The sequence below is a fragment of the Brevibacterium sp. VCM10 genome (genome assembly GCF_000583215.1).
Lineage (GTDB): Bacteria > Actinomycetota > Actinomycetes > Actinomycetales > Brevibacteriaceae > Brevibacterium > Brevibacterium linens.
Window position 1 is genome coordinate 57,672 of record NZ_JAJB01000003.1, and the last position, 41,050, is coordinate 98,721.

Annotated in this window: 36 protein-coding genes (1 of these 36 running past the window's edge); 13 read left to right on the top strand and 23 right to left on the bottom strand. The window is 64.1% G+C overall.

The genetic code is table 11. The features are described from left to right. From wecC to AD89_RS0100790, 3 genes are all read left to right on the top strand, one after another. A protein-coding gene (gene wecC / locus AD89_RS0100785) for a UDP-N-acetyl-D-mannosamine dehydrogenase (protein WP_025776706.1) crosses the window boundary here: on the top strand, positions 1-1,128 show its 3' portion. 132 nt of this gene lie to the left of the window's left edge; 1,128 of the gene's 1,260 nt are visible here — the last part of the coding sequence; the start codon falls outside the window, past its left edge; it ends in the stop codon at positions 1,126-1,128. Between the two features lie 122 nt (positions 1,129-1,250). Beyond that, on the top strand, positions 1,251-2,360 hold the full coding sequence (locus AD89_RS19505) for a TIR domain-containing protein (RefSeq protein ID WP_081770295.1): 1,110 nt from the start codon (positions 1,251-1,253) through the stop codon (positions 2,358-2,360). Between the two features lie 386 nt (positions 2,361-2,746). After that, a complete protein-coding gene (locus AD89_RS0100790; RefSeq protein ID WP_025776707.1) occupies positions 2,747-4,735 on the top strand; it encodes an acetoacetate--CoA ligase in 1,989 nt (662 codons plus the stop codon). Positions 4,736-4,765: 30 nt separating this feature from the next. Here AD89_RS0100790 and AD89_RS0100795 read toward each other — a convergent pair whose 3' ends face one another. The 12 genes from AD89_RS0100795 to AD89_RS0100850 form a co-directional block, all read right to left on the bottom strand. Further along, positions 4,766-5,518 (bottom strand): ABC transporter permease, encoded by a 753-nt coding sequence (locus AD89_RS0100795; protein WP_025776708.1) that lies wholly within the window; start codon positions 5,516-5,518, stop codon positions 4,766-4,768. Next, the gene (locus AD89_RS0100800) at positions 5,518-6,237 is read right to left on the bottom strand and encodes an ABC transporter ATP-binding protein (RefSeq protein ID WP_025776709.1); all 720 of its coding nucleotides are present in this window, start codon (positions 6,235-6,237) and stop codon (positions 5,518-5,520) included. The genes AD89_RS0100795 and AD89_RS0100800 overlap by 1 nt, the downstream gene beginning before the upstream one ends. A 1-nt stretch (position 6,238) precedes the next feature. Beyond that, entirely contained in the window at positions 6,239-6,784 is a 546-nt protein-coding gene (locus AD89_RS0100805) for a TetR/AcrR family transcriptional regulator (protein ID WP_025776710.1), read from the bottom strand. 571 nt (positions 6,785-7,355) lie between these two features. After that, positions 7,356-9,026 (bottom strand): APC family permease, encoded by a 1,671-nt coding sequence (locus AD89_RS0100810; protein WP_025776711.1) that lies wholly within the window; start codon positions 9,024-9,026, stop codon positions 7,356-7,358. Between the two features lie 213 nt (positions 9,027-9,239). Further along, on the bottom strand, positions 9,240-10,649 hold the full coding sequence (locus AD89_RS0100815) for an FAD-dependent oxidoreductase (protein WP_025776712.1): 1,410 nt from the start codon (positions 10,647-10,649) through the stop codon (positions 9,240-9,242). Positions 10,650-10,717: 68 nt separating this feature from the next. Then, positions 10,718-11,044 carry a ferredoxin gene (gene fdxA / locus AD89_RS0100820; protein ID WP_025776713.1) on the bottom strand — a complete coding sequence of 109 codons (327 nt, stop codon included), beginning with the start codon at positions 11,042-11,044 and terminating at the stop codon, positions 10,718-10,720. Continuing rightward, complete coding sequence (gene cobA, locus AD89_RS17875) at positions 11,041-11,853, bottom strand: uroporphyrinogen-III C-methyltransferase (protein WP_035319570.1); 813 nt, start codon at positions 11,851-11,853, stop codon at positions 11,041-11,043. The genes fdxA and cobA overlap by 4 nt, the downstream gene beginning before the upstream one ends. Further along, on the bottom strand, positions 11,850-13,232 hold the full coding sequence (locus AD89_RS0100830; RefSeq protein WP_025776714.1) for a sulfate adenylyltransferase subunit 1: 1,383 nt from the start codon (positions 13,230-13,232) through the stop codon (positions 11,850-11,852). Before AD89_RS0100830 ends, cobA begins: the two co-directional genes overlap by 4 nt. After that, on the bottom strand, positions 13,232-14,197 hold the full coding sequence (cysD, locus tag AD89_RS0100835; protein ID WP_025776715.1) for a sulfate adenylyltransferase subunit CysD: 966 nt from the start codon (positions 14,195-14,197) through the stop codon (positions 13,232-13,234). Before cysD ends, AD89_RS0100830 begins: the two co-directional genes overlap by 1 nt. Continuing rightward, positions 14,194-14,979 (bottom strand): phosphoadenylyl-sulfate reductase, encoded by a 786-nt coding sequence (locus tag AD89_RS0100840; protein ID WP_025776716.1) that lies wholly within the window; start codon positions 14,977-14,979, stop codon positions 14,194-14,196. The genes cysD and AD89_RS0100840 overlap by 4 nt, the downstream gene beginning before the upstream one ends. Next, a complete protein-coding gene (locus AD89_RS0100845; RefSeq protein ID WP_025776717.1) occupies positions 14,976-16,703 on the bottom strand; it encodes a nitrite/sulfite reductase in 1,728 nt (575 codons plus the stop codon). The genes AD89_RS0100840 and AD89_RS0100845 overlap by 4 nt, the downstream gene beginning before the upstream one ends. A gap of 153 nt (positions 16,704-16,856) precedes the next feature. Then, a complete protein-coding gene (locus tag AD89_RS0100850; RefSeq protein WP_231488329.1) occupies positions 16,857-17,648 on the bottom strand; it encodes a sirohydrochlorin chelatase in 792 nt (263 codons plus the stop codon). A gap of 362 nt (positions 17,649-18,010) precedes the next feature. Between AD89_RS0100850 and AD89_RS0100855 the strand changes: the two genes are divergently transcribed. Continuing rightward, on the top strand, positions 18,011-18,919 hold the full coding sequence (locus AD89_RS0100855) for a sulfite exporter TauE/SafE family protein (protein ID WP_025776719.1): 909 nt from the start codon (positions 18,011-18,013) through the stop codon (positions 18,917-18,919). Between the two features lie 120 nt (positions 18,920-19,039). On the opposite strand, the gene AD89_RS0100860 is transcribed toward AD89_RS0100855, so the two are convergent. From AD89_RS0100860 to AD89_RS20530, 7 genes are all read right to left on the bottom strand, one after another. Continuing rightward, positions 19,040-19,753 carry a class F sortase gene (locus AD89_RS0100860; protein ID WP_025776720.1) on the bottom strand — a complete coding sequence of 238 codons (714 nt, stop codon included), beginning with the start codon at positions 19,751-19,753 and terminating at the stop codon, positions 19,040-19,042. 29 nt (positions 19,754-19,782) lie between these two features. After that, on the bottom strand, positions 19,783-20,595 hold the full coding sequence (locus AD89_RS0100865) for a hypothetical protein (protein ID WP_025776721.1): 813 nt from the start codon (positions 20,593-20,595) through the stop codon (positions 19,783-19,785). 243 nt (positions 20,596-20,838) lie between these two features. Next, entirely contained in the window at positions 20,839-22,110 is a 1,272-nt protein-coding gene (locus tag AD89_RS0100870; protein ID WP_025776722.1) for an MFS transporter, read from the bottom strand. Between the two features lie 362 nt (positions 22,111-22,472). Further along, positions 22,473-23,300 carry an ABC transporter ATP-binding protein gene (locus AD89_RS0100875; RefSeq protein ID WP_025776723.1) on the bottom strand — a complete coding sequence of 276 codons (828 nt, stop codon included), beginning with the start codon at positions 23,298-23,300 and terminating at the stop codon, positions 22,473-22,475. Further along, the gene (locus tag AD89_RS0100880; protein WP_025776724.1) at positions 23,293-24,150 is read right to left on the bottom strand and encodes an ABC transporter permease; all 858 of its coding nucleotides are present in this window, start codon (positions 24,148-24,150) and stop codon (positions 23,293-23,295) included. The genes AD89_RS0100875 and AD89_RS0100880 overlap by 8 nt, the downstream gene beginning before the upstream one ends. Positions 24,151-24,221: 71 nt before the next feature. Next, positions 24,222-25,535 carry an FAD-dependent oxidoreductase gene (locus AD89_RS0100885; RefSeq protein WP_025776725.1) on the bottom strand — a complete coding sequence of 438 codons (1,314 nt, stop codon included), beginning with the start codon at positions 25,533-25,535 and terminating at the stop codon, positions 24,222-24,224. A 101-nt stretch (positions 25,536-25,636) separates the two neighbouring features. Continuing rightward, a complete protein-coding gene (locus tag AD89_RS20530; protein WP_025776726.1) occupies positions 25,637-26,497 on the bottom strand; it encodes a pyridoxamine 5'-phosphate oxidase family protein in 861 nt (286 codons plus the stop codon). Positions 26,498-26,797: 300 nt separating this feature from the next. On the opposite strand from AD89_RS20530, the gene AD89_RS0100895 reads away from it, so the two are divergent. The 3 genes from AD89_RS0100895 to AD89_RS19800 are packed head-to-tail and all read left to right on the top strand — an operon-like array spanning position 26,798 to position 28,852. Beyond that, complete coding sequence (locus AD89_RS0100895) at positions 26,798-27,127, top strand: rhodanese-like domain-containing protein (RefSeq protein WP_025776727.1); 330 nt, start codon at positions 26,798-26,800, stop codon at positions 27,125-27,127. Positions 27,128-27,173: 46 nt separating this feature from the next. Continuing rightward, positions 27,174-28,103 carry a hypothetical protein gene (locus tag AD89_RS0100900; RefSeq protein WP_155807335.1) on the top strand — a complete coding sequence of 310 codons (930 nt, stop codon included), beginning with the start codon at positions 27,174-27,176 and terminating at the stop codon, positions 28,101-28,103. After that, the gene (locus AD89_RS19800) at positions 28,085-28,852 is read left to right on the top strand and encodes a hypothetical protein (protein WP_155807336.1); all 768 of its coding nucleotides are present in this window, start codon (positions 28,085-28,087) and stop codon (positions 28,850-28,852) included. The genes AD89_RS0100900 and AD89_RS19800 overlap by 19 nt, the downstream gene beginning before the upstream one ends. Before the next feature lie 2 nt (positions 28,853-28,854). Here AD89_RS19800 and AD89_RS0100915 read toward each other — a convergent pair whose 3' ends face one another. Next, positions 28,855-30,519, bottom strand: a complete 1,665-nt coding sequence (locus tag AD89_RS0100915; protein ID WP_231488331.1) for an MFS transporter — start codon at positions 30,517-30,519, stop codon at positions 28,855-28,857. After that, positions 30,519-31,535 (bottom strand): glutaminase A, encoded by a 1,017-nt coding sequence (gene glsA / locus AD89_RS0100920; protein WP_025776731.1) that lies wholly within the window; start codon positions 31,533-31,535, stop codon positions 30,519-30,521. The genes AD89_RS0100915 and glsA overlap by 1 nt, the downstream gene beginning before the upstream one ends. Before the next feature lie 310 nt (positions 31,536-31,845). On the opposite strand from glsA, the gene AD89_RS19125 reads away from it, so the two are divergent. The 3 genes from AD89_RS19125 (at position 31,846) to AD89_RS0100935 (ending at position 34,964) form a co-directional block, all read left to right on the top strand. Further along, positions 31,846-32,142 (top strand): hypothetical protein, encoded by a 297-nt coding sequence (locus tag AD89_RS19125; protein WP_155807337.1) that lies wholly within the window; start codon positions 31,846-31,848, stop codon positions 32,140-32,142. A gap of 119 nt (positions 32,143-32,261) precedes the next feature. Beyond that, positions 32,262-33,902, top strand: a complete 1,641-nt coding sequence (gene pgm / locus AD89_RS0100930) for a phosphoglucomutase (alpha-D-glucose-1,6-bisphosphate-dependent) (RefSeq protein WP_025776733.1) — start codon at positions 32,262-32,264, stop codon at positions 33,900-33,902. 591 nt (positions 33,903-34,493) lie between these two features. Continuing rightward, entirely contained in the window at positions 34,494-34,964 is a 471-nt protein-coding gene (locus AD89_RS0100935; RefSeq protein WP_025776734.1) for a hypothetical protein, read from the top strand. A 175-nt stretch (positions 34,965-35,139) separates the two neighbouring features. On the opposite strand, the gene AD89_RS0100940 is transcribed toward AD89_RS0100935, so the two are convergent. Further along, positions 35,140-36,183: an LCP family protein gene (locus AD89_RS0100940; RefSeq protein WP_025776735.1), complete on the bottom strand. Its 1,044-nt coding sequence runs from the start codon at positions 36,181-36,183 to the stop codon at positions 35,140-35,142. A gap of 322 nt (positions 36,184-36,505) precedes the next feature. Between AD89_RS0100940 and AD89_RS0100945 the strand changes: the two genes are divergently transcribed. The 3 genes from AD89_RS0100945 (at position 36,506) to AD89_RS0100955 (ending at position 39,105) form a co-directional block, all read left to right on the top strand. Next, positions 36,506-37,747 carry an MFS transporter gene (locus AD89_RS0100945; RefSeq protein ID WP_025776736.1) on the top strand — a complete coding sequence of 414 codons (1,242 nt, stop codon included), beginning with the start codon at positions 36,506-36,508 and terminating at the stop codon, positions 37,745-37,747. Between the two features lie 573 nt (positions 37,748-38,320). Then, a complete protein-coding gene (locus AD89_RS0100950) occupies positions 38,321-38,533 on the top strand; it encodes a helix-turn-helix transcriptional regulator (RefSeq protein WP_025776737.1) in 213 nt (70 codons plus the stop codon). Continuing rightward, on the top strand, positions 38,530-39,105 hold the full coding sequence (locus AD89_RS0100955) for a hypothetical protein (protein WP_025776738.1): 576 nt from the start codon (positions 38,530-38,532) through the stop codon (positions 39,103-39,105). Before AD89_RS0100950 ends, AD89_RS0100955 begins: the two co-directional genes overlap by 4 nt. A 125-nt stretch (positions 39,106-39,230) precedes the next feature. On the opposite strand, the gene dld is transcribed toward AD89_RS0100955, so the two are convergent. Further along, positions 39,231-40,937 (bottom strand): D-lactate dehydrogenase, encoded by a 1,707-nt coding sequence (gene dld, locus AD89_RS0100960; protein ID WP_025776739.1) that lies wholly within the window; start codon positions 40,935-40,937, stop codon positions 39,231-39,233. Positions 40,938-41,050 lie beyond the last annotated feature (113 nt).

Consider the following 41,050-nt stretch of genomic DNA (forward strand, 5'->3'; position numbering starts at 1 on the left):
GTGGCTACGATCAACGCCGGTCAGGTTCCTTTCGTCGAGCCGGACATGGCGACGACGGTGGCCGGTGTCGTCTCTCAGGGTTATCTGCGGGCCACGACCGAGACCCCGCACGCGGACAACTACATCGTCGCGGTGCCGACGCCGTTCAAGGACGGGCACGAACCTGATCTCTCCTACATCGAGACCGCGGGCAAGCAGATCGCTCCCCTGCTCGAGGGCAATGAGCTCATCATCCTCGAATCGACTTCGCCTCCCGGAGCAACGGAGTTCCTGGCCGAGACGATCATCAACGCTCGCCCGGATCTCACTCTCAAACCCGGCAGCGCACAGACCGTCTACTTCGCGCACTGCCCTGAGCGCGTTCTGCCCGGCCGGATCATGATCGAGCTGCGGACGAACGATCGCATCGTCGGCACCCTCAACGGAAATGCCGGCGAACGTGCGCGTGACCTGTACGAACTGTTCTGTGAGGGCGAGTTCCTCATGACGGATGCTCGCACTGCGGAGATGGCGAAGCTGACCGAGAACGCTTACCGCGACGTCAACATCGCCTTCGCCAACGAGCTGTCGGTGATTTCCGACGGTCTCGACATCAACGTGTGGGAGCTCATCAAGCTCGCGAACCACCACCCTCGAGTCAATATTCTGCAGCCCGGCCCCGGAGTCGGCGGCCATTGCATCGCCGTCGACCCGTGGTTCATCGTCTCCACTGCGCCCGAGCAGTCGTCATTGATCCGCACCGCGCGTGAGGTCAACGACTCGAAGCCCGGGTATGTGCTCGACAAGCTCCTCCCGCAGGCCCGTCGCATCCAGGATGTGCAAGTCGCAGCGCTTGGCCTGGCGTTCAAGCCGAACATCGATGACCTGCGGGAGAGCCCGGCACGGCAGATCGTCGGGCAGCTCGCCAATGCACTCCCAGAAGCCAAGATCATGGCAGTGGAGCCCAACATCGACAGCCTGCCTTCGGAACTCGAGGAGCGCGTCAACGTCACTCTCACTGAGGTGAACGAAGCCATTCGCGCTGCCGATATCGTGCTGCTGCTCGTCGACCACAACGAGTTCACCCGCATCGACCGGACTCTGCTCACGCAGAAGATCGTCCATGACACCCGTGGAGTGTGGGGCTAAAGTAGACGGCGATCCGTCGACGCGACATCAGCACTAGCAACAACCCTAGTCGTGCGTTTCTTCAATCAAACTTTTCACGGTGTACTACTAGACCTGACTCCGGCTCCAGGGGACAATGGAATATGGCTGAAAAACCCGACGTTGTCCCCGCAGAAGCAGACTCGATTGATCACGATTTCGATATCGTAGTTTCATTTGCCGGAGAGGATCGAGAGCTAGTTGCCGAGCTAGTGGATAAATGTAAATCTAAAGGATATTCGGTTTTCTACGACGAGGATGAAGTCGCTTCACTCTGGGGAGAAGAACTTACCGAGTATTTTGCCAACGTATACGAAAACCGCTCACGTGCTGCCATCATGTTCATTTCGGAATATTATGCAGACAAACCCTGGACTACTCATGAACGCCGATCAATCTTAGTTCGCGCTCTAGGTCAGGCCGCAAACAGGAGCTCTCCTTACGTTTTCCCAATTAGGATCGACGACACTGACCTTCCCGGGCTTCGAAGCTCAGTATCCTACGTGGATTCGCGAAAGTATTCCGTGGATGAAATTGTAACTTTCATCGAGAAGAAAATTGGCGCTCCGATGAATCCACCTAAGCCAGTTATCGACCGCACACCACTCACGGCTGAAGAATGTGGCTCACTCCTAAGCGAGAGGCCCCCTGGATGGGAATATTTTTATACCGCTTACCTACTGGTAGAAGCAGTCAAGGCTCGAAGAGAAGAATTGCGGGATGCCCGAAACGGCTTCTTTCATCCTGGCGAGTACATCGAACCTGAAAGAATATTGGAGCTGTCTACCCAAGAGATATCACGACTCTTCGGCATCATGGACGCATTTGACGGGCTGTTTAACGAGCGTGCTCAGTCCGAAGCATGGGGAGATCCAGGTGAACCAGGCGATACGGAAACGATCGAATATATGGCAGATCGCTACGGACGGCTGATAGATATGTTACTTCAGTGGTCCAAGAGAGTCGGCGGTTATTCGACTCTTACCGCAGAGGCGAGAGCGTATCTTCGCGCCCTGACTAAATACGTTGAGCAACCGATCGAATCATTAACGTCCTTCCCTCACACGTTCCGGAATGAAGTAAATCGAATTCCTGTAGCGCTCGAGCAGGGTGAGGCGATCGAGCTGACATTGACAGTTGAGTGGACTGTCCCACCTGAAACTTCAGATAAGTTAGAACTAGCAAGAGTGGCTCTTGATAAATCGATAACCTAGGCCGTGGCAGCAGGCTAGAACTACGTGGAGAGACCACGCGAACCCACCCAACGGCCACACCCCACCTACTGAACTCGAAACAACTTGACTCCGCATGAGAGCCTTAAAATCCGCGACTTTGACCGACCAATCGTTAATCAATATAAAACTATGTTCACAGTCGCCACTAAAAAGGGGGGACTAATAGCGAGATATAACGGCCTCCGCTTGGGGAGGGAACGCTAATTTTTGTTTGGTTTGCGGAGATAACGTTTCTTGGATTGCGCGCAATAGCCTCTGAGTCAGCGACGTATGCTGGACTCAACGTTTCCACTGCAGAACGAGGGCGCCTCGTTTCAGCTGGTGGAGACCACGCTTGTCGCCCACCGATGTGCTGAGGAGAAGAATTGACCGCTGAACCGATCTGGCTTCCCGACCCCGACCAGACCCCGCAACCGCAGATCGCCGACTTCATCGACTTCGCCAACCAGCGCACCGGCCAAAACCTGGCCGGATATGACGATCTGTGGAATTGGTCGGTGAGCGACCTCGACGGGTTCTGGGGCGCGGTCTGGGATTTCTTCGAGGTCATCACCGATGAGCCCTATACCGAAGTGCTCGCCGATCGGTCCATGCCCGGCGCCACCTGGTTCCCCGGCACCCGTCTCAACTACGCCGAACACGCACTGCGAGCCGGCCTCGACGACACACTCGCCGACGAACCGGCCATCATCACCATCAAAGAATCCGGCGAGCGCACCGAGACCACCTGGCGCGACCTGCGCCGCCAGGTCGGATCCGTCGCCGCTTGGCTACGCGACCAAGGAGTCGGCGAAGGCGACCGTGTCGTCGGCTACCTCCCGAACACCCACCACACGCTCATCGCCTTCCTCGCGACCGCCTCGGTCGGCGCCATCTGGTCCGCCTGCGCCCAGGACTACGCCGCCGAAGGTGCGGCAACGAAACTCGGCCAACTCGAACCTAAAATTCTCTTCGCGGCCGACGGCTACCTGTGGAACGGTCAGGCTTTCGACCGCCGCGACCAGGTTTCGGACCTGGCCAAACGGATGCCGAGCCTGCGGGCCGTGGTCGGGGCGGGCAACCTCGGCGAGGAATTCACCGATGAACACGGTCAGATCACGAACCTCACAGCCTGGGACGATATCGCCGCCGGGAATGCGGAGCCCGAGTTCGCACGCGTCGATTTCGATACCCCGCTGTGGGTGCTGTACTCCTCGGGCACGACGGGGATTCCCAAGGGGATCGTGCACAGCCACGGCGGGGTCGTCGTCGATCACCTGCGTCTGCTGGGTCTCCACCTCGACCTCCGGCCGGGTGACCGGTTCTTCTGGTACACGAACACGAACTGGATGATGTGGAACCTCGTCGCCTCGGCGCTGGTGGGCGGTGCGACCACGGTGTGCTTCGACGGCAGTCCCCTCTATCCGGGGCCGGGCCGGCTGTGGGAGATCGCCGCGGACACGAAGGCGAATGTGCTCGGGGTCAGTCCCGGGATCTTCCTGGCCGGGATGAAGGCCGGGATCGAACCCGGCAAGGAGTTCGACCTCTCCGCGCTGCGGACGATCGGTGCCACCGGTGCCCCGGTGCCCTCCCACTGCTTCCCGTGGGTGCGCGATGCCGTGGGCGAGCGCGTGCAGCTGGCCTCGACGAGCGGCGGCACCGACGTCGTCAGCGGCTTCGCCGGATCCGCCCCGAACTGTCCGATCTGGGCCGGGGAACTCTCACGGCCCATCCTCGGCGTGGCGTTGGAGTCCTGGGACGATAACGGTCAGCCGTTGGTCGGCGAGGTCGGCGAGATGGTCATCACCGCCCCGATGCCGTCGATGCCGGTGAAGTTCTGGAACGACCCCGACGGTGAGCGCTACCGCGACACATACTTCTCGATGTTCCCCGGAGTCTGGCGCCACGGCGACTGGATCACCATCACCGACCACGGCAGCGTCATCATCTCCGGCCGTTCGGACGCCACCCTCAACCGGCAGGGTGTGCGCCTGGGCAGCGCCGACATCTACGACGTCGTCGACGGCATTCCCGAGGTGGCCGAATCCCTGGTCATCGGCGCCGAGCAGCCCGACGGCGGGTACTGGATGCCGCTGTTTGTGGTGTTGGCGTCGGGGGCTTCGTTGGATTCTGCTTTGCGGGACCGGATTGCTACAGAACTGCGGTCCAAGGCGTCCCCGCGGCATGTGCCCGATGACATCATTGCGGTCCCGGCCATTCCGCACACGAAGACGGGGAAGAAGCTCGAAGTTCCGGTGAAACGGCTCATCCAGGGGCATGATCTGGATCGTGTGGCGAATCCGGATGCTGTGGATTCGTTCGAGGCGCTGGGGTACTTTGCGCGGTTTGCTGGTGGGGCGGGTCGGACGCGGTAGCCGCTGCCAGCGGGTGAGGCGCCATCAGGCTCACCGACGCAGCTGCAGCCGGGACCAGGCAAGCGCGGTCAGCCCCGCAAACACGAGTCCGAAGACGACCACGAGCATCAACTGCAGGCCGGTTACCGTCGCTCCGGCGCCCATCGCCCACAGTGCCGGGGCCGCGACCGGCATCCATCCGCCGAATCCGGCCAAGGCAGAGATCTGGCCGATGACCACCAGCGCGATCGTGCACCCGACCGCCGCCAACAGCGACCGAGCCAGCGACGCCACCCAGGCCGAGGGAACGGCGATCAGACCGCTGAGCACCGTCAGCAGCCACAGACGCAGCAGCGCCGACACAGCCTCGGGTCCAGGTAACCCATAGCCGAAGGCGACGCCCAGACACGCCACGCTGACGCTGAGGAGCAGACCGACGGCCGTGGTCCACACCAGGTACACGGCGAGCTTGGCCACAGCGATCTGCCACCGACTCACCGGCAGAGCGAAAAGGCCGACGATCGTGCCATCGGCGAATTCGCGACCGAACATCCATGCCACGACAACTCCGCATGCCAGCAGCGACGACACCGCTACCACCTGCGCAGCTCCGGCCAGCAGTCCGGCCCACCCCGGGGCTGCAGCGGGACCGAGCTTCGCCATGAGATCGGGTTGTCGTGCCGCGGCACCCACGGTGATCACGGTCAGCAGCCCGCACAGACCCAGCACCAAGGTCAGCGTGGCGACCAACCCCACCGGCGACCGCAGCATCTTCACCGCCTCAACCTTCACAGCAGCACTCATCACAGGGCCTCCTCGGTGAGTTTCCGCTCTTCGTCATCAACTCGGATCCTCTCGAAGAAGACCCGCTCGAGGTCGGATGCCGAGGTATCGAGCTCACCGATCAGGCGCCCGGCGTTCATCAGCAGCACCCGATCGGCGATGCGTGTCACCTCGTCGAGGTGATGGCTGCTCACGAGCACCGCGGCCCCCGACTGTGCCCGCTGCAGGATCTGCTCGCGCAACAGGATCACCGATGCCGGGTCGAGGGAATTGGTCGGTTCGTCGAGGACGATGAGGCGGGGATCGCGCTGCATGGCAGCCGCGAGGCCGACCCGCTGCCGATTGCCCAAAGACAGCCGCCGAAAGCGCGTGCGGCTCAGCGCGGTGAGGTTCCAGGCCGCCATCGCCTGCTCGGGCTGATCGGACGTCCCGTGGTGAAGCAGGGAGGCGATATGGAGATTCTCGGCAACAGTGAGTTCCGGATAGGCCAAGGGCACGTCGACGAACGCACCGACCTCGGCCCAACGCTTGACCGGCATCCGGGTCAATGGCTGGCCGAAGATCCTGATGACGCCGCGGTCGGGTCGCAGCATCCCCAGCCCCAACCGCATGAGCGTGGTCTTACCGGCGCCGTTGAGCCCGACGAGGGCGACGACTTCCCCTGGCTTGACGGTGCACGACAGGTTCGCGACCCCGTCTCCTCCGGCGAAGCGGTGCCCGACCTCGGCGAATTCGAGCATCTCAATGCTCTCCCAGCGCGGTCAGTGCCGTACCCACAGCCTCGCCGAGGCCGGCAGTCTCCGACTGAGCCCAGGCGAGCAGAGCCACGCTCAATCCCGCGACGACGGCGGCCGGAACGACCCGCGCCGCGGCCGTGGGTACACCTCGATCGATGAGCGCGTTTGCAATGGCATCGACGGTGGCCGAGCTGCTGCGCTCGATGGCACCCGCCAGCCATTTAGCCGAAGCGATGATGCGCAGACGTTGTCGCAGATCGTCGAGCTCGGTGTCCGCGATGCCTGCCCACGCTTGCCGGATCCCTTCGACCACGGCTGTCATGGGCGGTTCATCGGCCGGGCGGGCGCGCACCGCCTCGGCGATTCGGGGGTCGAACGGGTCGTCGAGCAGCAGTGCCTCTTTGCTCGGGAAATGCCGGAAGAGCGTCATCTCGCTCACTCCGGCGCGCTGGGCGATCTGCGCCGTACCGGTCGCTTCGAAACCCTGCTCGACAAAGAGCTGCAGAGCGGCCTCGGCCAGCGCCTCGTGGGTGTTCTGCCATCGACTCATCTCTTAATGTTAGTCACTAACATTATGCGGTCAAGGGTTGAGTGGCAGAATCACCCGACTTCGTCGTTTCGAACGAACCCGACCCCGTGCTCCAATGTTCGTGGATGTACGGGGTCGGGCCGCCTCGGCGAGGGTGGAACTCTGGTCGTGGTGGGCTTTCCGTACCATCGCAACGCCGATGCCACTCCCACGAGAAGGACTCGTGCTCATGCGAGTCAGAGTGATCGATCGGTAGGTAACCGCAATAGGCTGGGGCGATTTCTCCACTGGAGTCGTCGCCTCGCTTGATCTACCCTGGAGGGGAAGTCCCCGGCATACGCCTCTGTCGAACCTGAGTCGGCAAGCAGCCGGGGTTTTTCTTTTGATCAGTGTAGGCAATACCAATTCGTATTGTGGAACCACTCAATCACTTCGGACCCCACCGCCTGCTTCTTCACTCTCTTCGAACGAGCGTCGCAATGCTCGCAACTCAACTGACGAACCCGACCCCGTACTCCACTGTTCGTGGAAGTACGGGGTCGGGCCGCCTCGGCGAGGGTTTCGCTATCTCACGTCGAACGATTCGACGGGATCACTCCCCGTCGATGTGTTCAGCTGCGGTCTCCTTGGTGTTCTCGACGTTGGCGATGACCTCTGCCGACTTCAGGCGGGTCTTGATGCCGACGTAGAAGACGATGGCGGTGAAGATCGCGCAGAGCAGCTCGCCCCAGCCGAACGGGAGTACGCCCATGGCGCCGTCACCGTAATTGCTCAGTAAGCTGAGCACGGCCAGACCGCCGAGCCACAGGATCATCCACCACCCGGACTTGAACTGCAGCGGCGGGATTTTGCTGCGGTCGCTGAACGCGTAGTGCAGGCCGAGGACCACATAGCCCAGCGCCATCGCCAGGAACAGCTTCCAGTTCGTGTCCCAGCCGGTCCAGAAGACGATGAGGTTTGCGGCGAGGAACCCGAGGAACGGCAGGGTGTCTCCGCCGGGCAGTTTGAACGGGCGTTCCTGGTCGGGCAGCTGACGGCGCAGCGCCGCCACGGTGACCGGGCCGGATCCGAAGGAGATGACGGTGCCGGAGGTGATGAACCCGACCATCTTCGCCCACGACGGGAACGGGAAGAACAGGAAGCAGGCGACGATGAACGTGATGAGCAGACCGAACCACGGGATGCCCTTCTTGTTCAGCTTCGTCATCGCGTGCGGGGCATTGCCCACGCGCGCCTGCGAGTACGACAGGCGCGGGGTGAGCGCGGTGAAGATCAGACCGGTGTCGGCCGGAGAGACGACGGCATCGATATAGAGGATGATCGCCAGCCACATCGCGCCGAGCATGAGCGCGATCTCGGCCCACGGTCCCGCCGAGTTCGAGAACGACAGTCCGCTCCAGCCGTCCTTGAGCAGGTCGGTGGGGATAGCGCCGATGAACGCGACCTGCAGGAGGATGTAGATGATGCCGGTGAGCACGATCGAACCGATGACGGCGAAGGGCACGTTCTTCTGCGGGTTCTTCGTCTCACCGGCGAACTCCACACCCTGACGGAAACCGAGGTAGGAGAAGACGATGCCCGCCGCAGGCAGGGCCGCGAAGATCGGGGCGATGCCGTTGGGGGCGAAACCGCCGAACTCGGGCATGTGGAAGTGACCGGGGTTGAACGCCAGCAGCGCCAGACCGACGAAGACGAGGACGATGACGAGCAGCTTCCACCACACGAGCACATTGTTGAACTGGGCGAAGAACTTCACGCCGAACATGTTGATGATGCAGAAGACCGCGACCATCGCGATGCTCACGAAGATGCCCGGCACCGTGAGGACGAGCACCCCATCCTTCGACTCCATCAGCCACGGCATATAGCTCGAGGCGTACTGGACGGCCGCGAGGACCTCGATGCCGACGGTTCCCGCCGCCGACAGCCACGTGATCCACCCGCTGGTGTAGCTGGCGAACGAACCGAAAGCATAGTGCGGGTAGCGCACGACACCGCCGGCGACGGGGAACATGACACCGAGTTCGGAGTAATTGAGTGCCACGAAGATGATGAGGATGGCACCGATGGCCCAGGACAGAATCGCGGCCGGGCCGGCCATGCTCGCGGCGTCGAACGCACCGAAGAGCCATCCGGAGCCGATGATCGACCCGACTCCGGTGAAGAGCAGCCCGGTCTTGCCGATATCGCGTTTGAGTCCTTTGTCATGGACGACTGTCACGCTCGTGTGCGAGCCCGATGACAGGGAATTGCGTAAGGACATCAGTGCCTCCCTAGGTCGTGACGGCTGAGTTTCCGCCGCCAGCTTTCTCCTGTCGAAACGTGATGTCAATTACATAGCTGGGTTATAAGGCAAGGTCACAGACTCAAACGACCCCGAACACGCCTTTTGGGTGTTCGGGGTCGAATGGCGGAACGTTGAGGGTCACTATGTGAGGATTTGGACTTTCGGGTCTCGGGTGCCGTACCGGCCTGATCAGCTCCCAGCGTTCGCATCCGCGGTCAGGTGGGCACGCGCCTCGGCGAGCATGGCCTCACGGGTCGCGATCTTCACTCGCTCACGTCCCTCGGCTTCACCGAGGGCCTTCTCTGCGGCCTCGAGCCGGTGGTAGCCCTCCCAATCGGTGAAGTCGACGCCCTTCGACTCGAGCAGCTCGACGATCGAGGACTCCTCCGGGTACACGGGTTCGGTGAGCGCCCCGGCGGCCTGATCGTCGAGGATGTGCCCGATCGTCTCGAGCGCATCGCCCTTCGTGTGACCGATGAGCCCGACGGGTCCGCGCTTGATCCACCCGGTCGTGTACACGCCGGGGATGACGTCCGCCTCGGCGGCCTTGGTCTGATCATCGGCGTCGACGACGCGACCTTCGTGATTGGGGATGACCTTCTTGGCCTCGTCGAAGGGCAGCTGCGGCAACCGCGTACCCGCATAGCCGACGGCCCGGTACACGGCATCGATGTCCCAGTCGTGGAAGTCCCCGGTGCCGTTGACGCCACCGGTGCCGTCGAGCTCCTGACGTTCCGTGCGCAGCCCGGTCACCCGATCCTCGCCGAGGATGGCCACCGGTGCATGGAGGAAGTGCAGGTGCAGACGCCGCTTTGCCCCGGTCTCCTCGCGCATCGCAAAGTCCGTGAGCGTCTTCGTCACCTGCTTGACCTGGTTGCTCGACTCGATGGCCTCGAGCGAACCCTGATCGAACTCGTAGTCCTCGGGATAGACGATGATGTCGACGTCTTTGACCTGACCGAGTTCACGCAGCTCGAGAGGCGTGAATTTCGCCTGCGCGGGACCCCGGCGGCCGAAGATGTGGACGTCGGTGACCTTCGAGGACTTCAGGCCCTCATAGACGTGATCGGGGATCTCCGTGGTGTGCAGGTCATCGGCCTGCTTCGCGAGCACCCGGGCCACGTCGAGCGCGACGTTGCCGTTGCCGAGCACGGCGACCTTTTCCGCGTCCAGCGGCCAGGTCTGGGCCACATCGGGGTGGGAGTCGTACCAGTTGACGAAGTCCGCGGCCCCATAGGAACCGGGCAGGTCGATCCCGGGCAGCGACAGCGGCGCGTCGATGAAGCAGCCGGTGGAGAAGATCACCGCATCGTAGCGGTCGGTGAGCTCGCCGAGGTTGATGTCGGCCCCGTATTCGACGTTGCCGAACAGGCGGATGTCACCGCGGTCGAGGACCTTGATGAGCGCGTTGATGATGCCCTTGATCCGCGGATGGTCGGGGGCGACCCCGTAGCGGACGAGCCCGAAGGGTGAGGGCAGGCGTTCGAAGAGGTCGATGCTCAGTTCTAGGTCATGTTCGGCCTTGGTCAGCAGGTCGGCGGCGTAGATGCCGGCAGGGCCGGCACCGATGATGGCCACTCTGAAGGGAATAGCAGGCATGGGTTTCCTTGATCAGTCGTCGTGGAGCGTGGGTCGCTCGGTGTGGTGGAGCGAGGACTCGCTGCTGGTCAGTCGTCGGTGTTCTGCGGCGGCAGTGCGGCGATGAAGGGGTGGTCTTTGTCGACGACCCCGTGGGCGGCCGCTCCGCCCGGGGAGCCGATGTCGTCGAAGAATTCGACGTTCGCCTTGTAGTAGGCCTCCCACTCATCGGGCACATCGTCTTCGTAGAAGATCGCCTCGACGGGGCATACGGGTTCGCAGGCTCCGCAGTCGACGCATTCGTCGGGATGGATGTAGAGGGAGCGGGTGCCTTCGTAGATGCAGTCGACCGGGCATTCCTCGATGCAGGCTCGGTCCTTCAGGTCCACGCACGGCTGGGCGATGATGTAGGTCATGGGTTCCTCACGAGTTCGGATGCGTGCGCTGCGGCAGGCTCGGTCGCCTGGGTGAACGCACCATCGGCGTAGGGGCTCAAGGTCACGACATCACCGGCGACGATCACGGCCGGTGACCGGACGCCTCGGCGAGCCGCGCGGAAGGCGATGTCGCCGAGGGTTCCGATGGTCACTCGTTGGTTCTCACCGAAACCGTCTTCGACGATCGCGACCGGGCAGTCGTCACCGCGCCCGGATCGGGCGAGCACCATCGCCGAGTTGATGAGTGTGCCCACTCCCATGAGCACGACAACGGTGTGGTCGCGTCCCCCGCCGATCTCACCCAGCTGGTCGTGACCGGTCGCGACCGTGTACGAGGTGGCCACCCCTCGGTGGGTGAGCGGGATTCCGGCGACCGCGGGAACGGAGTTCGCGCTGGTCACCCCGGGAACGACGCGGACGTCGACTCCGGCGGCCCGGCAGGCGGTGACTTCCTCTCCCCCACGTCCGAGGACGAAGGGGTCCCCGCCCTTGAGGCGGACGACCCGGTGGCCCATCTTCGCCTGTGTGATGAGGATGTCGTTGATCCCGCTCTGCGGCACCGGATGGTGCCCCGGCTGCTTGCCGACGTCGATGATCTCCGCATCGAGGGGTGCGCCGCGTTCGGTTTCGAGCTGGTCGATGACCGATCGGGCGCCGAGGCGGTCGGCTACGATGACATCGGCGCGTTCCAATGCGCGCAGACCGGTGACGGTGAGCAGTCCGAGATCGCCCGGTCCGGCACCGACGAGCAGCACGGTGCCCGGCTGCTGCGGGAGGAAGAGTGTCATGACCGGTCCTCGGTGGATTCGTCAGTGTGGACCGCCTCGGGGGTGTGGATTCCCGCGGCGAGGGTGTTGCCCGACTGCGGGTCGATGACGACGAAGGCTCCGGCCGTGCCGTGGTCGCGGAAGTCCGGGACCGGCAGCTCGGCGGACAGCTTCACCCGGGCCAGGCCGATGTCGTTGCCGGCGAGCACCTCGGCGGGTTCGGTCTTGGAGGTCTCGAGGTTGCGTTTGGCCTCGATGGTGACGATCCCCTTCACGGTCGTCGTCCCCGTCTTGACGAGCACCCGATCCCCTGTGCGCAGGCCCTCGGCGGTGAAGGGGAAGACCTCGGCGCGCAGTTCCCGGCGCGGAGTGGGCAGGGTGCCTGCCGCAGCGATGACGCTGCCACGAGCGGTATCGACGTCGTCGGCCAACCGCAGCGCCACCGACAGCGGCGCACTCGCGGTCTCCAGCGGACCGCTGGCGGTATCGATGCCGGTCACGGTCGTTGTCAGCCCGGCGGGGTGGATCTCGATCTCATCGCCAAGGCTGACCCGCCCGGCCGTGATCTGTCCGGCCACGGCCCGGTAGTCCCGGAATTCCTCGGGGTCGAGTCCTGGTGCCAGTCCTCCTTGCGGACGCAGCACGGTCTGCACGTCGAGGCGGAAAGCCTCGAGGTCGGCGGTGTCCTCATCCGCGCTCGGCAGGGTCTCAAGGAGTTCGAGCAGCGCCGGACCGGAGTACCACGGAGTGTTGTCCGAGGTGGCGGCGATGTTGTCCCCGGCGAGCGCAGAGATCGGGATGAGGTGCGGGGTCTCGAGCCCGATCTCGTCGGCGAGGGTCTTGATGTCGTTTTCGACGGTCTCGATCGCTGCCTGGTCGTAGTCGACGAGGTCGATCTTATTGACGGCGATGATGACGTGACGGATGCCCAGACGGGACACGACGGTGAGGTGCCGGCGGGTCTGCTCGGTCGCTCCGGTGCGGGCGTCGATGAGGACGACGACGGCATCGGCGGTCGAGGCTCCCGTGACCATATTCCGCGTGTACTGCACGTGTCCGGGGCAGTCGGCGAGGATGAACGAGCGACGGTCGGTGGCGAAGTACCGGTAGGCCACGTCGATGGTGATGCCCTGTTCGCGTTCGGCCCGCAGACCGTCGGTGAGCAGAGCGAAGTCGAACTCTCCGCCGAGAAATCCGCGTTCCCGGCTGGTTGCGGTCACGGCGGCGAGCTGATCGGCGAGGATCGCCTTCGCATCGTGGAGGAGCCGGCCGACGAGGGTGGATTTGCCGTCGTCGACGGATCCGGCGGTGGCGAAGCGCAGCAGCGTCTTCGTCGTGGTGTCCAACGTCGGGGTCGCCTCGGTGGTGGTTGCGGCGGTTGCGTCAGTGGTTGTCGTCATCAGAAGTACCCGTCCTTCTTGCGGTCTTCCATCGCCGCGGCCGAGATACGGTCGTCGGCGCGCGTGGCTCCGCGCTCGGTCACAGTGGTGGCGGCCACCTCGGCGAGGATGGACTCGAGGTCATCGGCGCTCGATTCGACGGCTCCGGTGCAGCTCATATCCCCGACGGTGCGGTAGCGGACCGTCTTGGTCGTGACGGTCTCGCCGTCGCGCGGGGTGGAGAATTCGCCGGTGGCCCACCACATTCCGTCGCGGGCGAAGACTTCGCGTTCGTGGGCGAAGTAGAGCTCGGGCAGTTCGATGCCTTCGCGGGCGATGTAGCTCCACACGTCGAGTTCGGTGAAGTTCGAGATCGGGAACACGCGGACGTGTTCGCCGGGCAGGTGACGGCCGTTGAAGAGGTTCCACAGTTCGGGGCGCTGGCTGCTGGGGTTCCAGCCGCCGAATTCGTCGCGGAGGGACAGGATGCGTTCCTTCGCGCGTGCTTTGTCCTCGTCGCGGCGGGCGCCGCCGAAGACGGCGTCGAACTTTCCGCCGGTGATGGCGTCGAGCAGCGGCTGGGTCTGCAGGGTGTTGCGGGTCCCGTCGGGGCGTTCGCGCAGGCGACCGTCGTCGATGTAGTCCTGGACCTTCGCCACCGTGAGGTCGAGGCCGTACTTCTCGGCCGTCTCGTCACGGAAGCGGATGATCTCGTCGAAGTTGTGTCCGGTGTCGACGTGGAGGAGTCCGAACGGGATCTTCGCCGGCCAGAACGCCTTCGCCGCGAGGTGGAGGACGGTCACGGAGTCCTTGCCGCCGGAGAACAGCAGCACGGGGCGTTCGAACTCGGCGGCGACCTCACGGATGATGTGGATCGCTTCGGATTCGAGGACGTCGAGGGTGGACAGGCTCGCGCCCGAGTTGTGGGCGGGTGCCGCCTCGGTGGTGGTGTGGGTGTCGTGGTTGAACTGGGTGTCGATGCTCATGTGTGGAGTCCGCATTCTGTTTTGGTCGATCCGGCCCAACGGCCGGCGCGGGGGTCTTCCCCTTCGGCGACGGGGCGAGTGCAGGGCTGGCAGCCGATCGACGGGTACCCCTGGTCAAGCAGCGGGTTGACCGGAACGTCGAAGGCGCGCGAGTAGTCGAGGAGGTCGTCGAACGACCATGCGGCCAGGGGGTTGACCTTGACGAGGCCGTTCTTCTCATCGAAGGTGATCAGCGGTGTGTTCGTCCGGGTCGGGGCCTCGTCACGGCGGACTCCGGTGAACCAGAGTTCGTAGCCGTTCAGCGATTTCTTCAGCGGTGCGACCTTGCGGCGGGCGCAGCACAGGCCGGGGTCGCGCGCGAAGAGGTCCTTGCCGAACTCGGCGTCCTGCTCTGCGACGGTCTGCTCCGGGAGGACGTCGACGATGTGGACGTCGACACGGCGGGCCACCTCGTTGCGGGTGTCGTATGTCTCTTTGAAGTGGTAGCCGGTGTCGAGGAAGAGGACGTCGACGCCGGGCTGGTACTGGGCGACGTAGTGCGGCAGGGCGGCGTCGGCCATCGAGCAGGCCACGGCGCAGGCCGCGGTGTCGAAGTTCCTCGACACCCAGCGGATGACGTCGGCGGGGTTGGCCTCGGGAACGCCGTTCTCCGGGTCACCGGCGAGTTCACGGGCACCCGCCTCGGCGAGGGCTTTGAGCTCTTCGACGGGACGCGGTTCGGGGCGGGGACGCGTCGGTGTCTGGGTCGTTGTTCGGTTCGTGGTTGTGTCGGTGGTGCTCATACCAGTTCCTCCTCGTCAACGCGGTTGGCCCATTCGGAGAATGTTTCGGTTTCCCCGCGTCCGGCGAGGAAGCGGCGGACGAGGGTTTCGACGTATTCGGTGAGGTTCTCGGCGGTGACCTTGAGTCCGCGGACGGTGCGGCCGAGGCCGGCTTCGTCGCGGTCTTTCGAGGCCAGGCCTCCGCCGACGTGGACCTGGAATCCGGGGACCTGTTCGCCGTCGTCGGTGGTGACGATCTGGCCCTTGAGGCCGATGTCGGCGGTCTGGATGCGGGCGCAGGAGTTCGGGCAGCCGTTGAGGTGGAAGCTGATCGGGTGGGGCAGCTCCTCGATGTCGGCCAGGCGCTCCTCGAGCTTCGTGATGGTGTCGGCTGCGGTCTGCTTGGTCTCGACGATGGCGAGTTTGCAGTATTCGATGCCGGTGCACGCGATCGTCGAGCGGCGGAAGAGGTCCTTGCGGCTGGACAGGCCCAATGCGTCGAGTTCTGCGACGACGGCTTCGACGTCGTTCTCCTCGATGTCGAGCAGCAGGACCTTCTGGTGCGGGGTGGTGCGCAGGCGGGTGGATCCGTACTTCTCGGCGAGGTCGACGAGTTGGCCGAGCAGGGTGCCTGAGACGCGACCGACGACGGGGCTGACGCCGATGTAGTAGCGGCCATCGGTCTGCTTGTGCACGCCGACGTGGTCGCCGGCGGTGAGCGGTTTGGCCGGTGCCGGTCCGTCGGCGAGTTTGTAGCCGAGGTATTCGGTTTCGAGGATCTCGCGGAACTTCTCCGGACCCCAATCGGCGAGCAGGAACTTCAGGCGGGCCTTGTTGCGCAGGCGGCGGAAGCCGTAGTCGCGGAAGATCGAGGTTACGCCCAGCCAGGTCTCGACGACTTGGTCGGGGGCGACCCAGGCGCCGAGGCGTTCGGCGAAGCGGGGGACGACTGACAGGGCGCCGCCGACCCACAGGTCGTAGCCGATGCCGTGTTCGGGGTGTTCGACGGCGACGAAGGAGCAGTCGTTGATCTCGTGGACGACGTCCTGGCTGGGGTGGCCGGTGATCGCGGTCTTGTATTTGCGCGGCAGGTTCGACAGGCTCTGGTCACCGATGTAGCGGCGGGAGATCTCTTCGATCGCCGGGGTCGGATCGATGAGTTCATCGGCGGCGATGCCGGCAACGGGTGAGCCGAGGATGACGCGGGGGACATCGCCGCAGGCTTCGGTGGTCTGCAGGCCGACGGCTTCGAGGCGGCGCCAGATCTCGGGGACGTTCTCGATCTCGATCCAGTGCAGCTGGATGTTCTGGCGGTCGGTGAGGTCGGCGCTGTCGCGGGCGAATTCGGTGGAGATGTCGGCGATGACCCGCAGCTGCTCGGTGGTGAGCTTGCCGCCGTCGATCCGGACACGGAGCATGAAGTATTCGTCTTCGAGCTCATGCGGCTCGAGCTTCGCGGTGCGGCCGCCGTCGATTCCGGGCTTGCGCTGGGTGTACAGGCCCCACCAGCGGAAGCGGCCGTGCAGGTCGTCGGAGTCGATCGAAGAGAATCCGCGCTTGGCGTAGATGGTTTCGATCCGGGCGCGAACGTTGAGGCCGTTGTCCTCGGCCTTGTCGATTTCGTTTTTGTTCAACGGTTCATGACCGTCGATCTTCCACTGCCCATTGGACTTCTTCGGGCGGTCGGGCCGCTTTGCGGCTCGTTTACCCGCTGTTTCCTTGTTCTCTTCCACCTGAGTGGACATTGCTGTCTCCAAACGCTGAGGGGAACCAGTGATGAGTCACGCTACATGAATGCCAAATTGCTCAACAAATTACCGAAGGGTTTGTGTCACGGAGTGACATATGGCGTCACGGTCTGCCACGAGTGCGGCGGGTGCCGCCTGCCGCGGGTGTGGTCAGGCGTTGAGCATGTCCGCGACATAGGCGTGGGGTTGGACGCTTTCGCGGATGCCTCCGCTGACCCGGTCGCGGACGATGTCGACGAGCCGCGGCGGCACAGCGGAAGCGGTGCCGCCAGTGAGCAGGGGCGGGGCGAGGACGCCGGCCTTCGCACCTCCGCGGGCGACGAGTCTGCGCGCGAGGTCGTCGAAGAATCCCGGAGCCAGCAGGTAGTTCGCGAGCACGGGGCGGGCACCACGGCTGGGGCCCTGTTCGACGAGGTCTTTCAACGGCACTCCCCCACCGGCGAGGAAGCCGACCTCGACGGGACGCTCGAGCTCTGCCGCCAACAGTCTGCCCATCTCACGGCAGGACTCGTTCGCCCGTTCGTCACTCGAACCGGCGGCGGCGAGGATGACCTCGTCGTTGTCCCGCAAGGGCGGAAGTCGATCGGCGAGGATCTCTGCGAGCCGCGGATCCGGGCCGAGCGTGGGGGTCCGTCGAACATCACGGCCCGATTCAGCGGCACGACCGACTGCCTCGGCGAGGTCGACATGGACGTGATAGCCCGGCGAGAGCAGGAGCGGCACGAGAATCACCGGACGGTCGGCGGGCAGTCGGGCGATCACCTCGTCGACGTCGGGCTTCTGGACGTCGACATGACCGAGCATGACCTCGTCGGCGATGCCCCGAATGCGCAGGTCAGTGGCGACCTCCGCGGCGAGCACCTCGATGAGGACCTGACCCGTCGGCGAAGAGGTTCCGTGGGAGATCAGACCCACCGACGGCAGCCCCGTCCCAGTGCCCACCCGCGTCACAGTGCCCGCCCGTGTCATAGCGGTCGCCCTGGAGTCGAATACATTGATTGCTCAACGGCTGAGCGGCCGGAGCGATCAGCTTTCGTCACTCTTGAATGCATTGCCACAGCGTAACCCATCCGCTTGGGGCCCGCACTCATGCTTGTCATCAGCGATATTTCGCCATGTGGCGTCATCTTTCGACATACGGCGACCGAGTTCGTAGGATTGCCGGTGATTTGCCATTCTGCTCAACAGTTTCGCTAGTGTGTGTTGTCAACGCACTTCTGCGCGTCTGACACGTCCGCTGAGTCGACGTCGTCCTCACCGTCTGCGCCTCCACCTCCTTCGCGTCATCCACGAAAGGCAAGCACATGCGTCAGCTCATCATCCTCGGGATCGTCGGCCTCATCGCGCAGCTCATCGACGGCTCCCTGGGCATGGCCTATGGGGTCACCTCGACCACGCTGTTACTGGCGGCGGGGACGGCACCGGCGGCCGCCTCGGCGGCGGTGCATTTCTCCGAACTGGGCACAAGTCTGGTGTCGGGGATCTCCCACCACCGGTTCGGCAACGTCGACTGGCGGACGGTGGGCATCCTCGCCGGGCCCGGCTTCATCGGCGCGGTCCTCGGGTCGACGTTCCTCGCCAGTCTCAACGGGGAGGCTGCGACCCCGTGGATCTCGGGGATCCTGCTCGCGCTCGGGGTGTACGTGATCTGGCGGTTCCTCGCATTGGGTGGGAAGCGTCCGGAGTTCAAGTCGCGGCCGAGTGCGGGGATGCTCGTGCCGGTCGGATTCGTCGGTGGAGCGCTCGATGCCATCGGCGGGGGCGGCTGGGGTCCGGTCGGGACGACGACGCTGCTCTCATCAGGCCGTTTGGAGCCGCGGAAGGTCATCGGGTCGATCGATACGAGTGAGTTCGTCGTCGCCGTCGGCGGTTCGCTCGGGTTCCTCATCGCGTTGGGATCGCAGGGCATCGAGTGGCAGATCGTGGCGGCGCTGCTCGTCGGCGGCGTCATCGCCGCACCGTTCGCCGCATGGCTGGTCAAGCTGCTGCCGGCGAAGGTGCTGGCTGTCGCCGCGGGCGGAATCATCATCCTCACGAATATCCGCACCATCCTGCTCACCTTCGGGTTAGATGCGTCTGCTGTGTGGCTGACGCTCGCCGGCTTGGCACTCGTCTGGTTCGCACTCCTCGCTCACGTCGTCCGTCTCGAGCGGGTGGCCGCGAAGGCACGGAAGGCCGAGGAGGCCGGCGTCGAGGTGGCCGTCGGCAACTGAAGTTGCATCCGCGTGCTCAAAGGGCAGGCGCAGACCCCTAAGACTCTGCGCCTGCCCTTTGAACACGCGGTTGCGGGCGCTCACCCGCCGTCGCTGAGTCTCATCCGCCGTTGCTGAGTCTCACCCGCCGTCGCTGAGGTGGCCGGTGACGACGATGTTGTCCTCATAGTGACCGGTGTCGTCGTCGAACTCCCCGCCGCAGGTGATCAGGCGGATCTCGGGGTCCTCGGTGTTGCCGTAGACCCGGTAGTCGGGGAACGAGTCCTTGCCGTAGTCGGTGACGTCGTCGACGGTGAACTCGGCTTCGGAGCCGTCCTCCCGGGTGACCGACACGGTGTCTCCGGCCTCGAGCGCACCGAGGCGGTAGAACACTGCAGGCCCCTCCGAGGCGGAGTCGACGTGTCCGACGATGAGGGAAGGCCCCACCTCGCCGGGGGTGGGTGAACGCTTGTACCAGCCGGCGGGCGCGTCCTTGCCCAGGGGTGGGACCTCGAGCTCGTCATCGGCGGTCAGCCCCAAGTCCATGAGGCTGGTGTCGACATCGATCGCCGGGATCCGCAGCCGGGTGGGGGCCGAAGCCTCCATACCGGCCTGCTGATCGCCGTCGCCGCTCTGTTCGGTCCGGGGAGTCGAGGGATCCGTCGGCTGTGCATCGGCCGACGGTGTCGTGCGCGACTCGGACTGTTGCGCAGCGGAGTCGGCGTCGGGTTGGGGTGGTGAGTGGTTGGTGAGTAGACCGGCGGTGATGAGCACGGCAGCGATGGCAAGCAGGGCCAGGGCCGCCGCGGTCCATGCGATTCTGCCGCGGCCGGTCCTGGCCTGCTTGCCGTTCATGTCGCTCCCGTCTCAGTCGTGGTCGAAGGTCACCGGGTTTCGGCCGATGACTTCCGCTTCCGAGAGATCGCAAAGGCGGCGCCCGCTGCCACGAGGACTCCCCCGCCGGCGGCGAGCATCACGGTGTCATCGGTGCCGGCGGTGCTTCCGCCGCCGGTGTCCGGTCCGCCCTTGGGCGGCTGTCCCATCTGGCTGTCAGCCAGCGTCCCGCACAGTGCCGGAGCCGTGGCGGCCTGCGGCAAGCTGTCGACGAGGGGGCTCTTGGCGTCCTGGACCTCCTGCGACTGCTTGGCGGGATCGAGACCATGCACGACGACGGTGGCGCGACCGTCCTTGATCGCTTCCTTCGTGTCGGCGTCGAGGTCGATGGTCCGCTCGTAGGTGGCCGACCCGCCCTTGATGCCGGCGTGTTCGACATCGACCGCGGCATCGGCGCTGGTGTCACCGGAGTCGGTCAGGGTCGTGGACACCTCACCGTAGGCTGCTCCGCCTTCGGGGGTGTTGACGATTCCGTCGCCGTCCTCATCCGCCGAGGCGGTCGGGCACTCGGCGCTGCCGTTGGCCTTGACGTGGATGTGCTGGACGTGGGGGTACGGGCCGTCCTGGAAGTCTTCGGCCAGTCCTTCAACGTGTTCGGTGATCATCGCCTGATCGCCTTTGAGCGTGATCATGATGTCACCCGAGGCTCCGCTGTCGTTGACCTCATTGAGATCGGCCTGGTAGGTCCAGCCCTGTTCGGAGTCGCTGCTTCCGGCTGTCGCCGCGGCCGCGGGGCCTGCTGCCAGGCCGAAGGCGGTCAGGGCGAGCACCGGGGTGAGCATGAGCTTCTTCGCTGTGCGCATGGTGTCTTTCCTCCTCATAGTCGGACGGTCCCAGTCGGGATCGAACACTCGTGATTCGGAGCACTCTGCGCATCGGATGGGTCGGTGCCTCAATTCATGGTGAATCGACGTCAACTCGGTAAGATCAGCGCCGCCTCGGCGAGGTCAGCACCACCTCGGCGAGGCCAACCCCACCTCGGTGGGGTCGGCACCCGTGCACGAGGTCAGCGCCCCCACATGAGGTCAGCGCCGCCTCGGCGAGGATCACGCCTGCTTGTACACCTTCCTAGCGACGATGACGCCGATGAGGGACAGCAGCGACAGCCCCGCGTAGTAGAAGCCGGGCACTGTCAGCAGACCGGTCGCGCCGAGCATCGCGGTGAGGATGAGCGGGGCGAAGCCGCCGAAGATCGCGACACCGAAGCTGTAGGCGATGGTCATGCCGGAGCTGCGCACCTTGACGGGGAACAGTTCGGACAGCAGGGCCGGCATCGGGCCGAAGTAGAAGACCATGAACAGGCCGACGATCGCCTCGCACAGGGTGAGGACGCTGATCGACGGGTTCGCGGTCAGGAGGATGAACATCGGCCACGCGACGATGATGCCGACGATGGTCGTCGGGATCATCACGGTAGTCGGACCCACGCGGTCGGCCAGGCGGCCGGCGAACGGGGCGCCGATGAGGGTGACGAGGCCGGCGACGACGGCACCGGGGAACGCCGCCCACGGTTCGAGTCCGAGGTTGCCGACGGCGAACTGCGGCAGGAAGGTGATGAGGTAGACCGAGATCGTGGCCATCGCGATGATGAGGAACGCGGAGAACAGGCGACCGAAGTGCTCGCCGAGGAGGACGCGCAGCGGGTTGTCGGTCTTCTCGGCGGCCTCGAACTCAGGGGTATCGTCCATCTTCGAGCGGATGTACCAGCCGACGGGTCCGATGAGCAGGCCGAGGGCGAAGGCCACGCGCCAGCCCCAGGAGTGCAGGTCCTCTTCGCTCAGTGCCGAGCTGAGAATCCACGAGATTCCGGCGGCCAGGAACATCGAGATGCCCTGAGTCGCGGTCTGGAAGGAGGCGTAGTAGGCCTTGCCGCGCTTGGCGTTCTCGGTGAGGAAGGCTGTGGCCGATCCGAATTCGCCGCCGGCGGAGATTCCCTGGATGATGCGGGCGATGATGAGGCCGATCGCGCCCCAGATGCCGATGGTCGCTTCGCCGGGCAGGATGACGATGATGAACACGCCGAGGGTCATCAGACCGATCGTCAGCGACAAGGCTGATTTGCGGCCGTGCTTGTCCGAGTAGCGGCCGATGATGATCGCGCCCAGGGGACGGACGACGAAGGTGATGGCGAAGGTCGCCCAGGTCATCAGCTGCGCGGACAGGCCTTCGCCGGGGTAGAAGACCGCGGTGATCGAGGTGGCCATGAACCCGAAGAGGATGATGTCGTACCATTCGAGGGCGTTGCCCAATCCGGCCGCGACTACGGCCTTGCGGGCCCGCGACTTCTCCTCGCGGGTGACCTCGATCGTCTCACTCATCGTGTGCCTCTTCTTGTACGTGCCCGGGTGCCGTGGTCGGCGGAGCCGGTGGTGGTTCGTTGGTTTACGGGATGCAGGCACCGCTGCTCGCCATCCTGGGTCTGGTGGTGCTTGCTGTCGTTCTGATCAGTGTCTCTGATCTGGCGAGTACGCCCCTGTTGTCGTCAGCGTGACGATTGTAGTCCGGTCATATCCAGTCGCAAATACTGTCTCAGCAAGCGTCTGGCATGTCCGTGGCCATGTCGACACTGACCGCCGCATCCCCGCGACATCTGGCCGAAGCGAGATAAGAGAACCGGCCCCGTCCTCAGCAGAGAACGGGGCCGTAATCGACGATGACAGCAGGCAGGGCAGACTTGGGCTCAGCCCGGCTCCTGCTCGACTTCCTTCGCCTTCTCGGCCTTGGTGAAAGCCTGATACTTGCGGATGACCTCGAGCGCCGGGCCGTCGGCGAGCAGCTCGCCCTTCTCGATCCACAGAGCACGGTTGCACGTGTCCTTGATCGTGCGCATCGAGTGCGAGACGAGGAAGACGGTGCCGGCGTTCTCACGGATGGCGCGGATACGGCCCTCGGACCGGTCACGGAACTTCTTGTCACCGACGTTGAGCGCCTCGTCGACGATGAGGATCTCATGCTGCACCGAGGTCGCGATCGCGAACTTCAACCGTTGGGACATGCCCGAGGAGTAGGTGCGCATCGGCAGGTCGATGAAGTCCTCGAGTCCGGTGAATTCGACGATCTCATCGAACTTCTCGTCGATCTCGTCGCGGGTGAGCCCCAGTGCCAGAGAACCGAGAACGATGTTGCGCGCACCGGAGAGATCCGGAATCAGTGCGGCACCGACACCGAGGAGGTTCGGCCGTGAGGTCGCATAGATCGCGCCCTCGGAGGTCGGGGTCAGCCCGGTGATCGACCGCATGAGCGTGGACTTGCCGGAGCCGTTGCTGCCGATGATGCCGATGGATTCGTTCTTGTGAGCGACGAAGCTGACGCCCTTGAGGGCGTGGACCTCTCGCAGTTCGCGGCGCTTGGACATCACGTCCTTGCTGCCGAGCTTGAGCTTCTTGCCCGTGGCCAGCGTCTTGTAGCGGACGTGGACGTTGTCGCAGACGACGACGGGCGGGTTGTTCCGCGTCACCTCGGGGAGGCTGCCGGTGTCGAAGGTCTGCTCTTCGTTCGTCTCACTCATCACGACCGAACCTTTCCTCGGCCTGCCAGAAGAACACGAAGCCGATGATGAAGATGCCGAATGCCCAGATCGCCAGGTGCCAGAAGTAGTCGTAGGGAATGACACCGTCCTTCATGAGGATGCCGCGGGCGATCGCCAGGACGTTGTTCAGCGGCTGCCAATCAGCGAAGGGCTGCAGCGCCGGGTTGATCTTCTCAACCATGACCTTGAGGTCGAAGAAGACGCCCGAGGTGTAGAAGATCATCCGGGAGATGAACGGAGTCACCTGGGACAGGTCACGGAAATGAACCGTCGCGCGGGCGAAGATGAAGGCCACACCCTGGTTGAAGACCCAGAACAGGAAGACCAGGGGGATGAAGAGGAACCAGTCCCACCCGGGTTTCGCACCCCACAGCATGACGAGCAGTGCCATGAAGATGAAGGTGGGAATGAAGTTCAGCAGGTTCTGGAACACCGTGGCGATCGGCAGCACGATGCGCGGGAACGGCAGCGATTGGACGAGAGAGGCGTTCGAGATGATCGATTTCGCCCCGCCGTTCATCGAGGTGTTGAAGAACTCGAGGACGAAGACGCCGATGATGACGAAGGGGGCGAAATCGTCGGGGCGGGCGGTGGCGCCCCGCATGATGAAGCCGAAGACCGTGCCGTAGATCAGAGCCGAGAACGCCGGGCGCAGCAGCACCCAGAGCATGCCGAGGCGGTTGCGCTCGTTCTCGGACTGCATCCGATACTTCGCAAGCGTGTACGTGAAGTCGCTTCGGCTGAGAAGCTGTTTGACGTACTGGGGCAGAGACGGCCGTCCACCCACTCTCTCGAGCCCGTGGTCGGCAGCAAGCCTGGCCATATCCATGAACAGAAAATTCTCTCGTCGGCGACTGGGGATAGAACAGGAAGAGTCTACGGGATGAGACTAGCGCAGACTCACAGTCGGCTGTGAGCCTTGAAGTCGAACTCGGGGTCGGCGATCTGGGCCCGAGTCGGAATGTGATTACCGCCGAGTACCCGTCGGGCGGCCGCCTGCATCGGCGGCCAGTTGAACGTCTCGACACCGATGAGTACCGACTCCGGGTCGGGCCCGTCGAAGTGGAAGACCTGGAACTTCGCTCCGCTGGGGTCATATCGGATGATCGTGTCGTCGGCGTCGGGGCTCGTCAGGCCCGCCGTGAACACCTTCTCCGGGCCTTGGAAGCTCCAGTGCCAGGGGACGTCCGACCAGACTGTCGGACCGTCTGCCGACCCGCTGCCCGAACCGGCTTCGGGTGCGTCTTCGACACCAATCGATGCCCGTTCCGAGTCTGCGCTGAGGAGTTCGGCGAGGAATTTTCCGTGGCTTTCGGCGACCGGCTCACAGGCCCAGGGGTGGTCGAGTGCATAGGGTCCGGCGGTGACGATGGCGCAGTCGCCGACGGCGAAGACACCCGGGTGGGATGTTGCCAACCTCTCATCCACATCCCACGCATGAGCGGGGCGGTGGCCGTCGATCGGGATCAGCCGCGGGCGCGCTCCGACGCTGGTGATGAATAGGTCGTGAACATCCTCGGCGATGTCGTCCGGACTCGAGGTGTGGGTGACGAAGTCGACTCCGGCAGCTTTGTGCCTCTCGAACAGTGCCTGCCGCACGGGAGCGGAGAGCTGCTTGCGCAGGGGTTCGTTCCCGCGCAGGTAGACCGTGGCGCGGTGCCCGGCAGCCACCGCCGAGGTGGCCACTTCCATTCCGAGATAACCGGAGCCCAGCACCCCGACGTTGAGTGCTTCGGCTGCGTTGTTCACGCGAGCGAGGATCCATTCGGCATCGGCGAGGTCGTAGACCGGCAGGGCGTCCGGGTAGGCGGGAACCTCCGGGCGATTCGCTTCCATCCCGGTGGCGAGGATGCAGTGGGTGAAGTCGATGGACTCCCCCGAAGCCAGGTGGACGGTCCCCGCGGTGGCGTGATGATCGGCCAACGGATGGGGGTGCCGCTGGGTCTCAGCGGTGTAGCGGGAGTCCGCGGCCGCCTCGGCGAGGGTGATCTCTTCTGCCCGGTCACGGACGAAGGTGATGTGCTCGGTCGATTCGAGGTGGTAGGGCAGGTGGTGGCGGGAGCCGTCGAAGAGGTGCTTCGACAGCGGCGGCCGCTCACACGTCTCGCCGGCCCGGGGGTCGATGACGGTGACGGCCTGACCGCGCGTGTTCAGCTCCCGCGCCGCAGTCGTGCCGGCCAAACCTGCACCGATGATGACGATCCGCTTACTCATGCCTCCATGCTAATCCTCGCCGAGGCGGTCGGGCGGGAGGTGCGGGTGCCCGGCACGGACAGAGGAGGAGCCGTGCCGAGCGCCGTGGAGCCTGGTACGGCTCAGAGTTCGGTGGTCTGAGTGCCGCCTGCCGGGCGGTCTCCGGTGATCTTGGACTTGACCATGCGGAACAGGCCCGATGCCTTGCCGCCGGGCAGCCCCCAGTGCTGGGCGGAGTGTGTGACGACCGTGATGAGCCCGAGGTTCGGATCCCGACGGTCATCGAACCAAGCCTTGGCGGAATCCGACCACAGCTCATCGACCTTGGCCTCGTCGTCGACGAACTCGACGCGTCCGGCGACCGACAGCCAATTGCCCGCCTCGGCGATGCTGATATTGACCTCAGGGTTCGTCCGCAGCGCACTTGCCTGGTCGCCGTCGAGGGCGAGGAAGAACCAGACGTCGGCATCCTCGCTGACCTCCTGAGGCGCCATCGGGTGGGCGAGGATCTTGCCGTCGGCAAGCGCGGTCGCGAGCATGACGGAGTCGGCACCGCGCAGGATCTTCACGACATCGGCCTGGTTGAGCTCGTCTGTCGCCGCTTCTCCCGCGGGCTTCTGCCTGTCGCCGCGGGTGCCGCCGGCTTCCGTGTCGTCGGTGGCGGAGGTGGAGGCCACGGACCCGGCGGAGGAGGATGCGGAGGACCCGGATTCGCGCGATTCCGAGTTCGGGCCCGCCTCGGCGATTTTCGATTCGTCCACCGCCGTGTGTGACCCGTCGGGGTTCCGATGCAGCGTCACCCCTTCCGCGTCGGCAGCGTTCTGGGCACGGGCCTCGACGTTGCGCTCGGTGTATCCGACTTCAGCCTGCGGCTTCATGTCCGAGGTCCCGGCCAGCGGCTCGGCCGCCTCGTCCAGTTTCGCTGCGACGTCACGCGCCTTCTCCTCGGCCGGCGACTCGTCACTCGTGTCTCTGTTGTTCATGACCGTTTCCCTTCGCAGACGGTTCCTGGCACTGCAGTCGCTGGCGCGGGCCGTGGCTCGTTCTGGCGGGCCGTGGTCGGCTGGCGCGTCAACGACTACACGGTCATTCTCACACGGCTCTCCGGTCGGCAACAGCCCCCTTGGAGCTGGACTGAGATGACTGAAATCCGGGGCCGTTCGAAGTGCGGACTGGTTGCGTGCACAGCCGTAAAGAGGGGCGCGCACACGATGACGCACATGCGCAGATTCGGAATCTCCGGGCAGGTGCGAACACCCGGTTTGCGTGCCTACACTGAAGACATGGATGAAGAAACGACCGTCACCGTCAACGACATCCCCGAGGGGGCCGCCATCATCGACGTCCGCGAGGATGACGAATGGGAGGCCGGCCATATCGAAGGCGCGATCCACGTACCGCTGGGCGAGCTGCCCACCCGCCTCGACGACCTTCCTCTCGATGACGACATGTACGTCGTCTGCCGCACTGGCGGGCGCTCGAACCGGGCGGTCGCCTGGCTCAACCAGAATGGCTTCGATGCCTTCAATGTCGACGGCGGCATGGGTTCGTGGAATCTCGACAACGGCAAGCCGATCGTCTCCGAGACCGGAGAAGAGCCCTGGGTGAAATGAGGGCTCTGGCTAGCTGAGATAGTCCGCCTGAATACGGCCGCCCACAATGGAACGTATCGATGTCTCCGACTGGACTGTAGTAGCCGAGGAAGCCATGGGTGCGGATCCCAAGGTCTGGATCACGCCAGACATCGGTTCGGCTTCACCAGGAACCCCTGAGGTGGCATGGCTGTTCAAGAGCGTGAAGACAGGAAAGCATCACGACGGCAGGACTTACCGTCGTCACGACGATGTTGCCGAGGCTGTCGTCCACGAAATTGCCAAGCTGCTGCGTGTCCCGACAGCACCTGTCCGTTTGGCCACTCGCAATGGCGTTCCAGGAATCATCTCGCGCAATGTGATTCGCGCTGACCATACTATCCGTTCCGGAGACTTGGTCCTGCTCGGCATCGAAGGCTACGTGTCGTGCGCCGGCGAACGAAGGACGACCGCTCGGCCAGGGCACACGCTCTTGAACATCGCGGCAGTCATGGATGGCCTCCGCGGGCCACCAGGAACAGGCTGCAATAGCTGGTCCGCATTCGATGTGTTCAGCGGGTACCTCCTCCTCGATGCGCTGTGCGCCAACAACGACCGCCATGCCGAGAATTGGGCGATAGAGATTCCGCCGCTCGGTGACGCCCTGCAGCCAGACAGACTGGCAGCGAGCTTTGACCACGGCTCATCCCTGGCCTCGGCTATCGAAGACTCAAACTGCGAAAAGAAGCTCGCCGACATTAACAAGTTCTGCAACGGCGGTATGGCAAAGAGATTCGAGGACCGGAAGCAATCACTCGTTGGGCTCTGGCACGACTCGATACCGCTGTCGGGTCAGGCAGCACTTTGCTGGCCAGAGAAGCTGGAAGCGCTGGATATGGGCAAAGTAGCTGATATCTGCCACGATATAGATGCCGTGTCAGATGCTCGCGCTACATTGATGACTGCGATAGTAGAAGAGAACAGACGAAGGATTCTCCAATGCGCCCTACCGAACTGATTGCGGAGGCACACTCCTCGCACAGCAGTGCTTTCGCGCGCAGACTTCTCGTCACTCAGAAACTGCCGCCGAGGAACCTCTACGAGTCAATCGGCATTCTGTCGTTGCTTCACGATTCCTCTTTTCATTTTTCTTACCTCAGCTCCTTTGTCCGGAAACCTTTCTTCCGCGAACTGCCCGGATTGCCGAAGTGCGAAGGCGGCGTCAATTCAGCACACCTATTTCCATTCTTTGCTGAGCGAGTCATATCGTCTGAACGCCCAGACCGGTTCCGAGCGCTGTCGTACTTGAATCTCGAAGAGTCTGCCGACCCCTTTGAGATCCTCGCGCGTTCGGGAGGAAGCCGGATCAACGATCACCTCGAACTGCTGCCGTTCCCATTTCCAGTTGGAAGTGGCTGGCACTCGGTCACCTTCTTCGTACATGGTGTCCGGCACCTTGACGTGATCAGTCGCAATGCTCTCGACAGGTTGTATCCTGACGTCTCCCTGGAACTGGATCGTGAACCGTCCAACCCGGAGTCCGAATTGGCTCTCAGAGTCAGTCACAACGGCACTCCGCTGGGATACGTTCCGCATCCACTTCTCAACTTCGTCTTTTCTGCAGTGGCAACCGACAACTATGCGTCGACTGTCGTCCGACGGAATTCAGCGGATGCAGGCTTTCACCAGCGACTGTTGGTCAAACTGGATTATCGGCCAAACAGAGGGGATGTACCTTTTTTCGGGGTTGATCTCGAAGAATTCTGACCTCATTCCTTTGAAGGCTCTTTACCCGAACCGGAGGCAGCACCAGCCTCAGCGGGGTCGGGGATCTCATCGGGTCGGTACTTCGGCAGCCGGGAAGCCGGCACTGCTGCGATCAGGCTGATGCCGGCGAGGATGAGGAAGCCGAGCTTGAGCGTGCGCAGTCGCTGCTGAGAGTTGAGCTCGACGGCATGCTCGACCTGCTCAGGTGTTGCTGTCGTCCCCGCGAGGACGTCGCGCAGTTCGTCGTTGCTCACGAAGTTCGCATTGTCGAGGTCGACCTGGTCGACGAGTTCCGGCGGCAGATCGGGATGATCATCGGCCGCAGAGGCCAGACCTGCGGAGAGCACCATGACCAGCAACGCCCCCATCACTGCCGTGCCGACCGCAGAGGCGAGGTTCTGAGCAGTGCCGCGGATCGACCCGACATCACCGGCCAGATGCTTCGGCGCGGCCGTGACGAGGACATTGAATACCAAGGTCACGAGCGCACCCTGACCGATGCCGAAGACGATGAGGCCGAGAATCGTCGGCAGAGTCTCCCAGTTGTTCGTTACGACGAATGCCAACCAGACGAGTGCCGCCGTCGTCAGCCCGAAGGAGAAGAGCGCAATGGTGCGAGGAGAGTAGCGCTTGTAGAAGCGGACGATGAGTGTGGCGGTGACGAAGACAGTGAGGTTGAACGGCAGCATCGCCAACGATGTATCGAAAGGGGTCCGCCCCTGGACGACCTGGATGTACGTGGGCACGGTGAAGTTCACCGCCGCTTCCATGGCCACGATGACGAACATCGCATAGACCGCTGCTCGTTCGCTCGGCCGGCCGAGCACGCTGATGTCGACGAGCGGAACCTTCCCCGCCGCCTTCCGCCGCTTCGTCCAGACGAAGAACAGCTGCCCGAGCACGACACCGACGACGATGAATACCGGCGCCGGGGACAGCCCCGCGATCGAGAACGGTGCCCCATCCTCGGCGCGGATGATCCCCCACCCATTGAGGTTGTTGAACCCCAACGTCAGCAGAACGACGGCAGCGCCGATGAGCGCCGAGGCGACGAGGTCGATCCGAATCGAAGCATCACCCTTGTCCGACTTCAGCGTGAACGTCAGCGCGAAGACGATGACGGCCAGGCCCAGCGTGATGAAGAAGATCGGCCGCCAGCCGACGAACGTGCCTAGGGTGCCGCCGATGAGGAAAGCGCTCATTCCGGAGAAAGCACGTGCCGAACCGAGCGAGCCGACCGCCGCAGCCTGCTGCGCGCCCCGGTAGTTCTCCGCGATGAGCGCCACCAAAGCAGGCACGATGATCGCGGCTGCAGCACCGGCGAGCAGCTGCCCGGTGATGACCCAGGCGACGGTGCGAGAGAAGATCATCAGCAGCGAGGAGGCCGCGAAGACGATGAGCACGATTCGGAAGATGAGCACCCACCCGATCCGCTGACCCAGCTTCGCACCGGTCATCACGAGCGCGGCCACGGCAAGGCCATAGACGACGATCGTCGACGAGGCGACCGTGGGCGGCACACCGAAATCCTCGACCATTCCGCCGAGCGATATCGGCAGGGCGGCGACGTTGAACGACATGAGGACCTGGGCGAGGAAGAGCCCGATCATCGGTGCCCAGGATCTGCGCTCCTCGGCGATGTCGTTCTGTGCGGTTTCGGCACTCATCATTGTCCTTTCCGTGGGCGTTCGACGGCCGCGTTCGATGCGAAGAGGTTCATGCCCAGCACCCGGGAGATGTGAAAGCATGCGCGCTGCCCACGCACGCTGTTGCCTGCGGAGTCCAACCTCGGCGAGAACGTGCCCAACGCTCCCTTGCCTGGGGCGATGGCGACGATGCCGCCTGCGACCCCGGATTTGGCGGGCAGTCCGATCTCGAAGAGCCACTCACCGCTGTTCTCGTACATTCCGCACGAGGCAAGCAGCGCGAGCGTGTCACGAGCCACCTCGGCGGAGACGACCTGCCGACCGGTCAGCGGATTGATCCCACCATCGGCCAGCGTCGCTCCCATCACCGCGAGGTCATGCGCGGTGACCAGCAGCGAACACTGCCGGGTATAGATGTCGACGGTGTCGAGGGGATCCGTGATGATCCGCCCATAGCTCTCGAGCAGACGGGCCAGAGCCTTGTTGCGCTGATTCGTCTTCATCTCCGATTCGTACACGCGACCGTCGAGGCGAAGCGGCCGCCCGGCGAAGCGGGAGAGACCGGAGCGGATGTTCTCCCACTTCTCCGCCGAGGTGGCCCCGGGCATGAGTGCGGTCGTGGCGATGGCGCCGGCGTTGACCATCGAATTCAACGGTTTGCCGTCGTTGAGTTCGATCGCCATCACCGAGTTGAAGGCGAGCCCGGTATTGTTGACGCCGACGCGTTCGTGAACGAGTTCGGAGCTGCGGGCCTGACAGACGAGTGCGAAGACGAAGGCCTTCGAAATGGATTGGATGGAGAACTCGATGTCGACGTCTCCGGCCTCGTGCACGGTTCCGGTCGATTCGATGAGGCTGAGTCCGAACCATCGGGGATCCGCCTCGGCGAGGATCGGAATGTAGTCAGCGACCTCACCGTCGTCGAGCCCCCGATAACGCGTGTGGATCTCGGCCAAAGTCGAGTCGATGAAACGGTCGGAGGGCAGGCCGCCGGTGGAGGCTCGCTGTCTGACCGATTTCTCGTCGGGCCCGATCATCATTGATCCTCGTCCCAGTCGTGCGGGTTGGCGTGGGCCAGGCCGCTGGGTGCCTGTCCGCAGAGTGATTTCACTCTATCTCAGCGGTCCTCAATTGCACAGGGTCTGACCAGCACCGATTCCGAGCTCAGACAGGTAGGCGGGTAGGTAGGTGGGCACAGACTCGGAGGTACCGTGAAGCAAAGCCCCCTTGATCCGACCCACACGATGGGTCTAGCGTCGAGACCACGAACGCGCAACCGTCTATGCGCGTTCATCCGCCCCACCGCCGACAGCGGTGAGCATGGTCAACTCCGAAGGGAGCGAAGTCATGAGTGACGAGAAGACGAACCTGCCGGAGAACGCAGCAGAGCACCAGACCGAAGACGAGCAGGAGATCGAGAGCTCGACCGTCGGAGTCGGCCCCGATACGGATGCCGAAGGCAGTTCCCAGACTCCTGAAGACAGGCTCGAGCGCATTGCCGCCGAGCACGATGTTCCGATCGATCGGGACCCTGAGGAAGCCCAGGCCAAAGCCGAAGGGGCCTCCTCCCCCGACAAGGACCGGGATATCAGCGGTGGAGACACGAAGGAAGAGGACGACGACTCCGTGGAGCCGCCGGACTGAGTCTGCGGCAGCGCGGGCTCGGTCATGGAAATCCGATCCGTCATGCCTGCAGAGTCCACGATGCAAGAACTCCGTGGACACAACTGTGACAGGTGGCCCGGATTTGGCAAGGTAGAAGGATGACAACACGCGCCGGCCAGTTGGCCCAGGACAAGGATCTCGTCGACATCCCTGCCCTTCTCGATTCGTATCACGACTTGATTCCCGACCCTTCGGTGCCTTCGCAAGCAGTGAGCTTCGGGACCTCAGGCCACCGCGGTTCGAGCTTCAACCGTTCCTTCAACGAGGCGCACATCGCGGCCATCACCGCGGCCATCGTCGACTTCCGCCGAGACAAAGGAATTCGCGGACCGATCTTCCTCGGCCGTGACACTCACGCACTGAGTGAGCCCGCATTCCTCACCGTCCTCGAGGTGCTCGCCGCCGCCGAGGTTCCTGCGCTCATCGACGAACGTGACGGCTTCACCCCGACCCCTGCCGTCTCCCACGCGATCCTCGGCTTCAACGCCGGGAAGTCACGCGATGAGGCGCAGGCCGACGGCATCATCGTCACTCCCAGCCACAACCCGCCCGCCGACGGCGGCATCAAGTACAACCCTCCGCACGGCGGGCCCGCCGGCACCGAGACGACGACCTGGATCGCCGAACGCGCGAACGCCTACCTCGCCGAGGGGTGGGAGAAGATCCCGCGCACCCCCTTCCAGCGGGCATTCCACCTGGAGAACACCGAGAACTTCGACTACGTCTCGAATTACGTCGACGACCTCGAGTCGGTCATCGACCTCGATGTCATCCGCTCCTCCGGGCTGAAGATCGGCGCCGACCCGCTCGGCGGAGCCAGCGTCGACTATTGGGCGGCGATCGCCGAGGACTACGACCTCAACCTCGACGTCGTCCACCCGGACGTCGACCCCACCTGGTCATTCATGACCCTGGACTGGGACGAGAACATCCGTATGGACTGCTCCTCCCCCTATGCGATGGCCGGCCTCATCGCCTCACGCAATGACTTCGACATCGCCACAGGCAACGACGCCGACGCCGACCGCCATGGCATCGTCACCCCCGATGCGGGCCTGATGAACCCCAACCACTATCTGGCCGCGGCCATCGACTATCTGCTCGACTCCCGCACCAACTGGCCGACCGGCGCCGGGATCGGCAAGACCCTGGTCACCTCGTCGATCGTCGACCGCATCGTCGCGGCCCACAACCGCACCCTCTTCGAAGTTCCCGTCGGCTTCAAATGGTTCGTCCCCGGCCTGCTCGACTCGACCCTGGCTTTCGGAGGTGAAGAATCGGCCGGCGCATCGTTCCTGCGTCGGGACGGCAAGGTGTGGTCGACGGACAAGGACGGCATCATCCTCGCCCTCCTCGCGGCCGAGATGACTGCGAAGACCGGACAGACTCCCTCGCAGCGCTATGCGGGACTGGCCGCGAATCACGGCACCAGCTCCTACGCCCGCCAGGATGCCCCGGCGACACGCGCACAGAAGGAACGACTGGGGTCACTGGATGCCTCTCAGGTGGGCGCGAAGACCGTCGGCGGTGAACCCGTGAAGGCGGTGCTCACCTCGGCGCCGGGCAACAATGCGCCCATCGGCGGGCTCAAGGTCACCACGGACAATGCATGGTTCGCCGTGCGGCCGTCGGGCACGGAAGACGTCTACAAGATCTACGCGGAATCCCTGCGCGATGAGGACCACCTGCGCCAGGTCCAGCACGACGCCCGAACTCTCGTCGACGGGGTGCTGGAGTAAGGACCGCGCGTTGCTGCGGAAGTCCGCTCAGGCGGCGAGTCCCGCAGCGTCGCCTCTCAACGCCTGCTTCCGCGTGCTCGAAGTGTGGGCGCAGGGATCTGATTCGCTGCGCCCACACTTCGAACACGCGGATGCGGGAGCACAGGTTCGTGCGCGGGGCTTCGGGTGGGCGGCTTCGTGTGGGCGGGCGCGGGTCACGATCGCGTATCGCTACTCAAGCAGAACTGTTGCACAAACGCGAGCCACCAGCCGGATGGCCGCGCCGGCCACCACCGGGCCGGCCCTGTGAGCTGCGCCGGCCACCACCGCGCCGGGCCTGCGAGCTGCGCCGGCCGCAGTGCCCACATAGAGCCCTGACCACAAGGTTCACCTGCAAGCCGTCTTGTCTTCACCGGTCGAGCACTCTCCATGTAACAACGACCGCCGCACAGCTGCAATGTTCCTGTGTTCCGTCCGTAATCGGCGCCAAGTCGGCTTTCAGTCTCTGTTGCCGCGGCCTCATATTCGGTCGCAATACTGTTCTGCGTCAGATGACATGCCGCCCCGAAATGACCTCGCAGAGGCGGCAGAACAGCAGAAGGGATCGACACAATGACGTCCACCATTCGCAACCGCACAGCAGCCATCGGAATCGCCACCGTCGCCGGACTCGCCGGCCTCGGGCTCGCCGCAGGACCGGCCATGGCCGCCGACGCGTCTCTGGCCGACTCATCCAGCCAGTCCACTGACTCCGACGTCGGCACGCGGTCCGTGTACTACCCGACCGATCCGGTCACCTACGCCGACGAGCTCGTCCGAGCCTGGGGACAAGGCGATACCGACCGAGTGGAGGCCCTCGCTTCCTCCCAGGTCGCCGCGAAGCTCAAGGCCCACAGCAACGACGAAGCCACCCACTGGAACCGCGTCGGCGCAGAGGGGGCCGCCGGCTCAACCTACGTCGACTACGAGAACACCGTCACCGGCGAGAAGATGTGGCTTGGGATGCCCACCGAGGCCGTCGTCGATCCCGACGACGAGTGGGGCACTCCCAACGCGGTGCACAAGGTCAACTTCGAAGGCTGAAGCTCCGGCCCTCGAGCCGCAGATACATGGAACCGCAGATGCATCGAGCCCCGCACCAGGAATTTCCTGGTGCGGGGCTCGGTGCGTGACCCAGCGACGCTGGGCGTCGGCGTCTGCGGCTGCGGTGGGCCACCTCGGCGAGGGATGGCCGGGGATTGGCCGCCTCGGCGAGGTTCTACAGGTGGGCCTCCGGGGCGTTCTGCACGTAGTCGGCCACGGTGTCGTTCTTGAACGCGTCCTGGACCTTCTTCAGCTCCTCCTCGTCGACGTTGACGATCGACTGACCGTCCGGGGAGGTGCCGACGCCGGCCACGGGGGCGGTGAAGAACTCGATGTCACCGGGGCGGACGTCGCGCATATTGAACGCGGTCGAGGAGATGTACTTCGCATCCAAGCCCGAGTCGACGTACATGTACGGCGCGAAGTTCTTGACCATGTCCTGGATCTTCTTCGGGTTCGACAGGGTGTCGGCCGAGATCATCTCGTTCGTCAGCCCGCGGATGAACGCCTGCTGATTGCGCGCACGCTGGAAGTCGCCGTCCTGGAACTGTTTGCGCTCGCGCACGAAGGTCAGCGCTTCATCGCCGTTGAGGACGTTCTCGCCCTTGGTGAACGTGTAGCCGTCCTTCTCGAACGCCTGCTCGGAATTCACCGTCACCCCGCCGAGGCTGTCGGTCAGAGCCTTGAATCCCTCGAAATCGATGATCGCCACGTGATCGAGGTCGGTGCCGATGAAGTCCGAGACCGTCGACACGGCCAGCGGCAGACCGCCGTAGGACAGTGCCGCGTTGATCTTCGCCTTGCCGTGGCCCTCGATGTCGACGTAGGTGTCACGCGGGATCGACATGATCTGGACGTTGCCGCCGGACTCGGGCAGATGCATGACCATGATCGTGTCCGAGCGCAGCCCGCGAGAATCGTTGACGTCGACATTGCCCATCGGCTCATCCGAGCCCAACAGCAGGATGTTCGTGCCGTCGCCTTCCTTGCCGCCGGCGCTGTCCTTGCCGAAGACCTGCTCATCGCTGAGCTGGTTCGCGTTCTCGTCGAACGACCGGCCGACGCTCCAGACGTAGAGTCCGATGCCGAGCACGCCGAGGATGACGATGATCAACAGGGCGACGAGGACCTTCCGCCACACGCGCTTCTTCTTGCGCGGGCGCTGCTGTTCCTCATTCTGGTGGTCGAAGAGATCGTCGAAAGTGGTGTTATCCGTCATCGGCACTCCGGGGTTTGAGCTGTCGGCGCCGGGCGCCGGGGTCATTGGGCAATCCCGCCCATTGTATAGCGACCGAGGTGACCCAATTCCCAGCCGCGCGGCGCACCCAGCGCGAAAGCGCGCGGACGAACGGGAGGGCAGGGCCGCCTCGGCGAGGTGTTCTGCCTTGTCAGACGTTGTGATACTCGGTTTCGACCGGGATGACCGGGACCGATATCCGTTCGTTGCCCACGGATGATCCCGGCGCCAAGGTGAGGGGACTCACCAGCAATTGCGCGGGCTCGGCATGGTCGGCCGGGTCAGGGCTGGATAGACTTTCCTGGTGTTCAATAACTATCGGGAAATTCTGTCGCTTCCCGGTGCTCTCAAGTTCTCCTTGGCCGGTCTCGTCGCCCGGATGCCCATCGCGGTGCTGGGGCTGGGCATCGTCCTCTTCATCCAGGGCGTGACCGGGTCATACGGCATGGCGGGCATCGTCTCCGCCGTGTACATGATCGTCCAGGCACTTGCCGGCCCCGGGATCGCTCGCCTCGTCGACCGCCTCGGCCAGGCGAAGGTCATGGTGCCCATCGTCATCACCCACCTCATCGCGTTGGCCCTGCTCATCGTCTCCGTGTACGAGGAATGGTGGACGGGATTCGTCTTCGTCTTCGCCGGCATCGGCGGCGCAACCGTCGGCTCCGTCGGTTCGCTGGTGCGCTCACGCTGGTCGCATATCGTCGACACCCCGAAGAAGCTGCAGACCGCGTTCTCGTGGGAATCGGTCGCCGATGAGCTGATGTTCGTCTCCGGGCCGGTGCTGGCCACGGTGCTCGCGACGGCCGTGTGGCCGCCGGCCGGAATCATCCTCTCGATGATCACCGTCGGCGTCGGCTCACTGCTGCTCTACATCCAGAAGTCGACTGAGCCCCCGCCGGTGGAGCGGACCACCGACGCGAAGGGCCACGTGTTCTCGAACCCGGGCATCTTTGCGATCATCGTCGTCAACATCTTCCTCGGCGTGAACTTCGGCGCCATCGACGTCATCGCCGTCGCCTTCGCCGACGAACTCGGCGTGAAGTCCACGGCCGGCGTGCTGCTGTCGTGCCTGGCGCTGGGATCGCTCATCTCCGGCGCACTGTATGGAGCGAGGAACTGGCGGGCCGCCGTCCACCACCGCTTCGGCGTGGCCGTGTCCGCTCTGGCCGTGGGTGCCTGTCTGATGCTGCTGGCGAATTCGATGGTCACCTACGGCATCATCCTCATCCTCGTCGGATCCGCGATCGCACCGAGCCTCATCGGCGCGAACTCCGTCATCGAGCAGCTCGCTCCCCCGCGCAGGCTCACCGAGGCGTTCGCCTGGCTGGGCACCTCGCTGGGCTTCGGCGTCGCCTTCGGATCGGCCGTCGCCGGCAACATCATCGACGCCTTCGATGCGAAGACCGCGATGCTCCTGCCCGCCGGCTGCGCCGTGCTGGGGGCGATCATCGCCTTGTCGCTGCTCAAGCTTCTCAACCCGTCGCGGTCGAGTCACGAAGCTCGGCTGGCGAAGGACCGCCGGCGCGAGAAGGTTGTGGAGGGGTAAGTCGGCGGCGGTTGTCGCGGTGGGGCGACGCGGTTGTTGCGGCGAGGGCGGCGTGGTTGTTGCGGCGGGCCGACGCGGCGGTTGCAGTGAGGGCGAGGGCGGCGTGGGCTCGGCCTCCGGCACGCACCCTGCCGCGCAGAATTCCCCGGTAGATAAACGTAGATTTCCGACGAGGATTTCTACAGAAACCTCCCTCAGAATTCGGGCCGCACCGAGACCAGCTCCGGGCAGCGTCGAGATCACCCGCTGCCTCAGCGTCCCTCACCGTCCCTCACCGTTAGCGCTACGCCCTCCCGCTACTCCTATACCGCACGGTCACTTGCACATCCCTCACCTTTGGCGCGAAAACATCCCGTTGCAACAGGGTGTTTTGATGTTTGCGTCGAGGGGCGAGAAAGCTCGGCACCCATCCCGCCTCGAAGCTCGCTCACTGCACTGCTCCGCCACCCCGCGATCGGTCCCGCTTGCGAACGAAACTGCGAGCCACCTCGGCGATGTCAAAGATCATTGACATAAACATGTCAAGCATGTTTTACTTTTAAATGTAAAGAGAAGTTGACATCAAGGAACGGTATGGAAGTTCAGACCTCGGACCTCAAACAGGTTCGCAAGGCTGCGGGGCTGACGCAGGCACAGTTAGCCCAGCTCACCGGGGTGTCGCGGCAGACGATCATCGCGACCGAGCGCGGCGACTACGCCCCCAGCGTGTATCTGGCGCTGCGCATCGCCCGGGCCTTGAACACGACAGTCGAAGAGATCTTCTCGCTCCAGGAGGAATCCCCATGAACAACGTCAGTGACAGAAAGAATCGACCCAACGCCTTTGCCGACAGGATCGCCGGTTTCGATGACCCGTCGATGGGAGACGAACGCGAACGCGACGTCATTCTGCGGGCGTACACATTGGGAGCCGTCGTCTCCACCTACGTGTTCTTCGCGCTCGGACTCATCTTCGCCGTCCTCGGCGCGGGATTGTGGAGTGTGTTGATCGTCCTCGGATCCATCGTGACCAGCGGTGTCATCTCGGGGTATTGCAAGCGCGAGAATGTGGACTTCTCCATGGCTATTGCCCGTGTTTCGCCGAGGCGGCTGATCGTCGGCAATATCGTCGGAGCGGTGTTCGCGATCGTGTGGGTCGGTGCGATCGTCTTCCACATGAGTGAGGGCTATCCGCTCATCGATGCGGGTATGGGAGCGAGCGCAACACTCGGCGCCTCAACCAGCACCTATGCCATCGTGGTCGGCGCGGCCTTCGGATTCGTCACCACGATCACGATGATGACGATCTCTCGTACACGCAAAATCAAGCAGGCCCGCGCCGAGGCGGCCGCCGCGGCCTACATTGAGGACGAGGACTGAGTCATTGCACTAAACTGGAGAGCGAAAGCCCCGGAATGATCCCTGGTCTGAAAAATCGACCACATCACCGGGGCTATTGCAGTCCCGGTGCTGAGTGTCCACCAAGATGATGGGATCCGAGATATCTAAGCCCAGTCCTTCTTCGCCGACGTCTCGCCGACTCCGGCGTTGAAGACGTTGTGCGGGTCGAGGTCCTTGAAGTGCTCTTCCATCTCCGGCGGCACGGGGTAGAGCCTGCCGTAATTGTGTTCGGCGGGAACGGCGGCGCCGCGGGCTTCGAGCAGCTCGGTCATCTGCTTCTTCAGCGCCACCGTGTCGACACCCTTCTTCGCCACATGGTCCTGATGGAAGACGTGGCAGAAGAAATGCCCGTAATAGGAGCTGATGTGCAGCTGGTCGGCGATCTCGTCGGGCAGCACCTCGAGCCAATCCTCATCGTCGCGGCGCAGCGCCACGTCGAAGGTGATCATGTCCGAGGAGTCCTCGCGGTTGAGGTTGAAGTACCGGGTCGCAGCACTCGCGGCGCCGAAGCGGTGCAACATCGCCGACTGAGCCTCATCGGCACTGCACACGAAATAGTCACCGTGGTGAGCCGCCTCGGCGAAGAAATCGTCGAGGAACGCACCCATCCGCACCTTCTCCTCGGCACTGACGACGAGGAGAAGATGATGCTCGAAGCGGTCGCGGTACTCGAGCATCCGCGTGGGCAGCTGCTGCGGGAGCAGGCCGAACGCGTTCTGCGCGATCGTGTCGGCGACGGTCTCGCCGAAGAACGGCAGCTTCGCGAACACGCCGTTGGCCCAGTTCTTCAGCGCGAACAGCTTGATCTGCTCGCGGCTGCCGGCGTGCTTGATCGAGACGAACGTGTCCTTGCCGTACTTCTCGGCGAGGTCGAATGAGGGGCGGCCCATGTATTCGCCCGAGATCGGCAGCGGCATCTCCGAGGTCAGTATCGCCCGTCGCAGGTCTTCGAGCTCGGCGGGGGAATTCGTACCGACGTAGAACGTCGTCGCTCCCTCTTCCTTGGGGAAGGTGCGGGTGCGCACGGCGAAGACCATGAGCTTGCCGGCCGAACCGGAGGCCTCGTACAGGTAGTCGGAGTTCGCGTTGAACCGGGCCGGCGAGTCGACGATCTTGCGGACCTGCTCCCCGTATTCGGTCTCCGTCGTGTCCTCCGGGGCGGGCGTGACCCCGGCAGGGTCCCAGTCTCCGCGCTGGAGTTTGTCGAGGATGTGGGCGGGGTCGTCGCCGAGCTCCACGCCGAGGTGGTTGACGAGCTCGAGTCGCCCCTCCTCGTTGACGCGGGCGAAGATCGCGTGCTTCGTGAACGCCGGACCCTTGCGGATCTGGGAGCCGCCGGAGTTGTTGGCGATGCCGCCGATGACGGAGGCGCCGATCGAGGATGAGCCGATGACCGAGTGCGGTTCGCGGTGGAACGGGGCGAGCGCCTCGTCCAGTTCGTAGAGAGTGGATCCGGCCAGGCAGATCGCTTCGCGGGCGTCGTTGATGAGATAGATCTCGTTGATCCGCAGGGTGGAGATGATGACGATCGGACGGTCGTAGTCCTGCGCACCGGGGCCGGAGCCGCCGGTCAGTCCGGTGTTGGCCGACTGCGGAATAACGATGAGGTCATTGTCGACGCAGACCTGCAGTGCCCGCCACATGTCGACGAGGCTGCCCGGTCGCAGCACGGCCAGCACATTGCCGCCGCCGAAGCGGTTGCCCTTGGCGTACGGTGCGGTTGCCCGCGCGGAGGTGAGGACGTGACGCGGCCCCATGATGTCGATGAACGCGTTGACGGCTGGGGACTGGTGATTTGTCTTGCCGGGCATATGGTCGATCCCTATCGGTAGGCGACGGTTGTTCTCATGGTAGGTGTCTGGGTTCGCACTCCGCATCCCCTCTCAGAACTACCCGACGGCGGCCCAGCAACCTGGCGCCAGGT

Excerpts from the sequence above, each read along its gene's own strand:
- cobA (WP_035319570.1), bottom strand. The coding sequence starts at position 11,853 with ATGACACTCTTCCTCCCGCAGCAGCCGGGCACCGTGCTGCTCGTCGGT.
- AD89_RS0100840 (WP_025776716.1), bottom strand. The coding sequence starts at position 14,979 with ATGAGCACCACCGACACAACCACGAACCGAACAACGACCCAGACACCG.
- AD89_RS0100830 (WP_025776714.1), bottom strand. The coding sequence starts at position 13,232 with ATGACGACAACCACTGACGCAACCGCCGCAACCACCACCGAGGCGACC.
- AD89_RS19800 (WP_155807336.1), top strand. The coding sequence starts at position 28,085 with ATGCGCCCTACCGAACTGATTGCGGAGGCACACTCCTCGCACAGCAGT.
- AD89_RS0100805 (WP_025776710.1), bottom strand. The coding sequence starts at position 6,784 with ATGAGTCGATGGCAGAACACCCACGAGGCGCTGGCCGAGGCCGCTCTG.
- AD89_RS0100795 (WP_025776708.1), bottom strand. The coding sequence starts at position 5,518 with ATGAGTGCTGCTGTGAAGGTTGAGGCGGTGAAGATGCTGCGGTCGCCG.
- AD89_RS0100900 (WP_155807335.1), top strand. The coding sequence starts at position 27,174 with ATGGAACGTATCGATGTCTCCGACTGGACTGTAGTAGCCGAGGAAGCC.
- AD89_RS0100845 (WP_025776717.1), bottom strand. The coding sequence starts at position 16,703 with ATGTCCACTCAGGTGGAAGAGAACAAGGAAACAGCGGGTAAACGAGCC.
- AD89_RS0100860 (WP_025776720.1), bottom strand. The coding sequence starts at position 19,753 with ATGAACGGCAAGCAGGCCAGGACCGGCCGCGGCAGAATCGCATGGACC.
- AD89_RS0100940 (WP_025776735.1), bottom strand. The coding sequence starts at position 36,183 with ATGACGGATAACACCACTTTCGACGATCTCTTCGACCACCAGAATGAG.
- glsA (WP_025776731.1), bottom strand. The coding sequence starts at position 31,535 with ATGATCGGGCCCGACGAGAAATCGGTCAGACAGCGAGCCTCCACCGGC.
- AD89_RS0100875 (WP_025776723.1), bottom strand. The coding sequence starts at position 23,300 with ATGAGTGAGACGAACGAAGAGCAGACCTTCGACACCGGCAGCCTCCCC.
- AD89_RS0100870 (WP_025776722.1), bottom strand. The coding sequence starts at position 22,110 with ATGAGTGAGACGATCGAGGTCACCCGCGAGGAGAAGTCGCGGGCCCGC.
- AD89_RS0100800 (WP_025776709.1), bottom strand. The coding sequence starts at position 6,237 with ATGCTCGAATTCGCCGAGGTCGGGCACCGCTTCGCCGGAGGAGACGGG.
- AD89_RS0100815 (WP_025776712.1), bottom strand. The coding sequence starts at position 10,649 with ATGCCTGCTATTCCCTTCAGAGTGGCCATCATCGGTGCCGGCCCTGCC.
- AD89_RS0100895 (WP_025776727.1), top strand. The coding sequence starts at position 26,798 with ATGGATGAAGAAACGACCGTCACCGTCAACGACATCCCCGAGGGGGCC.
- AD89_RS19125 (WP_155807337.1), top strand. The coding sequence starts at position 31,846 with ATGAGTGACGAGAAGACGAACCTGCCGGAGAACGCAGCAGAGCACCAG.
- dld (WP_025776739.1), bottom strand. The coding sequence starts at position 40,937 with ATGCCCGGCAAGACAAATCACCAGTCCCCAGCCGTCAACGCGTTCATC.
- AD89_RS0100955 (WP_025776738.1), top strand. The coding sequence starts at position 38,530 with ATGAACAACGTCAGTGACAGAAAGAATCGACCCAACGCCTTTGCCGAC.
- pgm (WP_025776733.1), top strand. The coding sequence starts at position 32,262 with ATGACAACACGCGCCGGCCAGTTGGCCCAGGACAAGGATCTCGTCGAC.
- AD89_RS0100855 (WP_025776719.1), top strand. The coding sequence starts at position 18,011 with ATGCGTCAGCTCATCATCCTCGGGATCGTCGGCCTCATCGCGCAGCTC.
- cysD (WP_025776715.1), bottom strand. The coding sequence starts at position 14,197 with ATGAGCATCGACACCCAGTTCAACCACGACACCCACACCACCACCGAG.
- AD89_RS19505 (WP_081770295.1), top strand. The coding sequence starts at position 1,251 with ATGGCTGAAAAACCCGACGTTGTCCCCGCAGAAGCAGACTCGATTGAT.
- AD89_RS0100865 (WP_025776721.1), bottom strand. The coding sequence starts at position 20,595 with ATGCGCACAGCGAAGAAGCTCATGCTCACCCCGGTGCTCGCCCTGACC.
- AD89_RS20530 (WP_025776726.1), bottom strand. The coding sequence starts at position 26,497 with ATGAACAACAGAGACACGAGTGACGAGTCGCCGGCCGAGGAGAAGGCG.
- AD89_RS0100915 (WP_231488331.1), bottom strand. The coding sequence starts at position 30,519 with ATGAGTGCCGAAACCGCACAGAACGACATCGCCGAGGAGCGCAGATCC.
- AD89_RS0100885 (WP_025776725.1), bottom strand. The coding sequence starts at position 25,535 with ATGAGTAAGCGGATCGTCATCATCGGTGCAGGTTTGGCCGGCACGACT.
- AD89_RS0100880 (WP_025776724.1), bottom strand. The coding sequence starts at position 24,150 with ATGGATATGGCCAGGCTTGCTGCCGACCACGGGCTCGAGAGAGTGGGT.
- fdxA (WP_025776713.1), bottom strand. The coding sequence starts at position 11,044 with ATGACCTACATCATCGCCCAGCCGTGCGTGGACCTGAAGGACCGAGCC.
- AD89_RS0100810 (WP_025776711.1), bottom strand. The coding sequence starts at position 9,026 with ATGTCCTTACGCAATTCCCTGTCATCGGGCTCGCACACGAGCGTGACA.
- AD89_RS0100950 (WP_025776737.1), top strand. The coding sequence starts at position 38,321 with ATGGAAGTTCAGACCTCGGACCTCAAACAGGTTCGCAAGGCTGCGGGG.
- AD89_RS0100935 (WP_025776734.1), top strand. The coding sequence starts at position 34,494 with ATGACGTCCACCATTCGCAACCGCACAGCAGCCATCGGAATCGCCACC.